This is a genomic window from Syntrophales bacterium (assembly GCA_023229765.1).
Lineage (GTDB): Bacteria > Desulfobacterota > Syntrophia > Syntrophales > UBA5619 > DYTH01.
The window spans coordinates 1-57,671 of sequence record JALNYO010000003.1 but is presented as its reverse complement, the minus strand read 5'-3'; the positions used below and the strand labels follow the sequence as shown (position 1 = coordinate 57,671).

The window sequence follows — 57,671 nt, the reverse complement described above, 5'->3', positions numbered from 1 at the left end:
GCTGTCCAGAATGGAAGGAAGCCTCGGGGAAACCATTCCTCAACAAGGCAGCCGGGAATTAAATGAATTATGCGCTGCGTTCAATGAGATGTCTCAGAAGTTGCGAATTGCCAGGGATAGCCTGGACAAACGCGTACAGGAGCGCACCGGCGAACTTGAAACTGCCAATAATCAGCTTTCCCGGGAGATCGTCGAACACAGACTGGCCACTGAGGCGCTAACCAAAAGTGAGGATAAATTCCGCACGGCCTTCTATATCAGCCCCGATGCCGTGAATATTAACCGCCTCGAAGACGGCAAGTACGTCTCAATCAATGCTGGATTCACCAAGATCATGGGATATACGAAAGAGGATATTATCGGCAAGACCTCCATAGAATATGATATCTGGGACAATATTGACGACTGGCAAAGATTGGTCGCCGGATTGAGAAAAACCGGAGAGGTAACCAATCTTGAAGCCACTTTTCGAACGAAGGACGGTAAGCTCTGCTACGGGTTAATTTCGGCCTCTGTGCTCACTCTTGACGGGGCGCCCCATATTCTCAGCATAACCCGCGACATCACCGAGCGCAAGCAGGCGGAGGAGGAAAAGAAAATTCTGGAAGAGAAACTGCAGCATGCAGGAAAGATGGAGGCCATCGGGACGCTGGCCGGCGGCATCGCCCACGACTTCAACAACCTGCTTATGGGGATTCAGGGGTATGCTTCCCTGCTGTTGATGCACATCGATTCCTCACATCCCCATTATGAGAAGCTCAAGCGGATTGAGGAGCAGGTGGGGCGCGGTGCGGATTTAGCCAAACAGTTGCTGGGTTTTGCCCGGGGGGGAAGCTATGAGATAAAGCCTACCGATATGAACGACCTCATGGAAAAGAGCTCCTCACTGTTCGGCAGAACCAAGAAGGAAATCTCCATCTCCATGAAATACGAAGAGAATCTCTGGCCAGTCGAGGTTGATCGGGGGCAGATGGAGCAGGTGTTCCTGAATCTCTATGTGAATGCCGGGCAGGCCATGCCGGGGGGCGGGGAGCTCTATATAGAGACCGGGAATGTTTTCTTTGATGATGCCCAAGCGGTTATCTCCACGGTCACGCCGGGGAAATTTGTAAAAATAAAGATCGCCGATACCGGCATCGGGATGGATGAGAAGACCCGGGCGAGGATTTTCGAGCCCTTTTTCACAACGAAGGCCATGGGAAGGGGAACGGGACTGGGGCTGGCGATGGTCTATGGAATCATCAAGGGTCACAAGGGCGCAATCACTGTGGACAGCAAGCCCGGTCAGGGAACGACCTTCACCATCTATCTGCCCGCTTCGGAGCAGGAAGTGGCAAAGGAAAAGGCGGCAATCGAAACAATCGCCAGGGGCGCGGAGACAATCCTGCTTGTGGATGATGAACAGATGATTCTGAAGGTGAACAGGGAACTGCTGGAATTCCTGGGCTACCGGGTCTATGCGGCCGGCAGCGGCCAGGAGGCGATCGCCGTTTACATGGAAAAGCAAAAGGATATCGACCTGGTCATTCTGGACATGATCCTGCCGGGGATCTCGGGGGGAGAAACCTTCGATCGCCTGCGAGGCCTCAATTCCGCTCTCAAGGTTCTTCTGGCCAGCGGTTACAGCATTAAAGGAGAAGCCCAAACAATCATGGAGCGCGGCTGCAACGGTTTTATCCAGAAGCCCTTTCGTCTGGAAATCCTCTCCCGGAAGATCAGGGAAATGCTGGACTGAATCCGTTTTGCTCAAGCATTCTACGAAATTGTTGTAAATACAGTCTATTGGAAACGGTTTTTGCGCGGGTTATGGGGAATCTTCGCAAACAAAGGGGGAAAAGAATGGATGGCACGATAACAAATAAGGATGGGAGGGCGGCAACCCGGGAAGGCAAGTATTTGACCTTTTCGCTTGCCGGGGAGGAGTATGGGATTGGAATCCTGAAGGTCAAGGAGATCATTGGGATGATGACGATTACCACGATTCCCCGGATGCCTCCCTATGTGAAAGGGGTAATCAACCTGCGGGGAAAGGTGATCCCGGTACTCGATTTGCGGTTGAAATTCGATATGGCGGAGGCTGACCACACGGAGCGCACCTGCATAGTCGTCGTCGAGATTTCCGGCGGGGCGGGGCGTCTGCTCATCGGGATCATCGTTGATTCGGTATCGGAGGTATTGAACGTAAAGGGGGGCGATATTGAAGATACCCCCGTCTTCGGGGCGCATCTCGATACCGAATATATCCTGGGGATGGCGAAAATTGGCGGCGGGGTAAAGATCCTCCTCGATATGGACCGGGTTCTAAACAGGGAAGAGCTCAATATGATGGAAAGTGCCGCATAAAAAAAGTGACTTGCCGGCGCGAAAAGGCAATTTGAAAAACATAATTGTGAGAGGCAATTGCAAAACCATCTGTCATTCCCGCGCAGAATCGTTGCGGGAATGACAGAATGGGGAGTTTTGCAATTACCTGGTGAGATTGTCAATTAGCTCGCAAAGGATGAAAATAAAAGATGAGATCGCGTTTCAGACGAACCTGCTGGCCTTGAACGCGGCGGTGGAGACGGCCCGAGCCGGGGAGGCGGGGGCGGGCTTTGCCGTCGTTGCCGACGAAGTCCGCAATCTGGCCTTGCGGTCGGCGGAAGCGGCGAAAAGCACGGCGAATCTGATTGATGATTCGATAAAGCGGATCAAGAACGGCTCGGCGATTGTCGTGCGCACGAGCGATGCGTTTGCCAAAGTGGCCAAAAGCTCCAAAAAGGTAGGCGAGCTGATCGGCGAGATCGCTGCGGCGTCGGATGAGCAGGCGCAGGGAATCGGGCAGATCAGCAAGGCGATTGCCGGGATGGACAAGGTTGTCCAGCAGAATGCGGCCAACGCCGAGGAGTCTGCCTCCGCCTCTGAGGAGCTCAATGCCCAGGCTATGCAGATGAAGGGCTTTGTCGGCGACATAATGACCATAGTCCTGGGAAGCAATGCCGGCGGCGCCTCTGTGTCGGGAAATATCACCCCTTCGCGCCGCCCCAAAGCGGCCCTGACGGCGAAAACGGGAGGGAAGGCCAAGTCGCTTCCCGTATCCCGAAAATCGGGGAAAATGATCGCTTCCGGCGCGAAGATTGTTCGCCCCGAGCAAGTTATCCCGATGGATGGAGACGACGAATTCAAGGATTTTTAGTTCGGCTTTTCCCTCTTTTTTTGCAGGGCAAAACTTTTTCACATTCTTGTATTGATTAATTATATCGTGATTTTGGGAGTGGCGGAATTACGCCACTCCCCCAAGCAACAGGGTTGAAAGAGGCTGCTCCCCGTTATCGAAAACTGCGCCGTTAATGATGCGCTTGCCCCGCAGCCCAAAATACGCGCCTTCCCGGTTTACAGGTATCCTTTCGCCAATATCCCTGGGATCTCCTCTGCCGGCAAAGGCCGGCTAAACAAGTATCCCTGAATTTCGTCGCATTCGTGTTCCTGCAGGAAGGACAACTGCTCTTCCGTCTCCACGCCTTCGGCAATGGTTTTCAAATTCAGACTGTGCGCCATAGCGATCGTCGTCTTGACTATCGCCTGATCTTTTGGGTCGGACGCCAGACCCTTTACAAAGGACTGATCTATCTTTAAATAATCCAGCGGCAGCCGTTTCAAATAGCTCAACGATGAATATCCCGTGCCGAAATCATCAATCGAAATCCCTATGCCCTGCGCGTTTAGTTCAGTCAATATCTGAATAGCCTTCTCCGGGTTCCGCATAATGACGCTCTCCGTTATTTCCAACTCCAGGCACTGCGGAGAAATCATGGTGTCCTGTAATGCCTCCTTAACTATTTCTATCAGGTTCTGTTGATCAAACTGGCGGCTCGACAAATTCAGGGCAATGTTTATCCGTTGGTAACCGGCTTCCTGCCATGTTTTGATTTGCCCACAGACGGTACGTATGACAAACTCTCCGATAGGGATAATGAGGCCGCTTGTTTCGGCCAGGGGAATAAACTGCAGGGGCGGAATCAAGCCTCTATCGGGATGTTTCCAGCGGATCAGCGCTTCCATTCCTTTAACCATTCGCGTTGCCGCGTCTACCTTCGGCTGGTAGTAGAGTACCAGTTCGTTCCGCGCCAGAGCCATGTGCAGGTCGCTTTCCAGTGTCAGGAGTTCCAGAACAAAGGAATTCATTGATCCCGAATAAAATTGATAGTTGCTTTTCCCTTCGCTCTTTGTGCATCTCATGGCCTTTTCGGCGTTTTTCAGTAGGTCGTCAACATCCGTTCCGTCATCAGGATACAAGGCAATGCCGATGCTGGCAGTCATAAAAACCTCGCGACCGTTCAGATCATAGGAGGTGGATATTTCCTCAAGTAAATGACGAGCGGCTATTGCGGCGCCCTGAGCCTGGTTGAGATCATGCACCAATACGATAAACTCGTCTCCACCGCATCGAGATACAGCACTCACTGCTTCACCTTCATCTGATCTGGCAACGTCGTCGCTTTTTCGCAAAGAGTGGGTAAGTCTGTCAGCAACAGCCTTCAGCAGAATATCTCCGATGTTATATCCGAGCGTATCGTTAATCCGCTGGAAATTATCTAATCCAATGTAAATCAGGGCAAATATCTCTTTATGGCGATGGGCATGTTCAATTGATCTTTTTATAAGCTCTTTATGAAATGTGCGGTTTGGCAACCCGGTTAGGCTGTCATAATAATGCAGAAGGTGAATTTTTTCTGTCGCCTTCTTGCTTTCCGTGAGGTCCTCAATGATAATCAGACCGTAAAGCATGTTATCTTCTTTCCCATGGAGGGCAGAGGCGGTAATTTTAGCCCACATGATTCCTCCGTCCTTTCTGACATACCGCTTTTCCAAGTGAAGCACGGGGAGGCTGTCTGCGAATAATTGTGCTGAAAATTCTCTATCCTTCTCTCTGTCTTCTTCGCATGTGATATCTGCAATGCTTTGATCTGCAAGTTCCTGCTCGCTATACCCCAACAATCCGCATAACACTTTATTCACCGCGATAATCGTGTAATCCGGATTTGCCAAAATCATCCCGACAGGTCCTTCATCAAAGATGCGTCTGAAGCGTTCTTCGCTCAGTTGCAACTCTTCCTCCGCCCTCTTTCTCTCTATGATACCGGCCACTACATCCGTGATCGCTTTGAGAAATTCCTCTTCCCTTTTGTCTCTGCGATGCCCGGCCCTCAAGTACAGATTCAGAACCCCCAGTACTTTGCCGTGGAACTTGATTGGAACACAGTAGTGACCATGCGGAGAGACACTCCCGAATAGATTTTCATGGCGCTCATCAACGTTTTTGACAAACTCGATTTCTCCTTTCAGGGCGGCTCGACCGCAGATACAGCGGCCAAACGGAACTTCTGCACATGTTGTCGCCAACAATGGGGATAGACCCTTTTGGACCACCATAACCAGCACATCGGATTTTTCTTTGACCAGAAAGATACATCCTTTTGCTTCCACTTTAAGCCAGGAGATGGAAATAATGGTCTCAAGCATCTTGGCCAATTGTTCTTCAAGATGGATATCCAATAACGAGATGCTCAACAATGTATTGATAAGCGTCTCGTGGTCCACTCTTCCACGGTAGTTCCTGTACGCCCAGAAAAAGGCGATGCCGAGGATGAACACCACGATGCCGAGGAGCAAAAGGGTCTTTTTGAAATCTTTCCACACGAAAGCCGTCACCTCGTCCAACGGCGCGTTCTCTACGACGATCCACGAGACGTTCTCAACGGACATCGAAGCAAAGGCCGCCAATTTCTTTGGCTCTCCCTTTAGTTGATATTCCGTGACGCCTTCCGTTTTCCCCAGCATCATCTCAATATGATTGAAGGAAGCATGGCATTGATTGCAGGTTCCATCCTTTTCCCGGATGTTTCTCATCACCATCTCCGGGTGCTCGGATTGCAGCAAAACCGTTCCTTCCTTATCCATGATCCAGAACTTGTGCGATTTCATCAGCGGAGTGAATACGATTGACTGCTCAGCAACCATTTTCTCCAGATCGACCTTAAACATCAGAGCGCCGGCGAATTTGTCTCCAGGCTTTTGACGACCTCCGGCGGCGGATTCCCGATACAGCGGGGTGGCAAGGAAAATCCCGATATGGGTGGAAACAGGGCTTCCTGCAGTCACTGGTATGCGCTGTCTCTCCCCCTTCTCATACCAAATCCAGACCGATCCTTTGTTTACCGGGTCTCTTGCCCAGGAGAAGAAGTTATCTTGAGAATGATTTTCTCCAATGGCCATTGCAGTCGTGGAATAGGAGGCTGTTCCTTTTTCGTCAAGAAGAGATATCTCCTTAATGTTAAACCTCTTTAAGCGTTCGAAGTTCGACAGGATATCGACTGTCATCTTTTTCCTGCCAGGGTCCTGCAGGGCGGCGGAAGAAAAGAACCTCCGGAGATCAGAGGAACGGAAACGAAGGTAAGATTCGATTTGCCTGGTAGTCTGCCGGGCAATCAGGAGCTGAGTATTGTTAAATTGGGAGAGAACGCGTTCCTTGTTTGTCTGGTGGATATAAAAAGTGAGGAAGAAAACGGTCAGCAAACCTACTGCTGCGAGAATAATAACTGTCAGATTTTTTCTCATTGAGGTGCACCTCTGCAATTGATCCCGCAGATTCGTAGTCATGTTGTCAGCAGATTGTGGAAGATTTGCAGCCTCTCCGGGCTCCTGTCGGAGATGACAAACGCGTTGATAATTTCGTCTATGGGAACATCCCCGTGCCGGGATTTCCAGTAGGCCAGAAGACCTTGCGCCAGGTCCATCGGGTTCAAATCTTCCCGCTGGAGGTTCTCGATCAATTGCAGCGAGAGAGCATCCTGCTGCCTTTGGAGCGTAGGAATCACCCGGACGGGAACGGTCACCAGCCCGAACAGCCGGGCCGCCAGCAGCCGCCGCTCCCCGACAACGAGGAAATAGCCCCTGCCGCTCCGGGCAACCGTAAGCGGCTGGAGAATGCGCGGGCGATCAAGACTCTTTTGATCATTTTTTATCCTCCCAAACACGAGCTATTCTAATCATTCAGTTCTTCCGGTTTGTGCAAATAACTGGCGTCGGTTGCCACCCTTGCACATTTCAGGCAGATGTATTTGGGCTTCCCGACTATTTTCTTGAGTTTGTCAAGCTCATCGGAAATTTCCCCTTTTTTCCACTCGCACAGATGTTTATTGCCTTTCCCCATCTTTTCCACCGCCTCCATCCTTAAGTCGGCAGCAATTATTGAGAAAGTGCCGCGTCCTACTTGCCAATGTTCTCAACAATCAGCTCACCGCCCGGCTTGATGAACAGATAATAAAGACTCCCCTCGCGGTATGTCCCGCCGGCAAGTTCACCGGCCTTGTCGCCGACTCCCATATAGACATCGCAGCGGCCCGCGGCCCGGATCGCCCCGCCTGTATCCTGATCCAGAACAAACCCGACGGGACTGTCCAGCTCAACCGCGGCAAAGGCAAACATCGCCCGTGGGTAAATAGACTTATCCGTCGCAATCGTGCGGAAGGGGATTACCGGCTCATTGAGCGAACCCCGGGGCTCGCTTTCCTGAGACCGGAAGAAGACAAAGCGGGGGTTTTTATTTACATACTTATCGACTTCCTCAGGATGGACCTTAAAATAATCAATCATCGCCTTGAGGTTGATATTTTTATTGGCAAACTTGCCATCGGCCATCATTTTCTGCACGATCCCCTGGTATTCCCAGCCGTTATGAGCGGCATAGGCGACCGTCTCGGTCTGGCCGTCCGGGAGGCGAATTTTGGCTGAACCCTGCACATGCACTATATAAGCCTCAAACGGGTCGCTCAGCCAGACCAGCTCATTGCCGGCAAGGATATTGGACTTTTGTATCTCTTCCCTGCTTGGATATTTCCGGAACTGGCCATCCGGAGTCCTTTGGCCCAGAATTGTCCCGTCAGCCCCTTTTACCAGATCGGCCGGCGGCTTATATAAAGGATGCTGGAAACGGTCGGTGCGCACAGACGAACCGTCAAAAATAGGCGTATAATACCCCGTAAACAGTACGGTTCCCTGGTCATCGCAGCCGACCGAAATATACGTGTCGAATCGCTCCCGCAAAACCGCGTTCATCTGCTGAGGAGACAATCTCGCCGCAACCAGCTTTTTCAGCTCCTGCAGGCTCCTGAGAGCCTGGTCGTAGGTGATGTCGCCATAAGGGTAGAATCCTTTGCTGGATGGTTTTGCTAGATAATTCAGACTGTTGGCGATTGCTTCCTGCAGGCGGTCAGTATCAGAGCAGGCCCGCGTGTAGTCGGGAATCTGGCTGGGATCGGTAATCTTTCGCAGCGCCAGCTCGCCGGGCGGCAAGAGACGATAGTAATCCTTTTGGGGGGTTGGCTGCACCGTCAGCACTGCAGGGGTACGTTTCTGGCAGCCGGCAAGAACCAGAAAAGCAATGACCAATAACAGTAAAGAAATAATTTTGGTTTTCATGGCGAGTTTATAAGACAAGCGACTCTCCTCTGTCAAAGAAAATTTTGCGGCAATGCCGCTAATTATCAACGGATAGCGGCGGGAAGGATTTGAGGAGAATAAACCTCCTGAGAGGCTATATCTTATGCCGGCTATGGATTGAGGAACTTTTTTGCCGCTGTGCGTCACTATCATGACTTGCCCCTCAGTGCCAGCGGCGATCTAAAATGCCTCCCGCCAATCTTTATTTCTTCGGCAAAATCCAGCGGCCGACGACTCTATTGCTCCTGCTTTGCCAGGCAGCAAAGACTCTGCCGGCTGCATCCACGGCAAGAGAGCGCTGGCTGTCAATCCTCCCACTGCTTCCCAAAACCAGCGGGGCCGACCAATCGTCGCCTGTATTAATAAAATAGCACATTTCGTGTGTGGAACTCCAGAAACCCAGCTGCGATTTAGTCAACAGAAGATGATTGGCGCCCTTCGCATCATTGTTGAGCAGGGCGCCGCGGTCATTGAGCCAGCGCCACCCGGAATCCGGCAGATCGCTCGCGGTTACAATCTCGAAAAGCGGCGCCCATTGGCCATCATTGATTTTCACGTTTATCCACGGCATATCCGCAGTTCCCATTTTATGCATTCCGTCGTCCAGCCCCAGATTATATACCCAAATCAGGCCATCAAGATCACCGAGTGCGCTGTTAATGGCGAACTGCCTTTCTATGGAACCGATCAGATTTAATGATGTTGGTCGCTGGTTTTTATCGGCAACATACGGCAAGGGGACCAACGGCATTCCCGGAATGGCTTCCCACAGGATTGGAGTATTGTCTTTTCCTGCCCCTTGCTGGTCGAGATTTTTGTTTCCTGAAAGAAACCTGTCGTATTGCACCCGGGCATAGCGTATCTCCTTTGGGGAGGTATCCACAACCCTGTAGCCGCCGCTCATGTATCCAAAGGCAACGATAAAGGCCCTGCTCTTGCCGGAGGCGCGATACAGAAAATGTAAGGAACCGTTGCGATCCGCCCCAACCGTGAAGTCCGAAAGAGCGCTGAGCTTTGTCTCCGGATCGAAGACCGCGCGAATGGCCCATCCCTCGGGGGATTCCTGGGCAAGGACAAGCTTGTCGGCCATGACATCCGACCAGAAGACTACGGGCAATAAAATGAACCAGCCCACCGTCCAGTCCCTGCGCGTGGGAGAGCCGATTTCCTTGCCATTGGCGATGAAGGCGCAAAGCAGATTATCGCCCGCCGTAATGAACCGGGCGCAAAGATTCCCCTTGAGCTCCTGCCATTTCTGCTCTGGGGCGGAGCGGATAAATTGTCTGTCGCCGGCAAGCACGCGCAGACCGCCGGCCGAAAGCTCAACTGCATCAAGCGCCTTGGGGGAAGCGTCTTCCAACTTGCCGATAATTTCGTGTAAAAAGACATTGCTTTCGGAAACTTCAAGGTGGTGTATCTGTTTTTTTTTATCTGATAAAAAGAGATGGGCTCTACCGTCGGCGCTGATGAGACTTTTGAAGGGGAAGCCGTCCGCTATCTTTACATCTTCCCAAAGAACGATCTCCGGACTCAGATGGACTTCCGGCAGCCGGCGCGCCTTGACATCAGGCAGCAGGCCCTGCTCGGCCAGCGACGCGCAGCCGGCGCAAACCATGACTGCCAAAAGGAAAACGGCAAGAACGCTTAAGCGAGGAGCCGTCCGCATATTCCCTCCCTCAATCAGCCAATGCCTTGAGCAACAGCCCCGGACGCGACGGAGCGCGTCCCTCCAATTTCATCGTTCGTTGTGCCTCCCAAGGCATGGGGGTTTATATCGTATGAGCGATTCGGATATGAAGGTCAATTAACCTACATTCCCATCTTTTTCTCGATATTCTCTATCTCTTTGCTGAGTTCTACCCGCTCATCTACCCCGAGATCAGCTTGATTCAGTCTTCTTTTGAGGCCGAGAAGAATCATCTCTTCCCGATAATCTTTGCAGGTGTATTTCCCTTTTTTTGAGTTCATAGTTTAAGTTCTTCCGAAAAGAAAGCTCCTCCAAGGCATAGTCAATGGCTGTATGGGCTACAAGACTATGATAGCTTTTGTCAAGGACCTTTCCATTACTGCCAGGAACAGTTTAAGACTTGGGCCGCGGCATTGGCAGCGATTACATCAGACCGTATTTTTTTAGTTTTTTATGGAGAGTTCTCCTGGTAATCTGCAATCTGCGGGCTGCCTCGCTCTTGTTTCCGCCCGCGGCGGCAAACGTCCGCAGGATCATCTCCCGCTCCACATCCTCAAGGGGCGACGTCCCTTCGGCAAAGCTGACCGCGCTGTTTTCTGCCGTTTCCCCTGTATTCATAATTCCGACAGCACCGTCTTGCCCCTGTTCGCCGGATGTCCGTTTGGGGATATTCCCCTCAAGAAAAACCGCTTCACTCGGCCTGCGGGCAGAAGGAGCTGATATCGGCGCCGCATCGCCATAACCAAGGGAAAAACCCCTCCCCGCGCGCTGTCCATTCTCGGCAAAGTTGAGCAGGGAAATATCTCCCTCATCGAGGCAATCCCCACGGGAAAGGACCACGCCCCGCTCGATCGCGTTCATTAGTTCGCGGACGTTTCCCGGCCAGGGATGACGCAGCAGACGATCCATCGCTCTTGGCGTGAAGCCGCTGATATTTTTATGATTTTTCTCGGAAAACCGCAGGAGGAATTCCTGGGCAAGCAGCGGAATATCCTCCACCCTTTCTCGGAGCGGTGGGATGACCAGGCTGACGACGTTCAGCCGGTAGAAAAGATCCTCCCGGAAGCGTCCCGAGGCTACTTCTCTGAATAAATCCCGGTTTGTCGCCGCTATCATGCGCACATCGATCGGCAAAACATCCTCGCCGCCGACGCGGGTAAGCTCGCGCTCCTGCAATACCCGCAGCAGTTTTACCTGCATCGTCAGCGGCATCTCCCCGACCTCGTCCAGAAAAAGGCTGCCGCCGTTTGCCTGGAGAAACTTCCCCTCCTTGCGCCGGTCGGCCCCGGTGAAGGCTCCCCTCTCGTGGCCGAATAGTTCCGACTCCAGCAGGTTTTCAGGAATAGCGGCGCAATTCAGTTTGACAAAGGTTTTTTCCCGGCGCGGGCTGTTGAAATGGATCAACTCGGCGATCAGTTCCTTTCCGGTTCCCGACTCGCCGGCCACAAGAACGGTAGCTTCCGATTGCGCCACCTGCGACGCGGTTTCAAGCAGGCGGCTCATTGCCAGGGAGCGTCCGACAAGATTTTTCCGGTCGAAACGGTCGCCCAGTTTTTCCCTGAGAATCCGGTTTTCCTCCTTCAAACTGCGGTGTTCCATGGCCCGCTCCATGGTCAGGCGCAGCTCGTCGAAATCGAGCGGCTTCGTCAGGTAGTCGTAAGCCCCCTTCTTCAGCGCCTCAACCGCCGTTTCGACCGAGGCGTAGGCCGTCATGATAATAATCGGCAAGGCGGGATTGAAATCCTTTATCCCTGCCAGAGCCTCCAGACCCGACATCTTAATCATCCGGACATCCATCAGGATCAGATCGAACGGGCGGCTGCGCGCCATAGCAACAGCGCTCCCGCCGTCATCAGCCTCCGCAATCTCGTATCCCCAGTCGCCAAGCAGGGTCTTCAACATCGTCCGATGGGAAACATCGTCATCTACTACCAGGACATTGCGCTTTTCTTTAGTCATTTTCTATAATTTCTTTCATTTTTCGTCATGGACAACCGTTCCGGACGCGACGGAGCGCGTCCCTTCAAGCTAATTTTTAACCCTTCTTTGTGGCGGCGTACCACCATGAATGTTTCATCTGAAAGCAATAATCACCCTCAGAGGAGAGACGCGGTCATGACAACTCTCTATGAGGACCGCACGGGAAGAATCAGGGAAACCTTCGTGCCTTTCCCCTCCTCACTCTCCAAAAATATCTCTCCCTGGTGCGCCTCGACTATCTTGTGACAGATTGCCAGGCCTAAGCCCGTCCCCGCCGAGCGGGTGGTAAAATACGGGTCAAAGACACGGGGAAGATCAGCCGCGGGGATGCCTCTGCCAGTGTCGGCAATGGTTATCCGGATCGCCTTTTCTTCCTGTCCAAGCAGCGATACCCGCAGCTCCCCGCCCTTTTCCATTGCCTCCAGCGCATTCAGGAACAGGTTGAGAAAAACCTGGGTCATCCGGTCGGCATCGATGGATATTTCCCATTTCCCGGCTGGCATGTCGGTCTGAACGGCCACCCCCTTTTTCGCGGCCTCATTTTCAATCAAGGCAAGTGCATGGCGAATCACCACCGGCAATGAAACCGGAACAATATTCATCTTCAAGGGTCTGGCCAATTCAATCAGTTGCGTGATCACCCGATTTATTCGGTCAACCTCGCGGATCATCACCTCTGCCGCCTCGCGCTCGCCCGGGACGTCCACGAATCTCTCCCGGAAGTGCGTTGCGAAACCCTTGATCGAGCTTAAGGGATTTCTGATTTCGTGAGCGACTCCGGCGGCAAGACCACCCAGCGACGCAAGTCGCCTGCTCCGCTCCACCTCCGCCTCAAGCCGCTTGATCTCAGTCATGTCCCTGAAAAGCAAGATGCTTCCCAGGAAGATGTTTTCCTGCTCAAACAGCGGCGCGGCAACAACCTCCAGCGTCATTGTCGCGCCCTCCTTCGTGGCGCAGGGCACTTCCTGGTCAAGCAGCAGCGCCGTTTTGTCCCTTGGCATAATAAAATCGCCTAATTCCGCTGGCATGACTTCAACCGCCCGCTTCCCGACAGACTCGCCGGGGCCCAGGCGCAGGATCTCCTCCGCCGTTCGATTGCAGGCCGTCAGGGTTCCCCCGGCATCAATCGCAATCAGCCCCATCGGCATGTTCTCGACCAGACTGTCGGAAAAAACCCTGATTCGGGAAAGAGAGCTCCGCGCCTCCTGGTAGCCGTGAGCGAGCATGAGCGAAACAATCCCGGCCAAGCCAATGAGCAGGAAAAGCACCGCGCTCCATATCGTCCGGAAGATATCCTGCCTGCGGGCTTCCTCGATCGGCGACATATCCAGGCCTGCAAAAACGACAAGGCCCTGGGGTGGAGCATTTTTTTCAGTTGGCTCCAGTTGCTCGCCGAAATGATTGGTGAATTCATACCCTGACACCGCCGTAGAGGAGAGTGCTCGATAAACCTCAAAGGTATCGCCGCCCTGACTGTTTTCAACCAGGCGCCATGACAGCTTTTTCGCAACGGCGATCTGCCCCATTTCCAGATTTGTCTCATAGACGGTCCCAATGCGAAGAGGATCGCTGTCAGCCAGGATCATTCCGCTTGCATCGGCAACGATCAGATAATCGATATCCGCCTGTTCCGCCGTTTCCATCAGGAGTTTCTGGAGCTGGAATTCTCCCCAGTGCATGCCGATCCCTGTCCGGACACCCGCTTCAAAAGAGCGGATGATGGCCTCGCCTTTTGCGACAAGCAGCCGCTCAGTCTGCTCTTTCTGGCGGCTTATCGCATCCATCGTCATGATGATGAAAACAGGGACGAGAATTGCAACGGCCCCGATGATAAGCCAGGGGGGAACAACAATAAACCGTCTTTTATTTTTGTGAAAGCTGGTCAAACCAAGCCTCGCAGGTGGATACTTTATTGCAATTGTGGATACCACAAGTGGATACTTCTTGTCCACTTTTTTACACCGCTGCTTATTCACCCAACCAAGCGGTGGTTAAAAGAAAAAGAAATTTCAGGGTAACGGTCTAACCAATTAAACATCGGCAAAGCCCTTACTAAGGGCCTGTCCACAAATAACCTTGACAAGATTGCGCTCAGATTTGGGTTAGATTTGGTTGCGGCGATTGAACAAAACCGCAGACGTAGCAGCGCTACGTTGAGGATTTTGTGATTGAACCACAGCCAAAGATGGCCCAAAGATGAGATGCAATATGTTCAGGTTATTTGTTGACAGGCCTTAAGGCAAATTTTAAACAGCAACATCACAGGGGGACTTGGCAAGCGGGGTTCACCCTCCCTCCCCGCGACGCTGGTCCCCCTTTTCGTAATATGGGTCAGGTGGTTCGCATCCACATTTCCCCTATGCAAACCGCCTGCATCATCGGAGATTAAGCTCGGCCTTCCTGCTCATAAGACTCACCAGGAACGGAAGGGGAAAAAGATGGCGGCGGCTCTTTCGATAATCGGGTTCGCCGCCGCCATCTTCCTTCATTCGGCATCAATTGAAAACCTGCCATCATGCACAGCTAAGAAAGCGACCACATTATAGACAATCAGGGCTTTACGACCCGGATGCCACCCGCAAACAGTATCTCATCAAAGGTGCGGTTCAAGGTCCTGCTCGTAAACTTAACCATCACCGGCGATTCGGGAATTTCAACAATATCGCCCTCTTTGACCTCTGCCTGCAGGACGGCTACCCAGAGCTTTTTCCCCTTTTCCTCTACCTCCAGATAGGAATAGCCGGCGGCGTCGATCTTCTGCAACACCTTTCCCTTATGAGCGACCCCGCCCTTGGTAAATTCCGTTGCCTTCAAGCCCGAATGCGGATCGCCCCCTGCTTTCGGCACTGCCCCCTGCGACGTCCACGGATTGGGAGCAGCCGGCTGCATAAGAGCGCCCTGGGGAGAAACAGCCGGCGCCGGCTTCTCTTCCTTCTTTTGGCAGCCAACCGCGAAAATCAGCGCCAATGCTGTAATTAATAATATTTTTTTCTTCACAATCATCCTCCTTGTTGTAGTTTTTGCACTTCTATCATGCCTGTTTTTATTTGCAAAGGGGTTTTTGAAAATTACGCCTCCATCTGAAATTATTGACCTGCATCAGGTTGAACGGATCTCCTGCCTCATAAAGACCGCGTAGCAGATTCCAAAGCAGACAAATGTTATCGCCACCAGTGAAACCAGAAAGGGCATAACAATAACGATGCTCTGACCAAGCGGAAGCGGATTCTGGAAACGGGAAAGAGAAATTCTCTCCAATGGTCCCAAAATAATAAAGGAACGCGGCGTCCGGCGGAGCGGATCCAGAATCGTCGCGGTAGCGTCTGCATAAAGCGTCGCCGGGGAGAAAAATGAGACGGCCCGCTGAACCTCTGCATTTCTAATAAGGGCATCCTGGGCCTGGTATGTGTCCGCGGTGTCTTTTATCGGCGAAATCGCATCGGCAAGCAGGCTCCCACCCAGACCAATAAAGAACGACAATCCAATCCATACGGCAAGGGACGCCAGCGCCGAGGTGGCAGTGCTCCGAAAAACAACGGAAAAGAGGATCGCCGCGCCCAGCCAGAAAGAGATGTAGAGTATCCCCAGCGCGAGGTATATGAAGAGCCGCCAGATTTCCTCCGGACCAGGCACTACCCCGACCAGCGTGATGCCGAGCCCGGAGATAATCAGCGCCAGCGATACCATTACTATCGAAATCATTGTCACACCGGCCAGAAATTTCCCGTTGATGATCGCATCCCGATAAATCGGCTGGGCAACCAGTTTGCTGAGCGTCCGACCGGTCCGCTCGCGGCTGATTGCGTCAAAGCCGAGGATAATCCCGAGCAGCGGCCCGAAAAAACCAATGAACTGCACAAAAGAAAAGAGCTTCCCGGTTGAGGTGAACATCAGCAGGAAGATAAAGTCCGGTTTTGCCATCCCCTTGAGTTCGTCCCGCATCGCCATTCCGGAAAGGGATGCGATGATCACCCCGACCATGAAAATCAGAACCGTGATCAAAAGAAACCGGGTGGAGCTGAAATGGTCCTCCATCTCCTTGCGGTAGATCGTCAATACCCCGTGCAAAATTACGCCTCCCTGAAATATTTCATATAGATGTCTTCCAGCGTGAACAGTTCGCCTTCCTTGACGCCGAGACCTTTTTCGGCAAGTTCGGCGAGCGGGCCGGCGGCAACGAGCTTCCCGCCGATCATAATCCCAACCCGGTCGGAAATGCGCTGCACTTGATCCAGAAGATGGGATGAAAAGAAGATCGTCATGCCCTGCTCCCGGCTGAGATTCCTGATCATATCGAGCATCCGGTTCGTTCCCTCCGGATCGAGACCAACCGTCGGTTCATCAAGAAAGGCAATGCGCGGTTCCTTGATCAGCACCTCGGCGATGCCGAGGCGCTGCTTCATTCCCTTCGAATAGCTCCCCACCTTCTTGTCCGCCTCTTTTGCCAAATCCACCTCTGCAAGCAGGCGATCGATCCTTCCCGCGGAGACCTTGTCCGGGATGTTGTTCAGCCGGGCGATGAACCGCAGGTTGGCGCGCGCATCCATGTCCTCGTAAAAACCGACATTTTCCGGAAGATACCCGATAACCTCCTTCACCCTCAGCGCCTCGCGCGCCGGATCGAAACCGCAGACCCTGACCATTCCGGAAGTCGGCTCCGTCAGGCCCAGCATCATCAGCATCGTCGTGGTTTTCCCCGCTCCGTTCGGTCCGAGAAATCCGAAAACCTCTCCCTCCGCCACCTCGAGATTCAGGTTGCTCACCGCCATCTGAGGCCCATAACGCTTGGTAAGATTCTCTATCTGGATAATGGCCGGTCGCTCCACGTCAGCGTCTCCCCATCTTCACGAACAGTAAAGCCAGCCCGGCAATAACGAGGACAATGAGACCGATCCCGATCCACCCCCAGGCGGAGGAGGCCTTAACCGTCACCCTCATCTCCACCGTTTTTTCCGCCTTTTCCCCACTGGTCAGCACGCCCACGGAATAATCACCGACCAGCGTCTGCTGCCCGGGCTTTATCGTTACTTCGACCTGCTTCATCTCGCCGGGGGCCAAAACATCGATCTTTTCCGGTTTGAAGGCTGTTCCCCAATTCTCCGGCTTGAACGAGGAAAAGGCAATGTTGCGGTTTGGGGCGGATCCGTTGTTCTTCACAAAAAGCGAAAAGGAAACTGTCTTGCCGGGAGACGCCTCCAGCGAGAGAATCCCGTTGGGCGTCCCCGCGTCGAGCCGGTAAGTACCGGTCAGGACAGCCGTCAGCTTCGCCTCGGCGCTGCTCTCCTTGGCGCTGACCCGCACGACGATAGGGTATTCCCCTGCCCCGGCGCCCGGCTTCGGAGAAACCTCCACGGCTATCGTCTGACTCTGCCCCTCCTTTACCCGAATTGTCGATATCTGTTTGGGCTCATAGGCAGGTTTGAAATTGATCTCCCATCCCTCCGGACCGACCGCAGAGAGATTAAAAGAGCGTTCCATCTCGCTTTTATTGAGCACGTCTATGGAAAATTCGAACTTGGAATCGGTCTGCCCGCGGAGCACCGGATAGGCGGCATTGAGCTGGATATTGTCCAGCCCCACCTTCCTTCCCTGCACGCTTACATTCAGGGTATGCGTCGAACTGAATTTTCCATCCGCCGTCTTCGCGTCAAAGCGGAAGGAGTACTTACCAGGCCCGCTTCCCTTTTCCGGTTCGAGGTTCAGGGAAAGGGTTTTTGTTTTTCCGGCAGGCACATACACCCCGGTCACCTGATAGCGGGCGCCCTTCAAGGTCGCCTTCCATCCCCGGGCAACCTCCGCAAGCGCCACATCGATATTTTCATCCGCTTTCCCCTTGTTCTCCAGGGTGAGTTCCATCTGGACGCTTTCCCCCGTTGCCACCGCGATGCCCGAGTAATCCGTATAGACAGCGATCCCTCGCGCGGGGCGGTCATCCGGCTTATTTCCCTCCGCCACGGGGCCCGCCGCCACAATCATCAAAAACAAAAAACAGACAAATGCCCCTGTAAATAATTTCTTCATTCGTTTCCCGCAAACCATTACAACCTCCTCAATTATTCCTTACTCTTTGATATAATAATGGTAAATGTTACTTCCCGGAGGCCGTAGCATAGTAACGGCCATGCCCCCTGTCAAGCAAGGGGGGAAAATACAATCAAGCGCCGGAAATATCATTAAATTGAAAAACAGAAACCATCCGGTGGCTTTTGGATTCATTGGTATCTTATGGGTTAAGCTAAAATCCACGGCACACAGTTCAACGCTAATTATGATGCTCCAGTAAAAACTCGAAAAAACCATTTTGTCATTGCAAGCAACGCGCGGCAAGCTCTCTGTTTTGTAATACTTCGCGGATCGATTTCTTCCTGCCGGTCAGGGCGCTTTCCGAGATATTTCGCGCCAAATTCCGGGACGAGATGAAAAAGGCCGGGCTTCTTGACCAGATCAATCCGGACGTCTGGCAAATTGCCTGGAATGTCAATTCCCAGGCTGTCGACAAAAGCGAGGGAAGCTTGAAATATCTGGCCCCTTATGTCTTCAAGGTCGCCATTTCTGACAGTCGGATTGTCGGTGTCCATCAGCGCCAGGTAACCTTTCGTTACAAAAAACAGAGAAGCGCCCGTTGGCGCACGATGTCGCTTGAGGTCATGGAATTTATCCGCCGCTATCTTCAGCACGTTTTACCCTGTGGGTTCATGAAAATCCGCTACTACGGCTTTCTTGGTTCTGGTTCATCGATAACATACTATGATATCAGGGCTGCGATAGAGCTGTCCCTGGCATTCTTCGCGGAAAGACATCAGGCTGCGAAAAAAGAGAAAAAAACGGCGCCGTACTGTCCCCATTGCCGGGGCGCGTTGATTTTTCATTACGCCGTCGAAGCAGCAGCCTTCGTTGCCTTGATGAAACCGGGGTAAATGGACAGCGGACGTAAACTGAAAAACCGTTACCCTTTTTTGTCTTTTCTTAAGCCGTTTACGAACGGGCAGGGATTGCTGTTTTCGGAATCACCACATTAGGCTTCGCTTCCAGCAAGCGGCTGAGTAAATGCCGCCAGACTGGAAATCACTGGTCAAAACCAAAGCAAATGAACAACGAAAAACCGGAAGAAGGGTGATTGTTTGTCAAAGAACGGGTTTTGTTGCGGAGAAATCAGACAAATCAATGAAAATCTTATACGAGACAACTTCTTTTCCCGCCTGCGTAATCTAATCTTTACCCCATATAATATGATCGGGCTTGTTGAACAATGGATTGAGTTCGACCCGCAATCACGTCCGTGCCAACAATTTAATTGGCTCGCGGGTCGACTCAATCCTTATAGGTTGGACGGAATCCACCGTAGGCACCCGGCCGTCGGCTGGATGCAATTGTTGGCCGCTACTATCTTAAATATCGAGAGCAAAACGTATTGCACGCCCAATTTCAACCATTTTGGGCAGAGGCAAAAATGTGATCAATGCTCCAATCTTCCCCTTTGAAACAGTCTGCAAGTGATCGCAATTGACAGCACAATCCTGGGGCATGCCGTCAGCTTTCGAGAGAAATACCTCAGAGGGTATATTACGGATTGTAGTTGTGATGGGAGCGATTGTTACTTCTTCAAGGTATTCCAACACAGAATCTCGGGTCAGGATTAAAACTGGCCGCTTTTTATCTGGCGGGATGAACTTGTACCAACGTATTTCACCGTGTTTCATTCATCACCCCAAGCCTGCTCAGTTTCCCAAACTGAGAACTCATCGGCGGCAACTGGGTATCGCTCGTACCCCCGGCGATGCTTGTGTTCTAGTTGCTCAAGGGTGCAGCGCGCAAGGGCGTCACGAAGCGCCTTTCTTGCGAAAGCAGAACGACTTGTTCGGAGCTCCTTTGAAACGCGATCCACCGCTGTGACAAGATCATCATCAAGTGTCATCTGAATGGTTCTCATATCGCACCTCTATAATGTGGCTTTTTATAGCTATATTAATCCACATTGCAGACTATGTCAAATCGATTTTTCCGGCCAATTCGCGGCGCTGACCCGCGAGCACGGCGGATGGGAGCAGGCTCGCCTGCGGACATCCGACGAGCGCAGTCGGGGCAAGGCACTTGACGAAGTCAGCGCCGCGATTCCGCGCGACGCAGTCGCGCGGAACAAGTTATTCTAAAGTTTCCGGATATTTCCACAACGATCCGTAATTCACAGGACGCCGGACTATGACCATAAGATTGTCTCTTTGCACTCATGTCCTGCCTGCTTCCAATATCTTATGTTAAATACATTGCGTTATTTGTAAATCCCTTGAGGTAATTGCAAAACTCCCCATTCTTGTCATTCCCGCAACGATTCTGAGCGGGAATCTGGTTCTAACTGCTTGAAAAACCATATTCCCGATAGAGACATTCGGGAATGACAAATGGTTTTGCAATTGCATCCCTTTACATAAATTATGCAACCATTTTCCTTGTTACTTCCGGATAGCCTATATTAGAAAGAGGAAAAGGCCGCTTTGGCCGGGGCAAAAGCGGCCTCCCGGTGATTTTGATGAAAATTGCGCCTGGGGGTCGATTATAGATGTATTTCCCTCTGTACATTTCAAAAAGCTTATCGTATAAATCCAAATCCCGTTTGTTCTGTAAATTAGCAGCCATTGAAAAATGGTAATTATTCAGGCTCAAAGTTACGGGTTTCAAGGTTAGATTGTGGATTCCTATTGACGGTGATCTCGGAAAATATAAAAACTCAAGTCCGCCGTGAACTTGAAAACCAGAGCAGTTACGGTTGCTTTTACAAAATGTCAGGTATGCCCCATCAAGCTAATAGTGAAACAGAGGGGTGTAAATCATTAACTGTCAGTTTTGCCTGACTTGGATACAAAGCCGGGATCAGACAAACGGAAAAAATAAAAAGGGGGGAATTTATGTCGTTATGCTTTGAACTTTCACCGGAACAGAAAATGCTTGAGGATACCGTATGGCGCTGGGCCTCGTCCTGGCTGGAACCGCAGATGGAGAAGCTCTACGAGGAGGACCGGATGCCGCCGGATCTCTTTCGGGAACTCGGCAAAATAGGGGTAAATGGCATAGCTTATGAGGAAAAATACGGAGGCGCCGGCCTGGGGTATGTGGACACGCTGCTTTTGTATGAAACCATTGCGCGGGTGAGCAACGCCCTGGCGATGACCGTCGGCGCCAGCCAAACCCTCTGCTTCGATAATTTCCGCCGGAATGCGACAGAAGAGCAAAGAATGGAAATTCTCCCCAAGGCTTGCAGCGGCGAATATATCGGCTGTCTGGGGATCACCGAACCCAATGCCGGCTCCGACGCCATGGGGATGACAACAAGGGCCCTCAAGGTGGGCGACCGCTACATCATCAACGGAAGCAAGATATTCATCACCAATGGACCGGTTGCCGATTTGATGGTCTTCTACGCCAAGACCAAGCCGGTGCTGGGGGCACACGGAATATCGGCATTTTATTTTTTGACAAAGGATATGAAGGGTTTTTATCGGGAAAAAATCCACAAATGGGGGATGAAAAGCTCTCCGACCGGCCTGCTCACCTTTGATAATATGGAAATACCGGAGGATAATCTGATCGGCGGCTTGAATCAGGGGGTTTCCGTTCTGACCAATGGGCTTTGCACGGAACGGATAACTTTGAGCGGCTGTTCGCTCGGCTCGCAGCGGGCCTGCCTCGAACTCAGCATCAAATACGCAAAGGAGCGGGTGCAGTTCGGAAAGGCCCTCGCTTCGTTCCAGTTTATCCAGGGCAAACTTGCCGACATGTACACGGGATACAATGCCTCAAAATGGATGGCTTACAGCGCCGCCTCTTATTGTGATTCACTCGCTGTAAAGGTCGGCGGCAAGGGAACTGAACTTGATCGCAAGGCGGCGGCGGCCCTCCTTTTCTGCGGGGAGATGGGGACGAAGATTGCCGACGCCGCTGTTCAGATTCACGGAGGATATGGGTACTGCAGTGAATACCCGGTTTCACGCCACTACCTTGACCAGAAGCTCTGGGATGTGGGCGCCGGAACAGCGGAGATCCGCAGGATTATCATCGCCCGGGAACTGCTGCGCGATAATTTCCAGAGTGGTCAATAACGAACAATCGGCCTGCGAATGCGACGGAGCGCGTCCCTCCAGCATGTACATATTTTGTGAACATTAAGCTCCGCTTTCATCATTCGTTGTGCCTCCCAGGGCATGGGGGTTTACAGGGAAATGCCGGGCTAAAAAAGGAAAGTCTATGGAAAGTCGCACTTGCCCGCTAACTGCTGGAAACAACCAAAGCAGCGGCCCGGGGAAAACCGCCAAAAAGCAAAGATTTCACAAAAGAACCGGGCTGCCGGGCAAGGGATCTTTTATCGTTTTGCTCCTGCTTCTTCTCGCCTTTTTACCCTCGTCTTTCCTGGATGCCAGACAGGACAGCGCCCGCTTGAGCTTTCAAAAAACAATCGGAAGAGGCGCCGGTAAAGTCCATGTAGTCAAAAAAGGCGAGTCCCTCCTCTTAATCCTCAAAAAAATACCCGGCGGCAAACCGGTTTCCCTGTCCCTGGTAAGACGTTTGAATCCAGGGTTGCGGGATATCAATAAAATATATCCCGGCCAGAAGATCGTTCTGCCGTCATCCGAACAGGCCGACATTCCCCTGGCAAACACACCCCCACAACAACAGAACGGCGAGAAACTGTCGCCCTATTTGATCAAGGAAAACGACTCTATCAGCAGGATACTCCTTGCCGAATTGAAACCGGAAGGGAATGGCCGCCAGTTGACGCCGGAGGAGACAATTGAGACATACCGCAATATCCTCAAATTAAATCCTGATATAACGGATATGAATAACCTGCCGGCCGGACGGACGCTGCTTTTGCCCGCCGAGATGATCAGGGCTGACGGAGCGGAATCTAAGCAATCTGCCAAAGAGACGCCCGCTGCCAAAACCCATCCGGCCCTGCAGACGCTTCTGCTCTCCATTAGACCCGTAATAGAGGGGATGAAAGGCTCTCTCAACACTGCTGGAAGTTATTTCATTCCTCTACAGGACGCTACTCAGATAAGCATCGACTCCTCGCTGATTCCTTCTGTCGAACTTGATGATGGAACAATAGTTTTTCTCGACTATGAAAACATACTGCCTAATGAAGTCCGGCAGTTGATCCACCAGTACTGGCGCAGCTATTATTTCCTGACAAACCTGGAAATGCAGAACGCAGCCGAAACATTGCGGGAAATCATCGGCCATGCGCAAAATTACCGTATGACGCGCGTTGAAAAACCCTTGCTGCTGACAGCCAAACCAGAGATCGCCGTCTCCCCCGACTGGATCATCTCCGGCAACAGAAAAACGGATGGCAGCAGCTACCGTCAGGGTATTTTCCTGCTCGCTTTGGGCGAGCAGCCCTTGCCCGAAGCGGCAAAACTTTTTCTCGAACAAAACGGTCTTGCCGTCACACAAATCACCAAAGAGAAAATTCTGCCTCATAGTCCACCCGATAATTTACAGATAGTCCGGGAAGATTTAAGCGGTCTTCAGGGGATCGCCCTTGCGGAGAGACTGCTGAAGGCTCTTGGGGAGCCACCCCATCGCAAGGCAGAGGTGGCGATCTTCAAACAGGCCGAAAACGGCTTCAATCTTTCCATAACGGCAGATCTTCTGCTGCGCAAAGGCGAGCAAAAGCTGATATTGCATTCTAAAAAACTGCCCGACCAGTTCATGAAAATCCTCAACAATTCAGGCTTTGAGCTTCTAACAATCGGAGAAAACGACAAGGGCAGGTCCCTTATCGAAGCGGTGCTCCGAGGGGCGGGGCTGTCTGCCTCCTTCGACTATTTTTCTTCCCGCATCCCCAAGGAGGGGGTAAAAAGCCGGCTCGACATTTCCTTTTCCGCCATCAGCAGCGTAAAAGATGGCGAGCAAATATATCTGACGGATTTCGACTTGCCTGCCTGGATCTTGCCGATAATCTTCAACGGCCCCAAGGTTCTGGTCATCCGCTATTAAAAACGAAATTTAATCTTCATGAAAGGAACTGACAGCTTGAGCACAAAGGCAATTTTACTTTTCTCCGGGGGGTTAGACAGCATCCTTGCCAGCAGGATCATCGCCGACCAGGAAATAGAGGTCTCCGGACTGACCTTCGAAACCCCTTTTTTCAGCGCTGCCCGGGCAAAGGCAACCGCTCTTCAACTCGGCATTCCTCACGTGGTTATGAACATAACGCAAGCGCATCTTGACATGCTCAAGGCGCCGCGTCACGGCTACGGTAAAAATATGAACCCCTGCATCGACTGCAAGATACTTATGTTGAAAATCGCCGGACAGTTAATGGAAGAGACCGGGGCGAACTTTCTGTTCACCGGGGAGGTCGTGGGGCAAAGACCCATGTCCCAGGGCAAACAAACCCTCATCATGATAGCCAAAAACGCCGGTCTTTCCGACCGCCTGCTTCGCCCTCTGTCTGCAAAACTCCTTCCGGAAACGGAGCCGGAACTTACCGGCAAGGTGGATCGCAACCGTCTTTTTGATTTCCAGGGAAGAGGCCGCAAACGGCAGATCGAGCTGGCCGACAGTTTCGGCATCACCTCCTGGCCGTCGCCGGCCGGGGGCTGCCTGCTGACAGACCCGATATTCTCTAAGCGGCTGCGCGACCTTTTCGCGCATGCTCCCGAATACCGCATCCGGGACATAGAACTGCTGAAAACGGGCAGGCACCTGCGGCTGCGCGACAAAATAAAGGCCATCGTTGGCAGAAATTCAAGCGAAAACGATCTGATCGAGAGTATGGCGGAACAGGAAGACGCGCTCATCCGCGTAAATGACTTTCCGGGGCCAACCGTCCTGGTGCCCTCCGGAGGCGACGCAGAAACACGCGCCCTCGCCGGTCGGATTTGCCTCCGATACAGCGATGCGCCCCGCAAGCAGGAGATTTCCGTCACCTGCCTGCAAAACGGAATTTCATCGTCGTTCACGTCAATCGCCCTGACGCCGGAGGCCTCGGAAGCGATGATGATCTGATTTTCTGCAATTATCCAGCAGACGGCTGATGGGCGGCGCGGAGCAGGTCCTTGACGTTTTTAATCGGGGCGAAGGTGGCTGGCGGAACCTCGATAAAAATTGTATTCCAGAAGGCCATGGAACCATTCCAGAGTCCCGGCCGTTCCAACGCAAGGATGTCCCTCCCCTTCTCCGCTTTTCTGGAGATAATGGATGTTTCCTGATCGACAAAATCGGCCAGTCTGAATTTGCGCCCCCGGTAATCACGCAGTCCGCAGACGAGGTCCACCGGATTAAAGTGGGTTGAGGAAGACCAGACAGCCATCTGTTCATGATCATCCCTGTCTATCTGCACCTCTTCCACAATCTGCAAAGAAGGAACGCAGGTCCCTCCCCGGCTTTCCACCCAAAAAGGGCCGCCGCCCGGTTCGCCCTCGTTTTTTACCATCCCGCAGACACGCAGCGGCCGGTTTAATTTATCGAACAGGAAATGGCGTTTTTCGCCCTCCGTCAGACTCCCGAAAACAGACGGCAGGGGAATATTCAACGTTTCCCGGCAGAATTCCGCGATCCCGGGAATTTCTTTCCCGGCAGGATTGGGATTTTCGAGAACCAGCAAATGGTGGAACAACTCCGTCTGCACAGTAAGCAAGTAACCGGCCAGCAATTTTTTCCAGAGAACCGTCTCTTCCTTATAGCGGTCAACTACGACATTATCGATGTTTTTTATGAAGACGATATCCGCATCCAGGCTGTCGAGATTCGTCAGCAGCGCCCCGTGCCCCGACGGCCGGAAGAGAAGCTCCCCTTTTTCATCCCGAAAAGGGCGCCCGGCGAGATCGACGGCAATCGTGTTGGTGGCAGAATTCTGTATGGAAATATCAAAATCAAACACCGTGTCAAAGCGAACCTCGTAATCCCGGATGACCTGCAGAAGTCTTTCCCGCACCATCTTTTCATGGTCGCCGGAGACGGTGAAATGGATGCGGGCGATCCTGTTCTCATCCCGCACATACAGAGCCGCCTCGACTAAGTGCTCCTCGATGGCGGTTCTTGCGCAATCGGGGTAATGGTGAAATTTAAGGAGGGCCTTGGGAAGGCTCCCCCAATTCAACCCCTTGCCAGTCAGGATGCAGTCAAGTATCTCCGCATACCGGCCGCTTGCAATCATTTGCGCAAGGGACATGCCTCTATCGGCAAAAACTTTTTCCAGATCTGAATAAAACGCGTAACTATTGAGAGAGAGACGAAAGTTTTCCTCTTCCTCCCGCTCCGCAAATCCCCCATTAGCCAATGCGGTGTGCCACTCATGAAACATCCGGCTTGCCGCCCCGGAGGCAGGCACAAACTTCATCAGGCGGCCGTCTTGCCGGGCCGCTTCGCAGACCTCCATTAGCAGGGGACGCCCTTCATCGGCAAGGGCGGCGACCCCGTCTCCAATGGTGCAGGGCCTGAGCAAACGCACCGGGGAGACCCCTTCGCGAAAGATTTCGAGCTGCCTTTCGACCGCTTCAATGGTCAGCCCGGCAGAGGCAATTGCCCCCCGGTCCTTCTCCGACCAGCCGCCGCTCTTCTGTTCTCCGGTCATTTTTTCCCCTTTGCTCTTTTCCTGCAAATTTTTCCGTTACCGACCAGCTCTGACGGCGGCGCCCATTGCACGGTCCAGCCGCGCCTTCGCCATGTTAAGATCGCCGAGATAGTTCTGATAATCAGACATGGCCGCAGTCAGAATGGTTTGGGCGTCTATCACATCCGTGGCGGTTCCTACCTGCTCGCTGTACCTTTCCGTGTTGATCCGAAAGTTTTCTTCCGCCTGCTCGATCGCTTTTTTTGCCACCGGCAACTGTTTTTGCGCCTCGCCGAACAAAAGATAACTGCTTTTTACCTCCAGGGCTATCTGCTCCCGCAGACCGGCAAGCAGATCGGCAGCCTGATTTTCACGACTTTTCCCGGCGTCAATGCGGTCTTTAGTTTTTCCCCACTCCCAGAAATTCCAGTTCGCAACCGCCATGACGTACCAGTTTTCCTGATCGCGGTAGTCGCTCCCGGCTACACCCGGCGTGTCCCCGTACCGTGCGTAATTTCCCAAAAGAGATAGATTCGGGTAGTATTCGCTTTTGGCCTGTTTTACCAGAATTTTCGCCTGATTCCATCTGAGTTGATAAGCTTGTATCTCCGGACGGCGCGTCAAGGCAGCGGCTATGCAGGCATCAAGGGGTTCAACGGCAACGAATTCTGTCAAGCTGTCCTCGATAGTTGCCGAGGAGTTGATATCCCTCCTGAGCAAGGTGTTGAATCTTGCCTTCGCCAGCTCCACGCCGTTTTCAGCCCGCAGCAGGGATTGTCTGCCCGCCGCCAGTTCAACCTCCGCCCGCAGCAGATCGTTGCGGGGAATAATTCCGGTTTCATAAAAAGCGCCGGCGGCGTCACGATGGGCGGTCAACCTTTTAAGCGCCTGGATCGCAACCTCCATAACCCGCTGCGCCTTCAGGATGTTGAAGTAAGCGATCCTTACCTCGTAAACAACATCCAGAATCGTCTGCTGCTCGGTCAGGCGGGCTATTTCAGCGCCGGCCTGACTCGCCTCGTAACCGGCCGCAATCCCTCCCCCCGCGTAAAGAGGCTGCCTGACCTCAACGTTCCAGTTGTAATTGTTTTTCGTGCCGGTGGCGAGTCTCTGGGCAGGCATATTTACCGGGACAGGCGGCACGCCGGGCAGGGTGAAGGAAAGGCCCGGGAAAAGAAAACTTGGCTCTTCGTTTAACCTTGTATAGCTGTAAGAAGTGCTGAACTTCGGAAGAAACCCGGTAAAAGCCTCCCTCTGCACAGCCTCGGCCCCTAACACCCCTTCTTTGGCCGAGTTGACTCGCAGGCTTTGCTTTATCGCGATATCAACGCTTTCGGGAAGCGTCATGAATCCGGCATCCGCCGCGTCAGCAATACCGCTCGTCAATGCGACAAACACGATATAAATAATGGTTCTCCCCCAAAAACAGCAGCTCCGCATCTTTCTGTTCCCCTCAAAAACGTGATTGCATATAAAGCATAGGTTTTTCATGCGTTCAAAACATTTTTTTGTCAAGCTGAAAAACTGATTAAATTTTTGCTTGACAAGACGATAACCTTCGGTGTAGCAAGGCACCGCTTTCGGGTGGGAGCAGCCGCTCCTGATGATTGGAAAAAAGCGATGGTCTCAAGCAATCGCCTTTCTGTCATCCGCGACCTGAGATATGCGATGAAAACCCGTCCGGCGCCGGTTCTATATTTCATGCGCTGAACTTTTACAAAAGGGGTTCTAAAGCATGGTCAATTATATTCCGATTCTGATAATTATCGTTTTTGCACTCCTGATAGCATGTCTCATTGTAGGCGCTTCCTCCATCCTTGGAAATAAAATCTCTCAAAAAACAAAACTTGACACATATGAATGCGGGATGCGGACAATCGGGCCGACCCGCATGAAGATGAATATCCGTTATTACCTGACCGCAATGCTGTTTTTGATCTTTGATATCGAGATTATGTTTCTTTATCCCTGGGCCTTGGTTACAGGGAGTCTCAAGCTGTTCGGGTTTCTGGAGATGCTGTTTTTTGTAATCATCCTCCTCGTCGGTTATCTGTATGTATGGAAGAAAGGGGCCTTGGAATGGGAGTAGAAGTTGCCGTGCCCGCCACCTTGCAAGAAGTTATCAACTGGGCAAGGAAAAATTCAATCTGGCCGGTTACGTTCGGGCTCGCCTGCTGCGCCCTCGAAATGATGGTTGCCAGTTCCGCCACTTATGACATCGCCCGCTTCGGCGCCGAGGTTTTTCGCCCCTCCCCCCGCCAGACGGATCTGATGATCGTCGCCGGAACGCTAACCAAAAAGATGGCGCCGATCTTGAGACGCATTTACGAACAGATGCCGGAGCCCAAGTGGGTCATAGCCTACGGCGCGTGCGCCTGCAGCGGCGGCATTTTCCAATCCTACAGCGTTGTGCAGGGGGTCGATCAGATTGTCCCCGTCGATGTTTATGTGCCCGGCTGCCCTCCCCGCCCGGAAGGATTGCTGAAGGCGATAATCGAACTGCAGAAAAAGATAGCCGTTGAACCAGCCGGACAGAGAAATCTGGTCAGCTTGCCTTGGGGGAACAATGGATAGTCGCTCAGCCGGTAATCTGTTAAAGGAAAAATTCCCGCAGGCAGTCGCGGGAATCGAGGAGTTCAGGGGGGAAACAACCGTTACTGTTGAAGCGCCGAATCTCTTCGAGGTCATGACGTTTCTCAGGAAAAATACCGAGCTTGCCTATGACATGCTCATCGACCAGGCCGGAGTTGATTTTCCCAGCCAAAGTCCCCGTTTCACCATTGCCTACCTGCTGCACAGCATGAAGTTCAATAACAGACTCCGGATAAAGACAAAAGTAGCCGCGGGCGTTGCAGTTGATTCAGTCAGCGCTATCTGGAAAGCGGCAAACTGGATGGAACGCGAAACAGCGGAGATGTTCGGAATAACATTCAAAAATCATCCTAATCCGCAGCATATTTTATTGCCCGATGACTTTGTCGGCTACCCTTTACGGAAGGATTACGACGTCAAGGGGCCCAATTTCGATCAACCGTTCCAGGTTTGTTTAGACGAATAAAAAGAGACTTTTTGAGGACATCAAAGCGATGGCTGAATCACGCACCATGACAATTAATATGGGACCGCAGCATCCTGCAACCCACGGCGTGCTGAGGGTACTTGTGGAGCTTGACGGTGAAAACGTCGCCAAGTCGGAACCTCACATCGGGTATCTGCACCGGGGAATCGAGAAGCTCTTCGAAACGATGACCTGGCGGCAGGGACTGCCGCTCACGGACCGGCTGGACTACACCAGCGGCATCTCCAACAATCTCGCCTATTGCCTCGCAGTAGAAAAACTCCTTGACATCAAGATTCCCCCAAGAGCCCAGTATTTAAGGGTGATGATGGCCGAGCTGCAGCGGATCGCGGCCCATCTGCTGTGGCTGGGAACTCACGCCCTTGACCTCGGGGCCATGACAGTGCTTTTCTATACATTCCGGGAACGGGAGACCGTCCTGGAAATCCTGGAACTGGCAACTGGCGCGCGCATAACGCCGAGTTTTATCCGCATCGGCGGGCTTGCCGACGACATTCCTGATGACTTTCTTCCCCGCGTGACGGCGTTCATCGAAGAATTGCCGAAACGGATCGATGATTACGAAACCCTGCTGACCAAAAACCCGATCTGGAAGCGACGAACTATGAATGTCGCGGCGATGTCGGCCGAGGATTGCATCAACTACGGGGTGACCGGCCCGGTGCTGCGGGCCTCCGGCGTCAACTACGACGTCAGAAAGGCCTATCCCTATTCGAGTTACGAGGATTTCGACTTCGAAGTGCCGCTGGGGAAAAACGGCGACGTCTATGACCGTTATCTGGTAAGGCTCATCGAGATGCGGCAGTCAGGCCGGATCGTCAAGCAGGCCGTCGAGAGACTTCCCGCCGGCCCTGTCGGCGCCGTGGACGCGCCCCAGATCGTTCCCCCCGCCAAGAAGGATGTGCAAACGGATATAGCGTCTCTCATCAGACACTTCAAGATCATGCAGGAGGGCTTTGAACCGCCTCCCGGCGAGGTTTATGCATCCATTGAATCATCGAAGGGCGAGCTGGGCTTTTACGTTGTCAGCGATGGCTCCAACAAACCCTGCCGGGTGAGGATAAGACCGCCTTCCTTTATTAACCTAGGCGCCCTGCCGAAGATGATCGACGGGGTTCTGGTAGCGGATATTGTCGCCGCCATCGGCAGCATTGACATCGTTCTGGGTGAGATCGACCGGTAGGGCGTAAAAACGGGTTCGCTACTGTAAAGCTTCGTATTTTGAGAGAGCAATGACTATGGCAGACGTAATTTTCAGTTCCTGGCAGGACGAAGTGATCGACAACCGCGGAGTCGCGGCGGACGCTAAGGCGCCTGCAAAGACCAAGCTTCTGGACGAATTCAGCCCAGGAGAGCCGATAAAGGCCTTCCTCGGCTGGGATGGGATCGTCATTCGCGATGCTGGCGTTGACATTGTCGGCATGTGCGCCAAGTACGCCCAGGCCGTCCAGAGTGAATCCTGCGGCAAATGCTTTCCCTGCCGGGTAGGAACCGGCATCATCAGCGATATGTTAAAAAAGATCGCCGCCGGCGAAGGCACGCAGTCGTATATCGATAAAATAAAGGAGCTGGCGCCCTCGATCAGGGATGGTTCCAAGTGCTCCATCGGCCAGACCGGCCTGATTCCCATCCTGCACGCCCTCCAGTATTTTCCCAAGGCCTTTGCCGAGGCAATTGCCGGCAAAAAGAAATCGCCGGACGCAAACTATCGCTATTCTGTCACCGCCCCCTGCCTGAGCGTCTGTCCGAGCGGGCTTGATATCCCCGCTTATATTGAAGAGATCAGCGAGCAGCGTTTCACCCAGTCGCTTGCCACCATCCGCAAGAGCATCTGCTTTCCCGGAACATTGGGGCGGGTTTGCGTGCGCCCCTGCGAATCAAGCTGCCGACGGACCAATGTAGATGACTCCCTGTCAATAAAATATCTGAAGCGGTTTGTCGCCGATTACGAAATAGACACGAACCGCCATCAGGAAATCCCCACCGCGGCAAAAACAGGCAAAAAAGTTGCAATAATCGGGGCCGGTCCCGCCGGCGTCTCCTGCGCCAACTATCTGATCCAGATGGGTCATCAGGCAACGATATTTGAACGGCACCCCGAGCCGGGCGGAATGGCGGCAATGGGAATCCCCGATTACCGCCTGCCGAGGAATATCCTTCATCGTGAGGTGGAGCTGGTGCAGGAGCTGGGGGTGGAAATCCGCTATAACGTTCAGGTTGGCAAGGATATCTCCTTCGCCAAGCTCCGCGAGGATTATGATGCCATCTTCATCGGCGTCGGCGCCCAGGGCAGCATGCCGATGGGGGTAGAAGGCGAGGATCAGAATTACGACGGTTATATCCCGGGCGTAAAGTACCTGCTGGACATCAATCTCGGTCGCGATCCCTATCCGGCGGGCAAGAAGGTGGTCGTTGTCGGCGGCGGCAATGTGGCAATCGACTGCGTGCGCTCCTCTTTCCGCATCGGAAAACCGGATGTAAACCTGGTTTACCGACGTTCCAAGGCGGAAATGCCGGCTGATCCTGTCGAAATCAAGGATGCCGAGGATGAAGAGGTAAAATTCCACTACCTCTGCAACCCCACAAAAATCATCGCCAAAGAAGGAAAGGTTGTCGGGGTTGAGCTGATTCGGATGGAACTTGGCGAGCCCGACCAGAGCGGCAGGCGCAGGCCTGTTCCGGTAAAGGGTTCTGAGTTTGTTATTGATGCAGACATCGTCATTCCGGCAATCGGGCAGCAGCTTGATTTGTCATTCCTGAACGAAGCCGATGGCATAAAGGCCACAAAGCGAAACACCGTAGTTGTTGATCCCGAAATCTTTGAGACGTCGCAGCCGGGCGTTTTTTCTGCCGGCGACTGCGTGACTGGCCCGGACGTTTTAGTCAGGGCAACCGGCAACGGCAAGCGGGCCGCGGAAAAGATCGACCTCTATCTAAAAGGGGATAAGGTGGCGCCCTCTTCGAACGAAAACTTCCGCAACCTCTTTGCCACGTTAGGCGTTTACAATGAAAAGGAACATATCGGTATAATCGGCGGGTTGCACAAGTCACACCTGCCCATGCTTGACCCTCTGGAAAGAAAGTGGAACTTCGCCGAAGTGGAGGATGGTTACACAACGGATGTAGCCATAAAAGAGGCCGCCCGTTGTCTGCGCTGCTACAGAATAGGCATGATCGCCCTGGGTTAAACGGTAAGGAAAAGATATGATTAGCTTGATTATAGATGGAAAAGAAGTTTTTACCGAGGAGGGGAAAACGATCCTCGAGGCGGCTCGCGCAAGCGGCATCTACATACCTACCTTCTGTTTTCATGAAAAACTTTTTCCCATCGGCTCCTGCCGCCTTTGCCTCGTCGAGGTGGACGGTTACGACAAGCCGATGACCGCCTGTACAACCCCGGCGCTTGCAGGCATCAAGGTTACGATCCAGTCCGATAAGCTGTTCAGGATGAGGCAGCAGTTTTTGCAACTGATCCTCACCTCGCACCCGCTCGACTGCCCCCAATGCGACAAGGGCGGGGAATGTCAGCTTCAGAACATCTCCTATGAGCACAAAATCGAAAAAGCCGAGTACGAAGCCGTTCGCAAGGATCACCGGGAAGAATACGCGACGCCGCTTATCCGCTACTGGGAGGCGCGGTGCGTCCTCTGCGGCCGCTGCTTTAACGCCTGCCGGGAGGTATCGGGACGGGCAGCAATCGATATCGTCGGCAACGGCTTTGAAGCAAGGATCGCGGCCAGCGACGCGGGCGACTGCATCTCCTGCGGGGAGTGCCTCTCGGTCTGTCCGGTCGGCGCCCTGACCGAAAAGTTGAGCCCGGTTAAAGCAAGAACATGGCAAAGCCAGCGGATAGAGACAACCTGTCCCCACTGCGGCTTTGGCTGCCAGTTAACGTTGAACGTCGTGGACGGAAAGATCATAACCAAGGTCGTCACCGAGAAAAATCTCCCGCCCAATAATGATTCGCTTTGCGTAAGGGGGCGTTTCGGTTATGATTTCGTCAACAGCGACCAGCGGCTCCGGGAACCCTATCAGGGCAATCAGAAAAAGACGCTCACAAAAGAAGAGGCGTTGAGCTATACAGCGGAAAACATGAAGAAACTCTCTGCGGAAGGCAAGGGCGTCGGGTTTATCGTTTCTCCCCGGGCCACCAACGAAGAGCTGTTTCTCATCTCCAAAATCGCCTCTACGCTCAAAAATTCCCAGATCGCTTCTGCTGCGGCTTATCATACCGGGAAAGTCGCCTCCGCCTTTGCGCGCATGGGGATAAGCCCGGTTTATGATTACGAAAAGATCAAGAGCTGCAAAACAATCGTCGTTGCCGGCGCCGATTTGCTGATCAACAACCATCTGCTCGCCAACAAGGTCAGAGAGGCGGTAAAATTCACCGGCGCCCGGATTGTGAGCATTGACCCCCTTGACAATTCGCTCGCCCGCATTGCCAGCGCCCATCTGCAGGCACTTCCGGGGAGTGACGCCGGGATTTTCAACGCACTTTCCGCCCGGCTCCTCGAGGACGGCAAACACGATAAAACTGCCGAAACATTTGCCGGTTTTGCAGAATTAAAACAGTCGCTTTCCGGAATTTCGGCAGAAGCATTGCAGACCCCGGGCGGCGTTGACGCCGGCCTGATCAATAAGGCGTATCAGCTTATTGCCGATGCCGACAGCGTCTGTGTAATTTTCGCCTCCGGGATCACGGATAATGAGGCGAGTCTGACTGCGCTTTTGAATTTCTGCCTGCTGAAGGGTCTCCCGGAACGGGGACTCGTCATGGCGGCTGCACTGCAGGCAAACGCCCTCGGCGCCGTTTCGCTGCTGAAGGAAATGGCCGCCCCGGACAGTCTCCTGGACAATTCCGGCATCTCCGGAATCTTTCTCTATGAAGACGACCCCTTCCAGTATCTGAACGGCGAACTAGTGAAAAAATCTCTCGCCCGGCAGGAGTTTGTAGCCGTTTGCGATATATTGCCGACCAGGGTTATGGACAGCGCCAGCATCGTCATCCCTTCCGCCGGCTTTGCCGAGAAGGATGGCTCCTTCATCTCGGGAAACGGCGCCGTAAGCACTGTGCATAAGGCGTGCAGCGGGCCATCCGCCGGGTTCGACTTCCTCAACAGCCTGCTCGGGCTTCTGGGCGGAAAGAGTTATGAAAATTCCCAAAGCGTTGCCGCTGAAATTCGCCTCGCCGGTCTGTTTGCAAAAGGTGGGGACGGGGTTGAAACGCTGGCTGTAAAAACCGACAAACCGGCCTTTGCCAAATTTAGCAGTGGAGAAGCCAACCAGCCTGCTCATAAAGACACCGGCAGGTACAAGCTGATCCTCCGCGATCTGTTCATGAATCACCATCTCTCCGACATGACGGTTTATGGAGAAGGCGTTGGGCGAGTTCAGACCGATCTGTTGCGGATATCCCCCGAGGATGCAGCTGAACTGAATGTATCTACCGGAGATGTCGTCGCGCTTGCGGGAGACGCCGGGGCAGCGACCAGCCCGGTTGTCGTCAAAAAGGGCATCCGGAAGGGTTCGCTGGAGTGCGTTCTTTTCAGTAAACATGGCGAAATGCTTTCCCTCTTTGCGCGACCGGCCAAGGTAAACGATGTTGCCGTAAAAAAGGCATGATTGTGAAGAAAAAAGAAGTTTCTGAACATAAAAAAAGCTCCCTCGCCAGGCAAGACAACAAGATCGTTGTTCCTGGGCGGCGGACGCAACTCTTTTCCAAGGGCTGAAAATGGAACCTTACTACTACACCCTCGAATCTCTGATAAAAATCGTGGTGGTCGTGACCATCCTCATGCTGTGCGTCGCCTACCTGACCTTGATCGAACGCAAGTTCCTCGGTTACCTTCAGGTCAGGCTCGGCCCCAACCGGGTAGGCCCCTGGGGGCTGCTGCAGCCGATCGCGGACGGGATAAAATCCTTTGTCAAAGAGGACATTATTCCCACAAATGCCGACAAGACGGTTTATGTGCTCGCCCCGATGATCACGTTCGTCACAGCCCTTTCGATGTTCGCCGTCATCCCTTTCGGCGACAGCTTCACCATTTGGGGCCGCGAAGTTAAACTGGTCATTGCCGACATTGACATCGGCCTTCTCTACATCTTCGCGCTGGGCACCCTGGGAGAGTACGGCATTGTCCTCGGCGGCTGGGCTTCAAACAACAAGTACGCCGTATTGGGCTCGCTCCGGGCTGCGGCGCAGATGATTAGCTACGAGGTGGCCTTGGGGCTCATCCTCATCGGCACGATCATCCTTGCCGGTTCGTTGCGCCTGACGCAGATTGTCGAAGCGCAGAGAGATGGCTGGTTCATTCTCTACCAGCCGTTTGCGTTTCTGCTCTATGTTGTCGCGGCGCTGGCCGAGATCAACCGCACGCCGTTTGACATGCCGGAATCAGAAAGCGAGCTTGCCTGCGGCTTCAACGTCGAGTACAGCTCGATGAAATTCGCCCTGTTCATGATCGCCGAATACGCGCATCTGGTCACGGTTGCCGCCCTGACGATTACCCTCTTCTTTGGCGGCTGGCTCGGCCCTTTCCTGCCGGGCCCGGTATGGTTCATCGGAAAAACATTTGCGATGGTGTTTATCTTCATCTGGATCAGGGGCACCTTCCCGCGTATGAGGTATGACCATATCATGAAGCTGGGCTGGAAGTTCCTTTTCCCGGCGGCGCTCGCCAATGTCGTTGTCACCGCTTTAATTGTAGCGCTTAGATAGATGAGGCAATTTTTATGATAATTCCGCTGCTGAAAGGTCTCAAGTTAACGTTAAAGGTCTTTTTCTCGAAGCCGGTGACGATCCGCTACCCGGAAGAGAAAAGGGCTGTCTCGCCACGCTGGCGGGGCATGCACTATTTCGAAAAGAATGATCAGGGAGAAACGGCGTGCGTCGCCTGCGGCCTGTGCGTCGCCGTCTGCCCTTCTCACTGCATCAAGCTGGAAATCAAGGAGCGGGAGGATGGCACGCGCTACCCGGGGAGCTATGATATTGACGCCCTGCGGTGCGTCTTTTGCGGATTCTGCCAGGAGGCGTGTCCGGTAAACGCGATCAGACTGGGCGGGGATTATGAATTCATACACTATTCACGGGCTGATTTTAAACTGACGAAAGAGAGCCTGCTTTCCGCAAAAAGGATAGGATGATGGGTGCAATAAGTTTCAAATTGATTGTTTTTTTCGTTGCGGCGCTTGTGGTTATCGTCTCGTCTCTGCTTATGACGACAAGAAAAAATCCCGTCCACAGCGCCCTGTGGATGATCCTGACCTTCTTCGCAATGGCCGTCATTTACCTGCTTCTGAATGCCCAGTTCATCGCGGTGGCGCAGGTTATGGTTTATGCCGGCGCGATCATGATGCTGATCCTCTTTGTCATCATGATGGTCAGCCTCGATAACGGCGCGCAGAGTGAACAGAAAAAAATCTCCATGAACTTCACGAAAAAGGCGGCCTGGTCATTGGCGGTGATAATTCTTCTGCTCGAGCTGATCTTCGGCGCCCTTTTTTATCAGACCACAGCGAAAATCGGCTCTTACCCGGCAGAGGCGGTGACCAGCCTGGGAAACGCAAAAACAGTCGGAACCCTGCTTTACGGTCAGTACCTTTTCCCGTTCGAGATCGCCTCGATTCTTCTACTGGTAGGGATTATCGGGGCCGTTGTTCTTTCCCGGAAAAGCAAATGATGCACGGGATAACTTAGGGGCGCCGTTGCTAATCAAACATACCGACAGGAGTTAGACATGTTGCAGGAAATTCCAGCAAGTTACTGTTACATCTTAAGCGCCATCGTCTTTGTAATCGGGGCAATCGGCGCCATTACCCGCAAAAACGCGATCGTCATTTTCATGTCGATAGAGCTGATGCTGAACGCCGTCAACCTGGTTTTCATCTCCTCCGGCAACGCCTTTTCCTCAATGGACGGCTCGGTGTTTGTTTTTTTCGTGATGACGGTAGCTGCCGTCGAGGCAGCGGTTGGTCTGGCCATTTTTGTAATGCTCTTCCGGATCAGGGGCGCCGTCAATGCTGATGAGGCAAGCCTCCTGAAGGGCTGAGCGGGCGTTGCCCCTTGTGGCTGGAATGAGAAGGACTGCGGGAGTAAAATTTTTTAACAACGCTTTTTAAAAAAGGAAAGATAAATGGCTGACTACATCTGGCTGATACCACTTTTCCCGGCAATTGGATTCATTTTCAATGGTTTTTTCGGCGCCAAAATGTCCAAGGGCGCAGTTTCCTGGATCGCCTGCCTGGCGGTGTTTCTCTCCTTTCTCACCTCCGTCGCCATCTTTATCGAATTTCTTCAGATGCCCGCGGCAGCGAGGGTATTCGAAATCAATATTTACAACTGGATCTCCTCCGGGGAACTTTACGTACCGCTGGGATTCAAAATTGACGCGCTTTCCCTGGTCATGTCCCTTACAGTCACCGGCGTTGGCTTTCTTATCCACGTTTATTCGATCGGCTACATGGCGCACGATCCCGGCATCAAGCGGTTTTTTGTAGAGCTTAACCTTTTTGTCTTCATGATGCTCGTGCTGGTTACCGGCAACAACCTGCTGATGATGTTTGTCGGCTGGGAGGGGGTCGGGCTCTCTTCATATCTGCTGATCGGCTTCTGGTATCAGAAGGACTCCGCGTCGGATGCCGGGAAAAAGGCCTTTATTGTCAACAGGATCGGAGACTTCGGCTTTCTTTTGGGGATCTTCCTGATTTTTTTGAGCCTCGGCGCACAGGGCGTCTGGACGCTTAATTTCGGAGAAATAAAAACTAACGCCCACCTCCTCAACGGGAGCTTGGTCAGTATAATAACCTTCCTGTTTTTTGTCGGCGCCGTGGGCAAGTCCGCGCAGCTTCCCCTTTATGTCTGGCTCCCGGACGCAATGGAAGGTCCTACGCCGGTTAGCTCCCTCATCCATGCGGCAACGATGGTGACAGCCGGGGTCTATATGATCGCCCGTCTCAATTTTCTCTACAGCATGGCCCCCGACACGATGATGATCGTCGCAATAATCGGCGTTTTGACGGCGTTTTTCGCGGCAACGATCGGCTTTGCGCAGTACGATATCAAGAAGGTGCTTGCCTACTCGACGATCAGTCAGCTCGGCTACATGTTTGTCGCCGTCGGCGTCGGCGCTTATTCCGCCGGCATCTTCCACCTGATGACCCACGCCTTTTTCAAGGGGCTGCTCTTCCTCGGGGCCGGCAGCATCATGCACGCGATGAGCGGCGAGCTGGACATGCGAAAAATGGGCGGACTGAGAAAAAAGATTCCTGTCACCTTCTGGACATTTTTTATCGCCTGCCTGGCGATCGCCGGCATCCCGGGATTTTCCGGCTTTTTCAGCAAGGATGAGATCCTCTGGAAGGCCTTCAGCTCCCCGCACGGCCATATCCTGATCTGGTTTCTGGCCGCGCTTACCGCCGGAATGACGGCTTTTTACATGTTCCGACTCCTCTTCAGGGTTTTCTACGGCGAAAGCCACGTCCCGGAGGAGATCAAGCACCACATTCATGAATCGCCGAAGGTGATGACCGTTCCGCTGATGATCCTGGCCTTTTTGGCCATTGCCGGCGGTTATGTCGGGATACCCCACATCCTCGGAGGGACCAATCTTTTTGACCAATTCCTTGCCCCGGTGCTGGGCGGAGGAACAGCCCATTCGGAAGCGGCGGCAGCCAGCTTTAGTCTCATCAGCAGCGCCTGGGCTTCCGGAGCGGAGGCGGCTGGCGAAGCTTCTCTGGAAATGACCCTCATGGTCGCCTCGGTTGTAACCGCACTGATCGGCATCCTCATCGCCTATTGGCTCTATGTCAGCAATACGAAACTCCCCGAAAAGTTCACGGCGGCGTTTCCGGGCCTCTTTAAGGTTGTCAATAACAAATACTACGTTGACGAACTATACGATTTTGTTTTTGTCCGAGGGATTCTGAAAGCGGGGGCGTTCCTCCTAAAGGTCGTGGATATCGGGATCATCGAAGGAATCGTCAACGGTACGGGAAATTTCCTGCAATGGGCCGGCGGTCATTTGCGTAAGTTTGAATCCGGCGTCGTGCAGCAGTATGCGTTCGGCATGATTCTCGGGGCAATTATCGTCGTCGGCTATATCGTCTTTGCGCCACTTTTTTAAGGCGTTTGGTCAACATTGAACAGATGTTTTTTTATTTTATTATACTGGATTGGTGAATGAACATGACATATCCCCTTTTGAGCGTACTCATTTTTCTCCCACTGGCCGGGGCCATCGTCGTAATGCTGCTGCCGCGAAACAACCCCGCGCTGACAAAGGGATTGACGCTTGTCTGGACGATCATCGAATTTGCGCTTTCTCTGCCGCTCTTTTTCAGTTTTGACGAAACGACCGCCGGAATGCAGTTCACGGAAAACATCTCCTGGTTTCCGGAGCTCGGCATCAGCTATAATCTGGGAATCGATGGTTTCAGCATGCTGCTGGTGATGCTCACCACCTTCCTGACGGTGATTTGCGTACTGTCATCCTGGGATGCCATCAAAGACAAGGTAAAGGAATACTACTTCGCCTTTTTGATTTTGGAAACGGCGCTGGTCGGGGCGCTCTGCGCGCTTGATCTCGTGCTTTTCTACATATTCTGGGAACTGATGCTGGTGCCGATGTATCTGCTGATCGGCGTCTGGGGCGGGCCTCGCCGGATCTACGCGGCGGTAAAGTTCTTCCTCTACACGATGGCGGGCAGCGTGCTGATGCTGCTGGCGATCATGGCCCTCTATTTCCATTACGGCGCCGAGTCCGGTTCCTACACCTTCAACCTGCTTGAACTCTACAAGGCGAATATCCCGCTTGCGAAACAGTACTGGCTCTTTGCCGCCTTCGCCCTTTCCTTTGCGATCAAGGTGCCGATGTTCCCGTTTCACACCTGGCTGCCGGACGCTCATACCGAGGCGCCGACCGCGGGCAGCGTTATCCTGGCCGGGGTCATGCTGAAGATGGGGACGTACGGATTTCTGAGATTCGCCATTCCGCTGTTCCCGCAGGCAGCCTTCGCCGCGGCGCCGATCCTCTCCATCCTTGCCCTCATCGGGATTGTCTATGGGGCGATCATGTGCATCATGCAGAGCGACTTAAAAAGGCTCATCGCCTATTCCTCGGTCAGCCATCTTGGCTACGTGATGCTTGGCCTCTTTGCCTTCAACATGCAGGGCCTGGAGGGCGGCATGTACCAGATGCTGAACCACGGGATCAGCACCGGCGGCCTCTTCCTCGCGGTAGGCATGATCTATGAAAGAAGACATACGCGGATGATCGCCGAGTTCGGCGGACTCGCCAAAACCATGCCGATATTTGCCGTATTCTTCCTGATCATCACCTTGTCCTCGATCGCCCTGCCGGGCACCAACGGCTTTGTCGGCGAGTTTCTCATCTTGCTGGGAACCTTTCGCAGCAACGTGAGCTTCGGCGTTATCGCAACTACCGGGGTTGTTCTCGGCGCCGTGTATATGCTCTGGATGTTTCAGCGCGTCATGTACGGGGAGATAAAGAAAGAGGAAAATCGGAAATTAAAGGATATCAACAAGCGGGAAATAACCATTCTCGTGCTGATAGTTTTTTTCATCTTCTTCATGGGTATTTACTCCCAGCCGTTTTTCAAGAAGATGGACGTCTCGGCGACTAATTATCTTCAGTATATTCATGCCAAAGCCGATGCTCCCGCCATATCGGTAAAGGCTCAGTAAAATGAACGGATTTCATAAAATTTTTTCGACTAATACGAAAAGGTAGGAAATTATGGTTGTACAGATACCTGAAATGGACTTTGGATGGCTCATCCCGGAGATTGTCATCACCGTCTTCGCGATCGCCACGCTCCTTTTGACCCTGTTGCGCAAAAAGAACGGCACCTGGCTTCTGGTCGAGGCCATGCCGCTTATCGGGGCCATCATCGCGCTTTATTACACATTTCAGTTATGGAACGGCAATCTGGACATCTTCAACCATCTCTATACAATCGACAATTTCGGGGTATTCTTCCGGGGAGTTGCCCTTTCCATCCTGATTCTTGTCACCCTGCTATCCTACCGGTACGTTGACCGGGAGGATATTGTCCGGGGGGAGTATTACGCCCTGCTTCTCTTCGGAACGCTCGGAATGATGATCATGGTGTCATCGAACAACTTTATCACCATCTTTATCGGTTTGGAGTTGATGTCAATCTCCATCTATATCCTCTGCGGTCTGATGGGCGGGAACGCCAAATCCATGGAGGCCTCCCTCAAATATTTCCTGCTCGGCGCCTTTGCCACCGCCTTTCTTCTGTACGGCATGGCCCTGATTTACGGGACTACCGGCATGCTTGATATCCGGGAAATCGCCGGATACTTAAACAGCGGCAACTTTATGGCGACGCCCACCTTCATGGCGGGTCTGGCCCTTTTAATTGTCGGCTTCGGCTTCAAAACAGCCTCCGTGCCTTTTCACATGTGGACGCCTGACGTCTATGAGGGGGCGCCGACTTCGATCACCGCCTATATGGCAACCGGCGTCAAGGCCGCCGCGTTCGGCGCGTTTTTGAGGGTTCTGTACACGGCGTTTCATCCCTTTCTGCCAGGATGGACATTTATGTTATGGATCCTCGCCGTCGCCACGATGACCCTGGGAAACCTTACCGCGCTCCGCCAGAACGACGTCAAAAGAATGCTCGCCTATTCGAGCATCGCCCACGCCGGGTACATCCTGATCGCCATGACCATCGGGGACCGCTCCCTTTCCTCCACTGTTCTGTATTATCTGCTCGTCTATAGCTTCATGACAATCGGCGCCTTTGCGATTGTAATGATCCTGGGACACAAGGGCTTTCCGAACACCGGCATCGAATCCTACGCCGGTCTCGCCGGCAGACACCCGGTGATTGCGGCGGCGATGGCGGTCTTTCTCCTCTCCCTGGCGGGCGTTCCCCCGCTGGCCGGCTTCATGGGCAAGTTCTATGTCCTGACCGACGCGATCCGTTCCGGTTATTACTGGCTTGCGGTAATCGGGGTGCTGAACAGCGTGGTTGCCGTCTATTACTACCTGCGGGTCATCATGTACATGTACTTCAAGGAACCGGAAGCGGAGATCGGCATTCCCGATTTTTCCATCGGCTCCACGGTTGCCATCGCCATCAGCGTTGCGGCGGTTTTCTATCTCGGTATTTTCCCGCGCGTGTTTCTGATGATTGCGCACAGCTCGACCAATATTTTTATGTAAGCAGGAAGGTCCGTGCCGAAGATAAACGCTCGCGCCCGAGTCAGTCATTGGAGAGACACGCTGCGTCTCAAACGGGCGTTTAGTGGGTGTCAGGCTTTATAAGTGTGATGTAAGCCATGGTCTTGGCTTGCCTGCATCGCGTCGGCCATCTCGCCGACCATGGGCACACCATTCCGGTATTGGAACGGCCACATGCTCCGGGGATCAAAAAAGGCCACACGGTCGCCGTCGCACAAAACGTGACTCAAATCCGGCTGCAGACCGGGCATGGCGCTCAACTTGCCATTGATGAACGTAATCCCCCGCTCCTCCGTCGGCATTTTCAGGCGGGCCATTAAATCATTAACTGTGCTTCCCGCCGGCAGGCGCACCTGCAGGTTGGCGTAGCTCCTCCCCTCGCCCGACTGGCCGCCGTAAAGCGCCAAAGCGCCATAGAGCCAGGCATCTATTGCAACATCCGACACGCTATCCCCCTCCAATCAGCGGAAAGATCCCGACTTCACTGCCGGCTTCCAGAGGCCAATCCACAGGCCGGGCGCGGGCATTGACGTAAACCATCTTCACTTCTTCAGCAGGCACGTCCAACTGACGGATCAAATCCGCTACGGTAGCTCCCTCCGCCAGGTCAACTTCAAAGGGACGTCCGACCGACGCGCCGGGAGCGTAATGGCGCAAGGTGGCAAAAAGTTTCGTTTGAACGCGCATATTCGCCTCATGAACATCTGACAATGTCTTGCGCCCACAGACAGTCGGCGCAAGACGGATTCCAGCCCCAGCACCCTTCGTTGCGCTCGCGCAGGTCGCAGCTTGCCCGTAAGTCGCAGTTGGGGCAAGCGGGAAAATGAAAACCCCGCACTTCGCCGCGAAAGCGCACATAGTCCTCAGCCATCCAGATTTCCGACAGGGACTGCTGATTGACATTGCCTAACAGATAGCGACTTACCAGTTTTTTCCGACCGTCTATGGCAAAATAGCTATAGTTGTGGGACAGGACATAGCAGGGAGCAACGCCGCCATCCCAACCGACCACGAGGGCGTTATCCGCCACGAAGCGGCAGCGCCGCTCCGCGCCCCAATGCATGCGCGGCAGCCCCAAAGCCCCCAGCATCACCCAGTTATCGCCCTTGACCGGCCAGCCGCCTGCCCGGAAGGGGGAACGCGGATCGTAACCGTAGAGGATTTCTTCGCGCATCTCCTCCGTATAGGCAAGCACGTTGCTGACGAGCACGCTTGCCGCATTCAGCCGCGCCGCCAGTCCGGTGAACTCGGACAGCTCTGCCGCATTGCTTTTCAAAACGACAAACTCTATCCCAAGCGCCGGAAACAGAGAACCGAGTTCGCGTTTAACTTCATTCAGGCCGCGGATGTTGCCTATGACATCGAAAAGCAGCGCGCCGCGGATGCCGGCGTAGGTCTCGGGCCTTACTCCGTCAACGGACACAATTAGGCGATCCACTCCCAGCCTGACCAGCTCGCGCGCCTTTTCCTGATTGAGCAGCAAACCATTGGAGCCGACGCTGACTGCCAGGCCGCGCCTGCGCATGGCCTCAATCATTTCCATGATGTTGGGATGCGACAGAGGTTCGCCCAAACCGGTAAAATCGACGCGGGTCAGGTTGGGCAAAACCTCCAGGCCTTCTACCAGGCGCCGGAACGTCTCCATGGACATCTCGGCCTCGGGGTCGCTCCAGACATTGCGGATGCAGGTGCGGCAATGGAGATTGCAGCGGGTTGTCGGCTCGATGTACAGCTTGCGCGCGTCGGGAAGGCGGGGGCGAAAAATGAGCTCTCCTTCACGCTCGTCCAGCCAGTATTCCCGGTGGGCGGCAAGGCGGCGGCGTTTGACAAAATCTTCGGGCAGAGCCAACCGGCCCTTACTATCGGTTATAATTTTGGGCATCTTGCCTCAGAAGCAAACGGGCAGGGCAGTTGTTGCCCCGCCCGTATTTATGCTGCAATCTGCTACAGCTCTGCGAAGACCGAATCCAAAGCGCTGGCCGGCACATCAAAGACTTGGTTGTGCGGCGGCAACGGCTCCATTGTCATGAACTCGGGGAGGCGGTCGGCGGCCTTGCCGATACCGGCTGCCTCGTTGAACGCGCGCTCCTTCTTCAAGATGGATCCGCCCAGGGCGAGGATGTCGTCCGCGCTCCAGTTGGTGCCCAGAACGCCGTTGGTCTCTTCGACCATGCCTTCATAGCCGCTGGCAATGTCGAGAATGGCGAAGGCGATGAACAAGCAGTGACCGCTGGAATCAATGAAGGCCGTAGTCGCCTGAAACGCGCGACTCAAGGCGGCCTTGCCCTCCGGACTGAGCGGGTCCTGCTTGCCCATGACGCCCAGGATTTCGGGCGCGACGGTGTAGCCGGCGGTGTGGTCGGCACCCATGGTGGTGGTGGCATAGGTGACACCCATGCCCTTGACGGCGCGCGGCTCATAGGCAGGCATGCTCTGGCCCTTGACCGTGGGCACATGGATCACGCCAAAAGCCTTGCCGGCAAGCTCAGTGCCGCCGCCCAGGATCCGGCCCATCGGGGTCGCTTTGCCCATCTCCTCTACCAGGTTGATCGCCCCCTTGCTGTCGCCAAACTTGATCACGCCGCCTTCCATCGCGACGGCGATGGCGGTGCCGGTTTCGATCGTGTCCAGACCATAGGCATTGCACAGATGAATCATCTCCGCCACATCGTCCAGATTGTCGATGCCGCAGTCGGCGCCCAACGCCCAGGCCGACTCGTACTCGACGCAGGAGGTATGCTCCGTGCCATCGGGTTTGTACCAGGTGTTCGAGCACTGGATCACGCAGCCGGGGCTGCAGCCATGGTTGTACGTTTCCTTGCCGGTACGTTCTTTGACCCCATCAAAGATGGCCTCGCCCGCGATGCTGCCGGCGCCTTCAAAGCGGCCGCTGGAAAAGTTGCGGGTGGGCAGACCGCCGGCCTCGTTGAGAACATTGATTAAGGCCGCCGTGCCGTAAGTGTTCAGAGTGCCTTTGGGCTTGGTGATGTCGTGGGTCAAAAGGGCATTCACCAGCTTCTTACGTCCCTGATCAAACAGGGACTTGTCGGCAATGGACACGCCGGGAGCGCCGTCGTTGTTGATGACTATCAGCTTGAGTCCCTTACCGGCCATGACAGCGCCCAAACCGCCGCGCCCAGAATAACGGCTGGGACGTCGGAATTCGTCGTTGTACGCTATGCCCGAGTTAGCGTAGCCATGTTCACCCGCCACGCCGCATCCGGCGATGACAACCTTGTTCCCGAACCGTTCGTAAACCTTCGGGAATACCTCGTACAGATTCTTACCTGCATATTCAGCCGCGTCGAAGAACTCAACTTTAGGCTTGCCGGCCGCTGCGTCCCAGGCAAGATGGACGCCCCAGAACTTGCCTTTTCCCTTGGGCTGGCCCTCGACCACAATAGCCTTGACCTGCAGCGTCGCCAGGTCGCGCGCCCACGAGGTGCCGGCATTGGACTCCTTGATGCCGCCGGTCAAGGGCGACTTTGCCCCGGCCGAGACGCGAGCCGACGTGGGCGCAACCGTGCCCGTCACCATGCCCGGCGCAAAGACAAGCTTGTTGTTGGGGCCGAGGGGATGGCACAGCGGCGGAACCTCGTCGGCGACAATAGACGAAGTCAGTCCGCGCCCACCCAGATTCTTGTAGGCTTCCGGGACGTCTTCGACGCGATAGGTCAGATCGTTCATGTTGATGCGCAAGATACAAGCTGTCATGATGATACTCCTTTCTTTGATTTGCGAGTTAAGTGAACTGTTTCTTCCGGCGCGCTGGGCTGATGTTTGTTCTCTGTGTACGGCCACAATGATATGTTTTTCCAGATACGCCGATAAATACCCCCTGTCAATGCCTTTTCAGAAAACCTCAGATATGCCTTGACAGACAAAAACAGCCCTCCTATACTCGCTCTGTATGGAAGGCATTGGCGCCATCTCTGGATTATACGCATTATGAAAATACACTCAAATAGATAGCGGCAAAACTATACCACTCGAAAAGGAGAAAAGAATTATGGCGATTTTTGAATATGGCCAGTACAATAGCAAATTTGATGCGCCGGATAATCTGGTGGATATTTTTGAAAACAGCGCCTCGAAATTTGCCAACAACCCATTAATCGGAGAGAAAGACGGCGCGGGGGTTTACCAGTGGACGACATACGGTCAAATCGCGGCTCGCGTAAATAATTTACGGGCAGGATTAGCGGCAATCGGCGTTAAGCCGGGGGATAAAATCGGGATTATCGCCAATAATCGCAAGGAGTGGCTGATCGGCGAGATGGCGACCCAGGGTTTGGGCGCCGCCTATGTGCCCATGTATGAAAAAGAGCTGCTTTCAATGTGGCAGTATATCGTGAAGGATGCCGAAATCAAGGTTCTGTTCGTATCCAAACCGGAGGTGCTGGAGAAGGTCAAGAATTTCCCCAGTGAAATACCAACCTTGAAACAAATTTTTCTGATTGAGGGCTCAGGGGAAAACTCGCTGGAAGCCTTGGAGACAAAAGGCAGGGAGAAACCTGTACCCGCTCTTCATCCGAAACCCACCGATGTTGCTCTGTTGATATATACCTCAGGGACCACGGGCGAACCCAAGGGAGTCCTGCTTTCGCATGGGAATCTGGCGGAAAATGTCAAGGCCGGCCTGGCCTGGTTTTTGAACCTGACCGAGAAGAGCCGCTGCATCTCCATGCTCCCCTGGGCGCACACCTTCGGAATAACGGCCGATTTGCACGCCTTTATGATAAGAGGCGGCTCCATTGGCATTATGGGTTCGGTTGAGACTCTCATCGATGATTTGCCCAAAATCCAGCCCACGTTCATGATCACCGTGCCCCGCATCTTTAACAAGGTCTATAACGGGGTCTGGGCCAAAATGAGGGCGGAAGGCGGGTTAAAATTACGCCTCTTTGAGATGGCACTGGAGGCGGCAAAACTGAAACGAGAAACAGGCAAAGCAAGTCTAAAATACAAGCTCCTGGATGCAATCGTCTTGAAAAAGATTCGGGCCCGGTTTGGAGGACGTCTTGAAAACGCCGTCACCGGCAGCGCCTCGATGAACGTGGAAATCGCAAAATTCTTTATCGACGTCGGGATTCCCACCTATGACGCCTATGGCTTGAGCGAAACATCCCCGGCTATTACGATCAATTCCCCATTAATGGGCAATCGTCTGGGATCGGTCGGCAAGCCGATCAACAAAACCAAAGTCGTCATTGATCGATCGCGCACAGGCGAGACCGGCGACGATGGCGAGATCCTCTGTTTCGGCCCGCAATGCATGATCGGCTACCACAATAAACCGGAAAAAACCAGGGAAGTAATTGTGGAAATGAACGGCATGAGGGGCGTGCGCACGGGGGATCGCGGGCGTCTCGATGATGACGGATTTTTGTATATCACCGGCCGCTTCAAGGAAGAATACAAGCTTGCCAACGGCAAATATATCCATCCGGAGACCATCGAGCTGGAAATGAAGGTGTTGCCTTGGATTTTGAACGCAGTGATCACCGGGGCCGGACACGACTACAATGTGGGTCTGATTGTGCCTGACATGAAATTATTGCAGAATTTAGCTGCAGAATTGAATTTGTCGGTCGAGCCGAAAGACCTTTTTGATCCAGCCAATGCCGCCGGGCAAAAATTTAAGGACCTGCTAACCGCCGAGGTGCAAAACCATCTCAAAAAAACCATTGGCTCTTACGAAATTCCCCGCAAATTCGCGTTTATCCTGGATGATTTTACCGTGGATAACGGGATGCTCACCCAGACCATGAAGCTAAAACGCCTGATGGTCATCGAAAAATACGGATATTTGCTGGAAGAACTCTACAAAAAATGAGTCGCAAGGTTATCCCCCGGCTTTCCCGGGGGATAATTATAATCTATTTTCGCAAATCTTTACTTAAAACGCTCTCCTTGATCAACCCAAAGGCGGTTTCCGCCGAATCAGCATTCGTAAGAACGCCTTCGATCATGCAGGAAAAGCGATCTCCCAGGAGGTTCGCTTCGGTCAGATCGTGGGTTACGTAGATCACCGGCACGCCCAGCGTTTTGAGCACACGTTTAAATTCAGGCAGGAGCTTCTCCTTGATGGCGAGATCGAGATCGCTCAGCGGTTCGTCCATGAGCATGACATGGGGCTGAGAAGCGAGCGTGCGGGCCAGGGCGACCCGGCTCTGAAATCCACCGCTGAGAGCATCTGGCCTCTTATCAAGAACCTCTTCAAGACCAAGCATTTCAATCAGTTTTCCGATATTTGCATCAGCTCCCCTTTTGTTCCGGAGGCAGTACCGGATATTATCCCTCACGTTCATGTGTCTGAAGAGCGAGGACTGCTGGGGGACATATCCAACATGGCGATCTTCAGGAGAAAAACCGGCAATGTCCGTTCCGTTAATGTGTATCTTCCCCTCATCGCCTTGCAGGATGCCCGCCACAACCTTGAGCATCGTTGACTTTCCGCTTCCATTCAGGCCCAAAACGACTCGTATCTCCGAGGCGATCGTCAGAGATACCTTTTTCATAACCTGTTGCCTGCCATAAGATTTGCTGAGATTTTCAATACTAAGCATGGCTCCTCCTTCCCCGACCGGCAAAAAACACCAGTATCAAGGACAGCATAATACAGAAGCCGCTCGCCGTTACCGCCATCGCCACCTCGCCCTCTTCCACTTTTGTAAAAACATAGGAAGCAAGAACCTGTGTTGAACCCGGAACATTTCCACCGAACATGATCACGGCGGCAAATTCGCTCAGGGAACGGGCGAAGGCCAGGACAAAACCGGAAAACAGGGCCTCTCTCAGGCCCGGCAAGGCTATCCGGAGAAAGGCCATCGTTGGGGTATCCCCCAGCGTTCTGGCGACAATGATGCTTTCCTGGTCCATTTGATCAACCCCCGTTGCGACCGCCCGGGCCGCAAGCGGGTAGGAGACGAAAAACATGGCCAGAATGACCGCAACGAGAGTAAAGGCAAGACCAGTGGAACCGATAAACCCGAAATTTGTTCGTCCGAAGGCAAGAAGCAGGGCCAGGCCCGCCACCGTATGGGGGATCGCGACGGGCAGGTCATTCATTAAATTAGCCGCCTTGTACAGCAGCGTATTTCTCAAAAAGAGGTGACAATAGCCGAACCCGATCGCCATCACCACACAAAGAGCCGCTGCGGCAAGGGCGCAAAACATCGTGTTTTTCACGCTTTCCCAGAAAAGATAATCGTGAAAGGTCTTGACGATTCCCGGAATTTCCAGATTTGTCAAGAGCGCAACAAGAGGATAAATAATCAGCAGAAGCAAAAAAGGCGCAAAAATAACGGCAATCATGTTTCTGGTTACGATTCTATTCATAGGGCTGCCACCCGTATTTGACAAACTCGTCTATATGGGCAACAGTAAAGGCCATGAATTTCTTCGCCATATCTTCGTTTTCGCCCTTGATAATTCCGATCCCGAAGCTGATATCTCCTGTAACATCGTATCCCATAGACGCAACCTGGTTGAGCTTATACATGTTTGCGACACTCTTGAAAATCATCCCTGCATCCACCTGGTCCTTCTCTACCAGAATGGCCACCTGGTTTACCGTGCTTGGCTTCGCCTTGAGATTTCCCGTGGCAATTATCTTGTCGAACAGGCCAAGATTCCGCAGCCCTTTTTCGGCATACATGCCGACAGGGGCTCGCGGATCGGCAATCGACAGAACCACTCCCTCCTTCGTCAGATCGGCGAAGGTTTTAATCTTCTTTTCTTCGCCTGTTTTGGAAACAACAAGCACCATGACATCCTTCAATATTTTTTTCCCCTCGGCCAGAAGCTTCTTTTCCTTCAGTTTTTCAATCAGCATCCAGTCGGCGCTGAAGTAAATGTCGCACGGCTGCCCTTTTATGATCTGGGTGTAAAGCCCGCCCGACGGGCCGTAATTGGGGAAAATTTTCACACCGTATTCCTTGCTGAATTTGTCAACGACAACATCCATGGGTTTTTTCAACCCGGCGGCGGCATACAGATTCAATTTAACCGGGTCGCCGCACGTCCCCTCTTTCGCAAAAAAAACACCGGAAATGACCAGGAAAAGGATCAAAATCCTTGTAAAACCGCTCTTCATAATAATAACCTCCTTCAATGCGGAAAATATTTTACATACTTTTTGAGCGCCTCCGGAAGCTTGCCTTTGTCACTGGCTACGGCGGGGCAAACGGAACTCTGGCCGGAGGCAGCCATCGCCTTGATTCCCTTTTCGCTCAGCAGAAATTCTACCCAACTCATCGCCTTTTTCTGGTCGGGGTAATTTTTCGGAATCGTGAGCGCGTAAAGAATCGGTTCTCCGACCAGATTGATCTTCTGGCCGGGCTTGGCACCCTTGATGCTTACCTTGGCCCGGGAGTAGAATTCTTCATGCTCGGCACTGGAAAGATTAATTCTTTCAGGCAACTGAACATACTTCAGTCCATGCTGCCGGGCAACGGAGTCGTACTCAAAGGCGTAGTCGAGATCGCCTGACTGCAGAAGCGCGAGCAGCTCGACCGCTTTGGCCTTCATCGTATCGCCCCGGGCGCCGTAGAGTTTGTTGTATAATCCGTTTTCATTGTAATGTTTCTCCGCGAGCTGCCAGAGCATCAGGGTGCGGTATCCGCAGGGGTCCTGATCGGGGTCGCTGCGGCCATATGTCACCCCGTCCTTCTGGAGTATCTTGTACCAGTTGTCTGCGTTGATTTCCCTGGCAAATTTTGATTTTTCCGTATAGCAGAGCACCATCTGATTCGATGCGAAGATGATGTACCAGTCGGCGTAATCGGGAAACATCAGCTTCGGCACGATCTTGTAGTCGGCCGAGGCAATGATGCCGCACTCCCTTTTGAGTTCCGTGACCTTGCGGATCGTCGTGGCGCTTCCGCCGCCCTCGATCATTACTTCAACCTGCGGATACTGCTTGTTGTACACTTTGGCGACCGCCTTGAAGGGAACCGTCAGGCTGCCGGCGATAAAGACGGGAAACTTGCCGGAAAACTCCTCCGCCCGTGCCCGGCCCGACAAGCCTGTAAGAACAACAAACGCGAATAAAAAAATCATCAATAAAGAAAAAAACTTGCCCCGCAACGGCCCTTTCACTTTATGAACATCAAACTCCATTTTCAAAACCTCCTTTTTTAATTTTTCTCAATATCTGTAAAAGTCAGCATCGGGACCCTTTATAGAAACGCTTAAATGATTGTTTGATGCCGGGAAATAATCAAAAGGTGCGTTGCCGGCAACATGATTTTGCGGAAAGATATACTTTACCCAATACTACTGTCAAGATAAAAAATACCTTTTATTACTTTATAATACTATTTCATACTTTTTATTACTATTTCTTACTTTATAAAATGTCTGCCGAGGTAATTGCAAAACTCCCCATTCTTGTCATTCCCGCAACGATTCTGAGCGGGAATCTGGTTCTAACTGCGTGAAAAACCATATTATGAACATTAAGCTTCGCTTTCCCATAGAGACATTCGGGAATGACAAATGGTTTTGCAATTGCCTCTGTCGTTAGCCTTTTTAGGCCAAAAATTAATGCCGTCCCTGTCGGTCAAAAGAGATGAATCCTGCTCTCTCACAATTTTCTTCTGGAATTATATTCCCATTGAGGCTATTGCAGAACGTCCGCATTTGCCAACAAGCGGGGAGAGGTGAATATTTGTGATATTTTTCAATTAAAATGCATTTTTTGAAGTTAAATTTTTTCAAAAAACAGAGCAGACGATATTTTATAGGGAGACATTACATGCCAGTTTATGAATTTAATGGAAAAATACCGCGGATATCGGCTTCCGCTTTTGTTCATCCCGAGGCCGTGATCATCGGCGACGTCGTTATCGGAGAAAGTTGTTTCATCGGCCCGGGGGCTGTGATCAGAGGGGATTTAGGTCCCATAACCCTCGGCGAGGGGGTGAGCTTTCAGGACAACGCCGTCATCCATGTCGATATCGGGTCAGAGGTTGTGATCGAAAACGACGTCATTGTCGGGCATGGGGCGCTGCTGCACGACGTGCATATCTTGCCGCGCACGATAATCGGCATGGGGGCGGTGCTGATGTTTCAAGTGATCTGCGAGGAAGACTCTTTCGTTGCGGCGGGTTCGGTAGTTCTTCAGGGAATGAGGGTTCCCGCCGGAACAATCGTCGGCGGCAATCCGGCAAAAATCATCAAGAAGGCCTCCGCAAAAAATATCATCGCTACCGCTGAAGGCGTCATCCTCTACAGGGAACTCGCCGAGAAATATCGAATGACGATGAAAAAGATTGCCTGATTGAAAAATCCTTGCGCTGCCGGCTAAGTGATGGAATTGCCTGTTGTAAAATTGTCTTGACAACAAGGCCGGCTTCTTTTAACATCCATCCGCCTCTGCACGTGTCCCACAGTCAGGGGGCTGCAAAAGGGAAGCATAACTCATCCAATAACAAAATCAGGAGGTTGCCATGCGCGTACGACACATCATGTCTACACCCGTAGTGACCGTTACCAGCGATACCCCGGTGCTGGAAGCGGCGAAACTCATGAAGGAAAGAAAGATCGAACGACTTCCAGTAGTTGACAAGGGGAAGCTCAAGGGTATCGTCACCAAGGACCGGGTGCTTCATTCCTCGCCGTCCATGGCGACAAGCCTGAGCATCGGAGAAATCCACTACCTTTTCGCCAAGTTGACGGTCAATGACATTATGCAGAAGGATGTGGCCACCGTTACCCCCGAAACGACGATAGAAAATGCCGTCCGCCTGGCTCAGGACAGGCATGTCGGCGCCCTGCCCGTCATGGAGGATGGCAAGGTTGTGGGCATAGTCACTACCAACGACTTTTTCTATATGATTCTGAACCCGATTCTGGGAATCGGCGAGGAGGGATCGCGGCTGATTGTACGCCATTGCGAATCAACGGAGCAGATCGCCAACGCCTTCCGTTGCGTGGCTGATAGCGGTCTTCACGTATTGAACGCCTCCTATATAAGAAGCCGCAGGGGCTCGGAGAAGGACCTTATCATCCACGTTACAGAAGAAGATACGGGCAAACTTTCCGTCTGTTTGCATGAAAAGTGCCAACTGGCTGTGGAGCCCCGCGATAGGTAGGTTTCCTGAGAATCTAACAAGCGAGAATTATGTTGCAGGCGACAGGTTTCCCTGCAAACGGAGATAGGCTTAAAAATCAGCCGTTAAGCTGCTCCAGATGCCCCTCCCTCTTGGCGCAGGGGGCGTCTGGATGCTTTTAATCGCAAGGCCCGTTTTGTTTCCACTCGCCTGGTTGCCCAAAGTGAATTTTTCGAAAAACTGCCGTTTATTGTCACACCGGCAAAAGCCCGATCGTAGAACAATGCGGCAAGAGGGGCTAATCTGCATTGCAGAATTACTGATTTGAAGAGCACGGCCCCGTTTCCCACGCAAAAAAATAAATGACTCGCCAAGCTATGGATGCCTGGAATAAAGACGCTTGAGGTTTAAACATGATTCTTCCGGACTCATTAAAGAAAGCCTGCCTGTTTTTCCCCGAAAAAAAGGCCGTCATCTGCGGAAACAATAGCTGGACCTACCGGGATTTTTTTGATCGCCTCCGCAGTATTTCCGCCTTCATGCAGGCGGAGGGCATAAAAAAGGGCGACCGGGTAGCCATTTTGCACCCCAATTGCCATTATTACCTTGAATCATACTACGCCATCGCCCTCATCGGGGCAATCGCCGTCCCGCTGAACCATCGTTTATCCGCCGCTGAACTCGCCTTCATCCTGAATGACGCCGGCGCAAAGCTGCTTATTGCCGACCCGAAGTTCGCAAAAACGGTTGAGCAAATCCGCGGCAATATTCCCTCTCTCGAAAAGATTATCTGGACCGGCAACGCGTCCGGCGGGTTCCCGGAAGGGAAAAACGACCGCTCGTATGAAAAACTTGTTGCCGGCAAAGACGCCTTCTGCGCAGATGTTGCGGTAAAGGAGGACGATATCGCCCAGATCTACTACACGAGCGGAACGACGGGACGTCCGAAGGGGGTAATCCTTACCCATAAGAATGTTTCCCTGCATGCCCTGGGGACAATTGCGGAATTGCAGCTCACCGACCGGGATGTCTGGCTCCATGCCGCACCCTTGTTTCATCTGGCGGACGCCTGGGCAAGCTGGGCGATAACCTGGGTCGGCGGCACGCACGTTCTTGTCGGCGAATTCGCCCCGCCGCTGGTTTTGTCGGCTCTGGAAGAAAAGAAGGTCACGCTGACCAATCTTATCCCCACGATGCTCAACATGCTGATCAATTATCCGGGGGTCAAAAAATACAACTTCAGCAGCCTGCGGGTGCTGCTCAGCGGCGGCGCCCCGATCGCCCCGGAGGTTGTCCGCCGGATCGTGGAAACCTTCGGGTGCGACTACATCCAGACCTACGGAATGACCGAGACGTGCCCCTACCTGACCTTTTCCATCCTCAAGGATCACCTGCGGCGACTGCCGCCGGAAGAGCAGCTCCGCTTCAAATCAAAAACCGGTCGGGAGTTCATCGCCGTCGCTCTCAAGGTGGTGAACGATGCAGGCGGCGAGGTCAAAAAGGATGAAAAAGAGGTCGGCGAAATAATTGTGCGGGGCGATACCGTGACTCCCGGCTACTGGCAGCTCCCGGAGGAAACGGCAAAGGCCATCCGCGACGGTTGGCTCTATACCGGCGACATGGCCGTGATGGACGAAGAAGGCTATGTAACGATCGTGGATCGGAAAAAAGACATGATTGTAACCGGCGGCGAAAACGTCTATTCCACGGAGGTCGAAAATGCCCTCTACATGCATAAGGCCGTTCTGGAGTGCGCCGTAGTTGGCGTTCCCGATGAAAAGTGGGGAGAGACGGTTCACGCCACTGTTGTTTTGAAACCCGGAATAAGTGCAACGGCGGACGAGCTGATCTCGTTTTGCAAGGAGCAGATAGCGCGTTACAAAGCCCCTAAATCAGTAGAATTTTTACCGTCGCTCCCCAAGACAGGTTCCGGAAAAATAGAAAAGAAAAAGTTGCGGGAGCGCTACTGGACCGATGAGCGGAAGAAAATCTGACGTCAGGATCAGGCGCTGCACAATCCCGGCAAATGTCCGAACTGTCAACGAAGAGACATATTGTTGTTGACAAAGGCTGCCCCGTTGTTTTAGAGGTCGCCTATACCTGATCTACTCATAAACAACCTCCCGGGTGAGGCATGTTTCCCCCAGAAAGGTAAAAACGCATGCACAACGAGCCAATCAGTCAGGAAGACAACCTCGGGCGATTTGTCATCAAGCCCCTGCTGGTAATCGCCAGTATTTACAGCTTGTATCTGGTAATTCACCCCTTTACCCCATTTGCCGGTTTTTCTCTGAGCATTCTCGATTTGACCGAGCTGCAGCGCTCCACTCACGTTTTATTTCTGCTTTTGACCGGCTACCTTATCTCCTCCCAGCGCCCCCCCGGAAAGGCCGGAGTCGGGGCCTTCGTGTTTGCGCTCATGGCCGCCTTTCCGTTGTATTCCTTCTGGAAAATTGGTCTGGATGTTAAATTAAACATTGCCGCGACAATCTTCTGGATGGCGGCGGTGCTGCCGACCCTTTATCCCCGTTCCAGTAAAATAGCCGACAAGCTGGCGGCGCTGCTGGTGATCATTCCCTATACCTATCATGTTGTTTTTTTTCATGACATCATTGAGAGGGCCATGATTCCCGAAGCATGGGATCTGGTGCTGAGCTTCGGACTTACGCTGCTGCTGCTAGGCCAGGTGTACCGCTACATCGGGGCTATCCTGCCGTGCCTGGTACTCACCTTTCTTCTCTACAACCTCCACGGGGATCTGATGGGGGGCGTCTTTTCCCACGCCGTTTTCGGCTTCGACCTGCTGCTCGCCAAGCTCTTCAGCGAGACGGAGGCCGGTCTTTTCGGGATGATTACCGGCGTCTCCGCTAAATATCTCGTTTATTTCACCATCATGGGCGGAATCATCGGGGTTTTGAACCTGGGAAAAATCATCGCCAATATCGCCTCGCTCGCCTCCCGCGGCCGGGCGGACGGCCCCGGGATCGTCACGGCGCTCGCCTCGGTTTTCATGGGCCTGTTCAGCGGCTCCGGCGCCGCCGACACCCAGTTCGTCTCGACCATCAGCAAACCGATGTACGAAAAAAGCGGATATGACAAGTACACGGCAGCCGGAATCGCCGCCACTTCGGGAACGATCGCGATGATCACCCCGCCGGTGCTGGGATCGCTCGCCTTCGTCATGGTGGAAATCCTCTCGATTCCCTACCTGTGGGTATGCATTATGGCGATTGGCCCCATGTTGCTCTATCTGATCGCGATTCTCGCCTACAACTATTTTTACGTCAAAAAGATGGGGCTCAAGCCGATTGAACACGACCAGAATTACGGCTGGGGATATTTTCGTCGCTATTCCTATATCTTTCTGCCCCTTTTAATCATCGTGGGCTTTATCTACTGGGGATATTCAATCAGTCTCGCCGTCGTTCTGGCGATTTTTCTCTTCATCATTCTGGCTTACATAGACCGGACGATCCGCCCCAAAAGCCCGAAGGTGCTGTTAGACGGATTGGCAAAAGGATTTTCCTCCCTGATTCCGATTGGTTCAGCGGTTGTCTGCGCAAACCTGATTTTGACCTTGATGGTAATGACCGGCCTCTCC

At 53.0% G+C, this 57,671-nt stretch carries 49 protein-coding genes (1 of these 49 running past the window's edge); 25 read left to right on the top strand and 24 right to left on the bottom strand.

Translation table 11 applies throughout. The features are described from left to right. From M0P74_02965 to M0P74_02955, 3 genes are all read left to right on the top strand, one after another. A protein-coding gene (locus tag M0P74_02965; protein MCK9362551.1) for a DUF3365 domain-containing protein crosses the window boundary here: on the top strand, nt 1–1,735 show its 3' portion. Its footprint begins 782 nt before the window's first position; only the last 1,735 of its 2,517 coding nucleotides appear in the window; its start codon lies off the left edge, out of view; it ends in the stop codon at nt 1,733–1,735. 104 nt (nt 1,736–1,839) lie between these two features. Then, a complete protein-coding gene (locus M0P74_02960) occupies nt 1,840–2,343 on the top strand; it encodes a chemotaxis protein CheW (protein MCK9362550.1) in 504 nt (167 codons plus the stop codon). A 157-nt stretch (nt 2,344–2,500) separates the two neighbouring features. Beyond that, on the top strand, nt 2,501–3,175 hold the full coding sequence (locus M0P74_02955) for a methyl-accepting chemotaxis protein (GenBank protein ID MCK9362549.1): 675 nt from the start codon (nt 2,501–2,503) through the stop codon (nt 3,173–3,175). A 197-nt stretch (nt 3,176–3,372) separates the two neighbouring features. Here the strand turns inward: M0P74_02955 and M0P74_02950 are convergent, their stop codons facing one another. The 12 genes from M0P74_02950 to M0P74_02895 form a co-directional block, all read right to left on the bottom strand. Beyond that, nucleotides 3,373–6,597: an EAL domain-containing protein gene (locus M0P74_02950; GenBank protein ID MCK9362548.1), complete on the bottom strand. Its 3,225-nt coding sequence runs from the start codon at nt 6,595–6,597 to the stop codon at nt 3,373–3,375. A 38-nt stretch (nt 6,598–6,635) separates the two neighbouring features. Further along, on the bottom strand, nt 6,636–7,016 hold the full coding sequence (locus M0P74_02945; GenBank protein ID MCK9362547.1) for a ParB N-terminal domain-containing protein: 381 nt from the start codon (nt 7,014–7,016) through the stop codon (nt 6,636–6,638). A gap of 8 nt (nt 7,017–7,024) precedes the next feature. Then, on the bottom strand, nt 7,025–7,201 hold the full coding sequence (locus M0P74_02940; GenBank protein MCK9362546.1) for a hypothetical protein: 177 nt from the start codon (nt 7,199–7,201) through the stop codon (nt 7,025–7,027). Nucleotides 7,202–7,248: 47 nt separating this feature from the next. After that, on the bottom strand, nt 7,249–8,478 hold the full coding sequence (locus M0P74_02935; GenBank protein MCK9362545.1) for an MltA domain-containing protein: 1,230 nt from the start codon (nt 8,476–8,478) through the stop codon (nt 7,249–7,251). Nucleotides 8,479–8,683: 205 nt separating this feature from the next. Further along, nucleotides 8,684–10,147 (bottom strand): hypothetical protein, encoded by a 1,464-nt coding sequence (locus tag M0P74_02930; protein MCK9362544.1) that lies wholly within the window; start codon nt 10,145–10,147, stop codon nt 8,684–8,686. Between the two features lie 143 nt (nt 10,148–10,290). Further along, the gene (locus tag M0P74_02925) at nt 10,291–10,449 is read right to left on the bottom strand and encodes a hypothetical protein (protein ID MCK9362543.1); all 159 of its coding nucleotides are present in this window, start codon (nt 10,447–10,449) and stop codon (nt 10,291–10,293) included. A gap of 142 nt (nt 10,450–10,591) precedes the next feature. Continuing rightward, a complete protein-coding gene (locus M0P74_02920) occupies nt 10,592–12,127 on the bottom strand; it encodes a sigma-54 dependent transcriptional regulator (protein ID MCK9362542.1) in 1,536 nt (511 codons plus the stop codon). A 167-nt stretch (nt 12,128–12,294) separates the two neighbouring features. Continuing rightward, nucleotides 12,295–14,034 (bottom strand): ATP-binding protein, encoded by a 1,740-nt coding sequence (locus M0P74_02915; protein ID MCK9362541.1) that lies wholly within the window; start codon nt 14,032–14,034, stop codon nt 12,295–12,297. Between the two features lie 664 nt (nt 14,035–14,698). Continuing rightward, the gene (locus tag M0P74_02910; protein MCK9362540.1) at nt 14,699–15,145 is read right to left on the bottom strand and encodes a hypothetical protein; all 447 of its coding nucleotides are present in this window, start codon (nt 15,143–15,145) and stop codon (nt 14,699–14,701) included. A 102-nt stretch (nt 15,146–15,247) separates the two neighbouring features. Then, complete coding sequence (locus M0P74_02905) at nt 15,248–16,216, bottom strand: ABC transporter permease (protein ID MCK9362539.1); 969 nt, start codon at nt 16,214–16,216, stop codon at nt 15,248–15,250. 2 nt (nt 16,217–16,218) lie between these two features. Continuing rightward, complete coding sequence (locus M0P74_02900) at nt 16,219–16,974, bottom strand: ABC transporter ATP-binding protein (protein MCK9362538.1); 756 nt, start codon at nt 16,972–16,974, stop codon at nt 16,219–16,221. A gap of 1 nt (nt 16,975) precedes the next feature. Next, on the bottom strand, nt 16,976–18,169 hold the full coding sequence (locus tag M0P74_02895; protein ID MCK9362537.1) for an NEW3 domain-containing protein: 1,194 nt from the start codon (nt 18,167–18,169) through the stop codon (nt 16,976–16,978). Between the two features lie 368 nt (nt 18,170–18,537). Between M0P74_02895 and M0P74_02890 the strand changes: the two genes are divergently transcribed. Continuing rightward, complete coding sequence (locus M0P74_02890) at nt 18,538–19,065, top strand: transposase (GenBank protein ID MCK9362536.1); 528 nt, start codon at nt 18,538–18,540, stop codon at nt 19,063–19,065. A gap of 471 nt (nt 19,066–19,536) precedes the next feature. Here the strand turns inward: M0P74_02890 and M0P74_02885 are convergent, their stop codons facing one another. After that, complete coding sequence (locus M0P74_02885; GenBank protein ID MCK9362535.1) at nt 19,537–19,848, bottom strand: type II toxin-antitoxin system PemK/MazF family toxin; 312 nt, start codon at nt 19,846–19,848, stop codon at nt 19,537–19,539. Beyond that, nucleotides 19,845–20,078 (bottom strand): ribbon-helix-helix protein, CopG family, encoded by a 234-nt coding sequence (locus tag M0P74_02880; protein ID MCK9362534.1) that lies wholly within the window; start codon nt 20,076–20,078, stop codon nt 19,845–19,847. Before M0P74_02880 ends, M0P74_02885 begins: the two co-directional genes overlap by 4 nt. A 973-nt stretch (nt 20,079–21,051) precedes the next feature. Between M0P74_02880 and M0P74_02875 the strand changes: the two genes are divergently transcribed. The 3 genes from M0P74_02875 (at nt 21,052) to M0P74_02865 (ending at nt 25,159) form a co-directional block, all read left to right on the top strand. Further along, complete coding sequence (locus M0P74_02875; protein ID MCK9362533.1) at nt 21,052–22,242, top strand: acyl-CoA dehydrogenase family protein; 1,191 nt, start codon at nt 21,052–21,054, stop codon at nt 22,240–22,242. Nucleotides 22,243–22,387: 145 nt separating this feature from the next. Next, nucleotides 22,388–24,145 carry a LysM peptidoglycan-binding domain-containing protein gene (locus M0P74_02870; protein ID MCK9362532.1) on the top strand — a complete coding sequence of 586 codons (1,758 nt, stop codon included), beginning with the start codon at nt 22,388–22,390 and terminating at the stop codon, nt 24,143–24,145. A gap of 36 nt (nt 24,146–24,181) precedes the next feature. Next, nucleotides 24,182–25,159, top strand: coding sequence for a tRNA 4-thiouridine(8) synthase ThiI (locus M0P74_02865; protein MCK9362531.1), 978 nt, complete (start codon nt 24,182–24,184; stop codon nt 25,157–25,159). A 10-nt stretch (nt 25,160–25,169) separates the two neighbouring features. On the opposite strand, the gene M0P74_02860 is transcribed toward M0P74_02865, so the two are convergent. Both M0P74_02860 and M0P74_02855 read right to left on the bottom strand, forming a co-directional pair. Further along, entirely contained in the window at nt 25,170–26,726 is a 1,557-nt protein-coding gene (locus M0P74_02860) for a DUF4301 family protein (GenBank protein MCK9362530.1), read from the bottom strand. A 36-nt stretch (nt 26,727–26,762) separates the two neighbouring features. Continuing rightward, nucleotides 26,763–28,145 carry a TolC family protein gene (locus M0P74_02855; protein ID MCK9362529.1) on the bottom strand — a complete coding sequence of 461 codons (1,383 nt, stop codon included), beginning with the start codon at nt 28,143–28,145 and terminating at the stop codon, nt 26,763–26,765. 295 nt (nt 28,146–28,440) lie between these two features. On the opposite strand from M0P74_02855, the gene ndhC reads away from it, so the two are divergent. From ndhC to M0P74_02790, 13 genes are all read left to right on the top strand, one after another. Then, nucleotides 28,441–28,794, top strand: coding sequence for an NADH-quinone oxidoreductase subunit A (gene ndhC, locus M0P74_02850; protein ID MCK9362528.1), 354 nt, complete (start codon nt 28,441–28,443; stop codon nt 28,792–28,794). Then, complete coding sequence (locus M0P74_02845) at nt 28,785–29,279, top strand: NADH-quinone oxidoreductase subunit B (GenBank protein ID MCK9362527.1); 495 nt, start codon at nt 28,785–28,787, stop codon at nt 29,277–29,279. The genes ndhC and M0P74_02845 overlap by 10 nt, the downstream gene beginning before the upstream one ends. Nucleotides 29,280–29,391: 112 nt before the next feature. Then, entirely contained in the window at nt 29,392–29,763 is a 372-nt protein-coding gene (locus M0P74_02840) for an NADH-quinone oxidoreductase subunit C (protein ID MCK9362526.1), read from the top strand. 28 nt (nt 29,764–29,791) lie between these two features. After that, nucleotides 29,792–30,967 (top strand): NADH dehydrogenase (quinone) subunit D, encoded by a 1,176-nt coding sequence (nuoD, locus tag M0P74_02835; GenBank protein ID MCK9362525.1) that lies wholly within the window; start codon nt 29,792–29,794, stop codon nt 30,965–30,967. Between the two features lie 55 nt (nt 30,968–31,022). Then, on the top strand, nt 31,023–32,972 hold the full coding sequence (locus M0P74_02830; protein ID MCK9362524.1) for an FAD-dependent oxidoreductase: 1,950 nt from the start codon (nt 31,023–31,025) through the stop codon (nt 32,970–32,972). A 16-nt stretch (nt 32,973–32,988) separates the two neighbouring features. Continuing rightward, nucleotides 32,989–35,406, top strand: a complete 2,418-nt coding sequence (locus tag M0P74_02825) for a molybdopterin-dependent oxidoreductase (protein ID MCK9362523.1) — start codon at nt 32,989–32,991, stop codon at nt 35,404–35,406. 109 nt (nt 35,407–35,515) lie between these two features. Beyond that, the gene (nuoH, locus tag M0P74_02820) at nt 35,516–36,502 is read left to right on the top strand and encodes an NADH-quinone oxidoreductase subunit NuoH (GenBank protein MCK9362522.1); all 987 of its coding nucleotides are present in this window, start codon (nt 35,516–35,518) and stop codon (nt 36,500–36,502) included. 14 nt (nt 36,503–36,516) lie between these two features. Further along, nucleotides 36,517–36,927, top strand: a complete 411-nt coding sequence (gene nuoI / locus M0P74_02815; GenBank protein ID MCK9362521.1) for an NADH-quinone oxidoreductase subunit NuoI — start codon at nt 36,517–36,519, stop codon at nt 36,925–36,927. Further along, on the top strand, nt 36,924–37,463 hold the full coding sequence (locus M0P74_02810; GenBank protein MCK9362520.1) for an NADH-quinone oxidoreductase subunit J: 540 nt from the start codon (nt 36,924–36,926) through the stop codon (nt 37,461–37,463). Before nuoI ends, M0P74_02810 begins: the two co-directional genes overlap by 4 nt. Before the next feature lie 57 nt (nt 37,464–37,520). Continuing rightward, on the top strand, nt 37,521–37,832 hold the full coding sequence (nuoK, locus tag M0P74_02805) for an NADH-quinone oxidoreductase subunit NuoK (protein ID MCK9362519.1): 312 nt from the start codon (nt 37,521–37,523) through the stop codon (nt 37,830–37,832). An 84-nt stretch (nt 37,833–37,916) separates the two neighbouring features. Then, on the top strand, nt 37,917–39,905 hold the full coding sequence (gene nuoL / locus M0P74_02800) for an NADH-quinone oxidoreductase subunit L (protein MCK9362518.1): 1,989 nt from the start codon (nt 37,917–37,919) through the stop codon (nt 39,903–39,905). A 56-nt stretch (nt 39,906–39,961) separates the two neighbouring features. Continuing rightward, nucleotides 39,962–41,485, top strand: a complete 1,524-nt coding sequence (locus tag M0P74_02795) for an NADH-quinone oxidoreductase subunit M (protein MCK9362517.1) — start codon at nt 39,962–39,964, stop codon at nt 41,483–41,485. A 52-nt stretch (nt 41,486–41,537) separates the two neighbouring features. After that, nucleotides 41,538–42,995 carry an NADH-quinone oxidoreductase subunit N gene (locus tag M0P74_02790; GenBank protein MCK9362516.1) on the top strand — a complete coding sequence of 486 codons (1,458 nt, stop codon included), beginning with the start codon at nt 41,538–41,540 and terminating at the stop codon, nt 42,993–42,995. Nucleotides 42,996–43,084: 89 nt separating this feature from the next. Here the strand turns inward: M0P74_02790 and M0P74_02785 are convergent, their stop codons facing one another. The 4 genes from M0P74_02785 to M0P74_02770 all read right to left on the bottom strand — a co-directional run bounded on the left by M0P74_02785 (nt 43,085) and on the right by M0P74_02770 (nt 46,727). Then, nucleotides 43,085–43,459 carry a MoaD/ThiS family protein gene (locus M0P74_02785; protein ID MCK9362515.1) on the bottom strand — a complete coding sequence of 125 codons (375 nt, stop codon included), beginning with the start codon at nt 43,457–43,459 and terminating at the stop codon, nt 43,085–43,087. Between the two features lies 1 nt (nt 43,460). Beyond that, nucleotides 43,461–43,700, bottom strand: coding sequence for a MoaD/ThiS family protein (locus M0P74_02780; protein MCK9362514.1), 240 nt, complete (start codon nt 43,698–43,700; stop codon nt 43,461–43,463). Between the two features lie 7 nt (nt 43,701–43,707). Continuing rightward, a complete protein-coding gene (locus tag M0P74_02775) occupies nt 43,708–44,895 on the bottom strand; it encodes a tungsten cofactor oxidoreductase radical SAM maturase (GenBank protein MCK9362513.1) in 1,188 nt (395 codons plus the stop codon). A 62-nt stretch (nt 44,896–44,957) separates the two neighbouring features. After that, nucleotides 44,958–46,727 (bottom strand): aldehyde ferredoxin oxidoreductase, encoded by a 1,770-nt coding sequence (locus tag M0P74_02770; protein ID MCK9362512.1) that lies wholly within the window; start codon nt 46,725–46,727, stop codon nt 44,958–44,960. A 295-nt stretch (nt 46,728–47,022) separates the two neighbouring features. Between M0P74_02770 and M0P74_02765 the strand changes: the two genes are divergently transcribed. Further along, on the top strand, nt 47,023–48,849 hold the full coding sequence (locus M0P74_02765) for an AMP-dependent synthetase/ligase (protein MCK9362511.1): 1,827 nt from the start codon (nt 47,023–47,025) through the stop codon (nt 48,847–48,849). Between the two features lie 43 nt (nt 48,850–48,892). Here the strand turns inward: M0P74_02765 and M0P74_02760 are convergent, their stop codons facing one another. The 4 genes from M0P74_02760 to wtpA are packed head-to-tail and all read right to left on the bottom strand — an operon-like array spanning nt 48,893 to nt 52,136. Then, nucleotides 48,893–49,582 (bottom strand): ATP-binding cassette domain-containing protein, encoded by a 690-nt coding sequence (locus M0P74_02760; GenBank protein ID MCK9362510.1) that lies wholly within the window; start codon nt 49,580–49,582, stop codon nt 48,893–48,895. Further along, complete coding sequence (locus tag M0P74_02755; GenBank protein MCK9362509.1) at nt 49,575–50,354, bottom strand: ABC transporter permease; 780 nt, start codon at nt 50,352–50,354, stop codon at nt 49,575–49,577. Before M0P74_02755 ends, M0P74_02760 begins: the two co-directional genes overlap by 8 nt. Then, complete coding sequence (gene modA / locus M0P74_02750) at nt 50,347–51,111, bottom strand: molybdate ABC transporter substrate-binding protein (protein MCK9362508.1); 765 nt, start codon at nt 51,109–51,111, stop codon at nt 50,347–50,349. The genes M0P74_02755 and modA overlap by 8 nt, the downstream gene beginning before the upstream one ends. Nucleotides 51,112–51,125: 14 nt before the next feature. Then, nucleotides 51,126–52,136, bottom strand: a complete 1,011-nt coding sequence (gene wtpA, locus M0P74_02745) for a tungstate ABC transporter substrate-binding protein WtpA (GenBank protein MCK9362507.1) — start codon at nt 52,134–52,136, stop codon at nt 51,126–51,128. Nucleotides 52,137–52,773: 637 nt separating this feature from the next. On the opposite strand from wtpA, the gene M0P74_02740 reads away from it, so the two are divergent. The 4 genes from M0P74_02740 to M0P74_02725 form a co-directional block, all read left to right on the top strand. Beyond that, nucleotides 52,774–53,298, top strand: coding sequence for a gamma carbonic anhydrase family protein (locus tag M0P74_02740; GenBank protein MCK9362506.1), 525 nt, complete (start codon nt 52,774–52,776; stop codon nt 53,296–53,298). A gap of 169 nt (nt 53,299–53,467) precedes the next feature. Next, nucleotides 53,468–54,112, top strand: coding sequence for a CBS domain-containing protein (locus tag M0P74_02735; GenBank protein ID MCK9362505.1), 645 nt, complete (start codon nt 53,468–53,470; stop codon nt 54,110–54,112). A gap of 371 nt (nt 54,113–54,483) precedes the next feature. Continuing rightward, nucleotides 54,484–56,064: a long-chain-fatty-acid--CoA ligase gene (locus tag M0P74_02730; protein MCK9362504.1), complete on the top strand. Its 1,581-nt coding sequence runs from the start codon at nt 54,484–54,486 to the stop codon at nt 56,062–56,064. 167 nt (nt 56,065–56,231) lie between these two features. Continuing rightward, nucleotides 56,232–57,671, top strand: a 1,440-nt coding sequence (locus M0P74_02725; GenBank protein ID MCK9362503.1) for a TRAP transporter large permease subunit, incomplete at its 3' end; no start/stop codon positions are given.

Coding starts and splice junctions, on each gene's coding strand:
- M0P74_02960 (MCK9362550.1), top strand. CDS start 1,840: ATGGATGGCACGATAACAAATAAGGATGGGAGGGCGGCAACCCGGGAA.
- M0P74_02955 (MCK9362549.1), top strand. CDS start 2,501: ATGAAAATAAAAGATGAGATCGCGTTTCAGACGAACCTGCTGGCCTTG.
- M0P74_02950 (MCK9362548.1), bottom strand. CDS start 6,597: ATGAGAAAAAATCTGACAGTTATTATTCTCGCAGCAGTAGGTTTGCTG.
- M0P74_02930 (MCK9362544.1), bottom strand. CDS start 10,147: ATGCGGACGGCTCCTCGCTTAAGCGTTCTTGCCGTTTTCCTTTTGGCA.
- M0P74_02925 (MCK9362543.1), bottom strand. CDS start 10,449: ATGAACTCAAAAAAAGGGAAATACACCTGCAAAGATTATCGGGAAGAG.
- M0P74_02920 (MCK9362542.1), bottom strand. CDS start 12,127: ATGACTAAAGAAAAGCGCAATGTCCTGGTAGTAGATGACGATGTTTCC.
- M0P74_02895 (MCK9362537.1), bottom strand. CDS start 18,169: ATGAAGAAATTATTTACAGGGGCATTTGTCTGTTTTTTGTTTTTGATG.
- M0P74_02885 (MCK9362535.1), bottom strand. CDS start 19,848: ATGAAACACGGTGAAATACGTTGGTACAAGTTCATCCCGCCAGATAAA.
- M0P74_02880 (MCK9362534.1), bottom strand. CDS start 20,078: ATGAGAACCATTCAGATGACACTTGATGATGATCTTGTCACAGCGGTG.
- M0P74_02875 (MCK9362533.1), top strand. CDS start 21,052: ATGTCGTTATGCTTTGAACTTTCACCGGAACAGAAAATGCTTGAGGAT.
- M0P74_02870 (MCK9362532.1), top strand. CDS start 22,388: ATGGAAAGTCGCACTTGCCCGCTAACTGCTGGAAACAACCAAAGCAGC.
- M0P74_02860 (MCK9362530.1), bottom strand. CDS start 26,726: ATGACCGGAGAACAGAAGAGCGGCGGCTGGTCGGAGAAGGACCGGGGG.
- M0P74_02855 (MCK9362529.1), bottom strand. CDS start 28,145: ATGCGGAGCTGCTGTTTTTGGGGGAGAACCATTATTTATATCGTGTTT.
- ndhC (MCK9362528.1), top strand. CDS start 28,441: ATGGTCAATTATATTCCGATTCTGATAATTATCGTTTTTGCACTCCTG.
- M0P74_02845 (MCK9362527.1), top strand. CDS start 28,785: ATGGGAGTAGAAGTTGCCGTGCCCGCCACCTTGCAAGAAGTTATCAAC.
- M0P74_02840 (MCK9362526.1), top strand. CDS start 29,392: ATGACGTTTCTCAGGAAAAATACCGAGCTTGCCTATGACATGCTCATC.
- nuoD (MCK9362525.1), top strand. CDS start 29,792: ATGGCTGAATCACGCACCATGACAATTAATATGGGACCGCAGCATCCT.
- M0P74_02830 (MCK9362524.1), top strand. CDS start 31,023: ATGGCAGACGTAATTTTCAGTTCCTGGCAGGACGAAGTGATCGACAAC.
- M0P74_02825 (MCK9362523.1), top strand. CDS start 32,989: ATGATTAGCTTGATTATAGATGGAAAAGAAGTTTTTACCGAGGAGGGG.
- nuoH (MCK9362522.1), top strand. CDS start 35,516: ATGGAACCTTACTACTACACCCTCGAATCTCTGATAAAAATCGTGGTG.
- nuoI (MCK9362521.1), top strand. CDS start 36,517: ATGATAATTCCGCTGCTGAAAGGTCTCAAGTTAACGTTAAAGGTCTTT.
- M0P74_02810 (MCK9362520.1), top strand. CDS start 36,924: ATGATGGGTGCAATAAGTTTCAAATTGATTGTTTTTTTCGTTGCGGCG.
- nuoK (MCK9362519.1), top strand. CDS start 37,521: ATGTTGCAGGAAATTCCAGCAAGTTACTGTTACATCTTAAGCGCCATC.
- nuoL (MCK9362518.1), top strand. CDS start 37,917: ATGGCTGACTACATCTGGCTGATACCACTTTTCCCGGCAATTGGATTC.
- M0P74_02795 (MCK9362517.1), top strand. CDS start 39,962: ATGAACATGACATATCCCCTTTTGAGCGTACTCATTTTTCTCCCACTG.
- M0P74_02790 (MCK9362516.1), top strand. CDS start 41,538: ATGGTTGTACAGATACCTGAAATGGACTTTGGATGGCTCATCCCGGAG.
- M0P74_02780 (MCK9362514.1), bottom strand. CDS start 43,700: ATGCGCGTTCAAACGAAACTTTTTGCCACCTTGCGCCATTACGCTCCC.
- M0P74_02775 (MCK9362513.1), bottom strand. CDS start 44,895: ATGCCCAAAATTATAACCGATAGTAAGGGCCGGTTGGCTCTGCCCGAA.
- M0P74_02770 (MCK9362512.1), bottom strand. CDS start 46,727: ATGACAGCTTGTATCTTGCGCATCAACATGAACGATCTGACCTATCGC.
- M0P74_02765 (MCK9362511.1), top strand. CDS start 47,023: ATGGCGATTTTTGAATATGGCCAGTACAATAGCAAATTTGATGCGCCG.
- M0P74_02760 (MCK9362510.1), bottom strand. CDS start 49,582: ATGCTTAGTATTGAAAATCTCAGCAAATCTTATGGCAGGCAACAGGTT.
- M0P74_02755 (MCK9362509.1), bottom strand. CDS start 50,354: ATGAATAGAATCGTAACCAGAAACATGATTGCCGTTATTTTTGCGCCT.
- modA (MCK9362508.1), bottom strand. CDS start 51,111: ATGAAGAGCGGTTTTACAAGGATTTTGATCCTTTTCCTGGTCATTTCC.
- wtpA (MCK9362507.1), bottom strand. CDS start 52,136: ATGGAGTTTGATGTTCATAAAGTGAAAGGGCCGTTGCGGGGCAAGTTT.
- M0P74_02740 (MCK9362506.1), top strand. CDS start 52,774: ATGCCAGTTTATGAATTTAATGGAAAAATACCGCGGATATCGGCTTCC.
- M0P74_02735 (MCK9362505.1), top strand. CDS start 53,468: ATGCGCGTACGACACATCATGTCTACACCCGTAGTGACCGTTACCAGC.
- M0P74_02730 (MCK9362504.1), top strand. CDS start 54,484: ATGATTCTTCCGGACTCATTAAAGAAAGCCTGCCTGTTTTTCCCCGAA.